The following is a 55306-nucleotide window of genomic DNA, read 5'->3' as shown; positions in this document are numbered from 1 at the left end:
CGTCGGCAACTCCGGCATCGTCGACCCCGGCCACGACGTGCCCGACCACAGCCTGGTCGGCGTGCTCTCCAACGCCCCCGCCGACGGCGAGCCCGGCTCGTCCTGGCTGGGCCGGCCCGCCATGCCGCTGCCCCGGGTGGCGACCCAGGCCGACCCGGCGCGCACCTTCGCACCGCCGCGCAGGCTGGTCCGGGCCCGCGCCGCCGTCGAGCTGTGCCGGGTGCTGCCGCTGATGTGCGGCCTGGCGCTCGCCGAGGGCGTGTTCCTCACCGAGCAGGACGCCTTCGCCCAGGGCGGCCTCGGTCTCGCCGCACTGGTCGGCGCCCCGCTGCTGCTGGCCTCGGGACTCGTGGCGCTGCTCGTCACCACCCTCGCGAAGTGGCTGCTGGTCGGCCGCTTCACGGTGAGCGAGCACCCCCTGTGGTCGTCGTTCGTGTGGCGCAACGAGCTCTACGACACCTTCGTCGAATCGCTCGCCGTGCCGTCGATGGCCGGCGCGTTCACCGGCACCCCGGTCCTGAACTGGTGGCTGCGCACCCTCGGCGCCAAGATCGGGCGCGGGGTCTGGTTGGAGAGCTACTGGCTGCCGGAGACCGACCTGATCACCGTCGCCGACGGCGTCAGCGTCAACCGCGGCTGCGTCCTGCAGACCCACCTCTTCCACGACCGGATCATGCGGCTGGACACCGTCCGCCTCGCCGAGGGCTCCTCGCTCGGCCCGCACGGCATCGTGCTCCCCGGCACCGAGGTCGGGGCGCGCGCCTCGATCGCACCGTCGTCCCTGGTCATGCGCGGCGAGAGTGTCCCGGCCCACACCCGGTGGGCCGGCAACCCGATCGCCGGCGAACGCCCCGCCCGCCCCGTCCCGGCACGCGCGGAGGGAGGTGCGGCCGCGTGACCCGATGCAGTCGGCGCGCCCTGATCCGGGGCGCCGCCCTGCTCCCGTTCGCCGCGACGGTCGCGGACGGCCCCGCCGGGCCGCTCCCGGCCCGCTACTTCCCGCGGCACGGCACCTACGCCCACGACACCGTCTCGTACGACCTGCACCTGGACTACCGCCCGGCCGACGGCGGCCTCGACGGGCGGGCGCGCATCGAGGCGGTGGCCAACGAGCCTCTGGACCGGGTGGAGTTGGACCTCTCCCGGCTCACCGCGCACACCGCCACGATCGACGGGGTCCGGGTCCGGGCCCGCCAGCAGAACGGGAAGCTGTACCTGGCCACCCCGCACCCGCTCGGCACCGGGACGCGGTTCACGGTGGACGTCGGCTACCGCGGTCGGCCCCGGCCGGTGCGCTCCCCGTTCGGCCCGATCGGCTGGGACCGCACCGGTGATCCGCACGACGGGACCATGGTCGCCTCCCAGCCGCTGGGCGCCCCGTCGTGGTTCCCCTGCAACGACCGCCCCGACGACAAGGCGGCCTTCACCTTCCGGATCAGCGTCCCGCACGGCCAGCACGCCCTCGCCAACGGCACGTTGCTCGAACGCCGCCGCAGCGGGCACCGCGAGTGCTGGACCTACCACCACCCCGGCCCGATGGCCCCGTACCTCGCCGCGCTCTACACCGGACGGTTCCGCCACGACAGCGGCACCGCCCAACTCGGCCCGGGCCACCCGACGATCGCGCTGCACAACTCCTACCCGGCCCGGATGGCCGAGGACGCCGCACACGACCTGGCCCGCCAGCCCGAGATGCTCCGGGCGTTCAGCGGCCACTTCGGCCGCTACCCGTTCGAGGCGTACGGGGCGGTGGTCGTCGACGCCGAACTCGCCGCCCCGGTCGAGAACCAGACCCGGTCGGTGTTCGGCAGCAACCACATCGACGGGGCCCGCGGCGCCGAGACCCTGGTGGCCCACGAGATCGCGCACCAGTGGTACGGCAACAGCGTCAGTCTGCGCGACTGGCGCGACATCTGGCTCAACGAGGGCTTCGCCACCTACGCGGAGTGGCTGTGGTCCGAGCACATCGGCGAGGACTCCGCCGAGGAGATCGCCCGCCGGGAGTGGCGTTCGCTGCGCGACCGCCCCCAGGACCTGCGGGTCGCCGACCCCGGCCAGCGCCGGATCTTCGACGACCGGGTCTACGTCCGCGGCGCCTGCACCCTGCACGCGCTGCGTCGGGCCGTCGGTGACGACCGGTTCTTCGCGGTGCTGCGCGGCTGGCACGGCGAGCACCGCGGCGCCAGCGCCGACACCGCGGCGTTCGTCGCCCACGCCGAACGCTGCGCCGGGCCCCCGGTCCGCCCGCTGCTGCACACCTGGCTGTACGACAAGCCGCTGCCCGCGCTCGCGGCCTGAGCGCTCCGCGTGCCCGGTGGCGGACGGATCCCCGTCCGCCACCGGGCACGGCCGGTTCAGTGGCGGCGCCGCACCTTCAGCGCCGTGTCGATCCGTTCGAGCGGCTGCCCGTCGGGGCCGTCCTGCATCCGCGTGAACTCCTCGCTGAGCTGCACCTCCCACGCGTCGGCGGGCAGCTCCAGCGCCGCCAGGACCTCGTCGGTCGTGGGGAACTCGTCCACCGGGTGGCCGTGGTCGTGATCGTGGCCGTGGTCGTGCTGCCACGGCGGCGGCCCGGCGTGCCCGACGATCAGGAGCACCCCGCCCGGCGCCACCGCGGCCACCGCGGTCCGCAGGATGCGCTCCCGCAGGACCTCGCCGGGATTGTGCAGGAACTGCGCGGAGACCAGGTCGTAGCTGCCCTCCGGGAAGGACAGCGACAGGTCCCGCCGCTGCCAGTCGACGCGGTCGGCCACCCCGGCCGCGGCCGCCTGTTCGGCCGCCCGGCCCAGGGCCACCCCCGACACGTCGACGGCGGTGACCCGCCAGCCCTGCGTGGCCAGCCAGATCGCGTCCGCCCCCTCGCCGCAGCCCAGTTCCAGCGCGGTGCCCGGGGCCCGGTCGCCGACCTCGCGGACCAGCGTCGCGTTGGGGTTGCCGCTCCAGATCCGGTCGCGCTCGGCGTACCGGGCGTCCCAGAACTCCTCGTCGGGGACGGTGGTGCTGCCGTTGCCGTGGTTCATGGTGGTGCACTCCTCTTCGTCCGGTCGGCAAAGCCTCGGCCGTACCCCGGCCATCCGGCAAAGTCCGTTGCCGATACCGCAACGAAGCGGAGTGAGCCCCCGTTTAAAGTTCGCCCTCGACCGCCCCGCCCACGTCGTGGGCGATGTGCACCGCGGCCTCCTCGGCGGACGCCGCGCCCCCGTCGATGCCGACGTCGCGGGCGACGACGTCGTTGCTGCCGCCGCCGCGCCAGAACCCCTCGTCGAAGCTGACGATCCGCCCGGCACGCTCCTCGCCGACCTGGTCGTCGTAGGGCTCGCCGGCGCCGTCCGGCAGATCGCCGATGCCGTCGCCGTCCGGCGCGCAGACGTCCGGCAGTTCGAGGGAGAGCCGGTGCGCCAGCGATTCGCGGTCGTGCTGCTCCTGCGCGGTGGTCCCCTCGTGGTTCACCACGAACGGGCGCTCCGGCGGCGAATACCCGGTGTCCAACGCCTCGTCGAGCCCCGGCTCGTCCAGGGCGTCCTCCATGTCGAGGTCGTTGGGATTGTCCTGCGCATCGAATCTGGGCGGCTGGTAGACCTCGTCGCCCATGGCGTCGTCGGACATTGCCGCCCTCCTCTTCTCCTCCGCGTGGACGGTGCGTGTGCCCTCCGTGGCCATTGTCCGCCACCGCGGGCCGCTCGGCCTCAGGAGCGCCGGTCCTCGGTCCCCAGCCCGAGCGACTCGGCGATGCCCTGCACGTTGGCGTACCGGTGGTGGGCCGGCAGGCGCTCCGCCATCGAGACCAGGCGGTCGGGCGCGTGGTTGCGACGCAGGGTGCGCAGGACGTCGTTGCGCTCGGCGGGGTAGACGCTGCGTCCGAGGTACTGCGCGAGTTCGGAGCGCAGTCCCACGTCGCGCTCGGACATGCCGTGCGGCGTGCCGCCGCGGTAGACGCTCTCCGGCGAGGGCGCCGCCGTCGGCTGGTCCTCGCCGGCCGGCTCCAGCTCGCGGTTCTCGTCCGTGCGCAGCGAGCGGTCCAGGGTCAGCTGGCCCCGAAGCTGCTTCTTCATCATGTCGTCCCGGGCGGGACCGGTCTTGTCCATGCCGTGTTCCATGACCATGGCTGCCTCCGTTGCCTCCGGTTCCAGTCTCCCCGTTCCCCCCGCCCTGACAACACGGCGCCCGCCCGCCCCGCCGGCCCCACGTGCCGCCCGTGGCCCGGATACGGAACCGCCCGCCGCCCCCGGGTTTCCGGGGTCGGCGGGCGGTCGGCGGGCGGCCCGTGCCGTCAGTCGGTGGCCTCGGCGGCCGTCGGCTTCGGGATCAGGAACGACGACGCGATGGCGAGCGCCAGGATGACCACCCCGGCGATCATGCCGGCGGTGTAGCCGCCGGCCGCGGTCGGGTCGGCCGGCGTCAGCGCGGTCTTCACGGCGTACAGCGCGGCGAAGCTCAGGCCCGCGCCGAGGTTGAACGCGCCGGCGTTCAGCCCGGGCAGGAAGCCGGGGTTCTCACTCGGCGAGAGGACGATGCCCAGCCCGTTGAGGACGATGTTGGCCACGCCCGCGTAGGTGATGCCCACCAGCAGCGAGGTCACCAGCAGCAACACGTGCGACTGGCTGTGCATGGTCAGCAGCATCAGCACCACCGACCCCACGGCCCCGACGAGGCCCAGCCGCAGGATCCGGCCGTAGCCGAAGGTCGCGGCCAGTCGGCCGGCCAGCGGCCCCATCGCCAACCCGGCGAGCGCGTACGGCGACAGCGTCCACCAGGCGGACTGCTCGGCGGTCATCCCCAGTCCGGCCTGGGCGTCCTGGGCGAAGGCCGGGATCAGGCCGTTCATCACCGCGAACACGCCGGTCATGGTCAGCACCGTGGTCAGCAGCAGCGACCAGGTGGCCCGCTGCCTGAGGTGGTGGGTGGCGACCAGCGGCTGCCCGCTGCGGTTCTCGGTCCGCCAGAACAGCGCGAACGCGGCGGCGGCCACGACGACCAGCACGGCGATCATCGCCCAGTTGGCGGCGGCCAGCTTGCCCGCCTCGTTCAGCGCGATCAGCAGCGCACCGACCGAGACGACCAGCAGCGCCACGCCGGGCCAGTCCATCCTGGACGCGGCGGCGGCCTTGGACTCCGGGGTCAGGGTGGCCACCAGGACGGTCGCCAGGGCCGCGACGCCCGCCATCGCCCAGAAGACCGACTGGAAGCCGTGGTGGTCGGCGAGGTAGCCGCCGGCCAGCGAGTCGACGCCGGCGATGCCGCCGTTGACGGCGGTGATCACGCCCAGCAGGGTGCCGTACTTCTTGGGCTCCTTGACCTCGACCCGGAGCATGATCAGGCACAGCGGCACGACCGGCCCGCTCACGCCCTGGATGATCCGCCCGGCGAACAGCATCGGGATGCTCGTCGACAGCGCGGCGACCACGCAGCCGACGGCCATCAGGACGAGCATGCCGGCCAGCACCCGGCGCCGGCCGAGGACGTCGCCCAGGCGCGGCAGGAACAGCGAGAACAGCGCCGCGGAGGTGAAGAACGCGGTCTGGGTCATGCCCACTTCGGCGGAGCTGGCACCGAGCGAGTCCTCGATGCTCTTCAGCGCCGGGCTGAGCATGCTGGCGTTGAGCTGGAAGGCGAAGCACGCCACCAGCAGGGCGGTGACCAGCACGCCGATCCGTACGCCGGATCCGTGGCCGGAGACCTCGGTGGAACGCGGTGCGGTGGAGACGTTCATGCCCGGCCTTCGCCGATCCGCTCCAGGGCGTCCACCACGAGGTTCCAGAAGCGCTCGTGGTCCAGCTTGACCGCGACCTGGGTGTGGCAGTCCGCCGGCGCCGGCGCCCGGAAGTCGGTCACCGTCATGCCCAGGGTCAGCGCGCCGCGCAGCTCGATGTCGACCGGCGCCTTGCGGACGGTCATCACGTCCGGGTCGATGACGTACGCCACCGCGCAGGGGTCGTGCACCGGCGGGTGGTCGAAGCCCTGGTTCTCCCGGTACGCCTCGCGGAAGAAGTCGAGCAGCTCCAGCACGAACCGGGCCGGCGCGGTGCCCACCGCGGCGATCTTCGCCTCGACCTCGGGGGTGGCCAGGGCCTGGTGCGTGAGGTCCAGACCGACCATGGTGACCGGCCACTTCTCGTTGAAGACGATGTGCGCGGCCTCGGGGTCGATGATGATGTTGAACTCGGCGACCGCGCTCCAGTTGCCCTCGTGGTAGCCGCCGCCCATCAGGACGACCTCGCGCACCCGCTCGGCGATCCGCGGCTCCTTGCGCACGGCCATGGCGATGTTGGTCAGCCCGGCCGTGGGGACGATGGTGATCTCGCCCGGCTCGTGGGACATCACGGTGTCGATGATCAGGTCGACGGCGTGCCGGCGGTCCAGCTCGAAGGCGGGCTCGGGCAGGTCCGGCCCGTCGAGGCCGGTCTCGCCGTGGATGTCGGGGGCGGTCTCGATGGACCGCACCAGCGGCCGCGGGTTGCCCGCGGCGAACGGCACGCCGGTGATCCCGGCGATCGTCGCCACCGACAGCGCGTTGCGGGTCACCTTCTCCAGCGTCTGGTTCCCGACCACGGTCGTCACGGCGACCAGTTCGACGTCGGGATTGCCGTGGGCCAGGAGCATGGCGATCGCGTCGTCGTGCCCCGGGTCGCAGTCGAGGATGATCTTTCTGGCCAACGGAAGAGCCCCTTTGCTCTGCGGAACGGTGAAGCGGGGTGAACTCGATCTCTGGGGCGCGCCGCAACAGGCAACTACCTAGGGAAAACGTTCTCCGGAAATTTCGCTCATGTCGCGCGGAGATGTCAATGAATCGTCAACGAAGTGTGAGGCAGGCGACCCGTCTACCCGCTGGTTTCGAAGGGCACAGAGCTGGTACGCCTGTGTACCGGCGGTGATAACGATTGCCGTCGATGTCCGGGACAGTGCGGTGCGCAGGGCCGCCGTTCCGTAGTGGAAGGGCACACCGTCGTGGCCGAAGTGACCTTGCGGGACGTCGCCCGGGCGGCGGGCTGCTCCGTCGCCACCGTCTCCCGCGTGCTGGCCGGCACCCGCCCGGTCGGCGCCGAGACGGCCCGCGCCGTACGGGCCGCGGCCGACCGGCTCGGCTACCGCCCCAACGAGGTCGCCCGGGCCCTGCGCAGCCGCTCCACCGGCACCGTCGGCCTGGTCCTGCCGCAGATCACCAACCCCTTCTTCCCCTCCCTCGTACGGGAGTTGGAGCACGCCCTGCACGCCGAGGGCCGGGCGGTCCTGCTCGCCGACTGCGACGACGACCCGGCGACCGAAGCCACCCGGATCGCCGCCCTGTTGGACCGCCGGGTGGACGCCCTGCTGCTCATCCCGGTCGACGAGCGGCGCAGCCGGGACGCGGTGGCCACCGCCGCGGCGCGGGTGCCGCTGGTCCTGCTGGACCGCGGCTGCGGCCCCGGCGTGGCCGATTCGGTCGCGGTCGACAACGCGGCCGGGATGGCGCTCGTCCTGGACCACCTCGCCGCCACCGGCCGCCGCCGCCCCTGCTTCATCGGCGCCGCCGGCACCGCCTCCGCCGCGGTCGAACGGCACGCGGCCTACGCGGCGGGGGCGGCCGTCCTCGACCCGGCCGCGCCGCGGCGCACGGTGCTCGGCGACTTCTCCGTGGAGTGGGGCCGGGCCGCCGTCGACCGGATCTGGCCGGCCCGGCCGGACGCGGTGGTGTGCGCCAACGACCTGATCGCGGCCGGTGCCCTGCAACGCCTGCGGCAACTGGGCGCCGACGTCCCCGGCGAGGTCGCGGTCACCGGTTTCGACGACGTCCCGCTGGCCGGGCTGGCCGACCCGGCGCTCACCACCGTCCGCCAGCCGGTGGCCGAACTGGCCGCCGAGGCCGCCCGGTTGCTCGCCCACCGCCCCGCCGCGGCCTCGATCCCCGGCCCGCGGCGACCGGTCCGTACCGTCCGGCTCGCCCCGGAATTGGTGGTACGGGGGTCCAGTGCGCCGGCCGGCGGGGCCGATGACCCGCGCACGACCCCTTGACCGTACGCGGTCAGCGCGTTAAGTCTAGACCAATTGCTCGGCACGCCCTCGCGTCAACCACCCCCCTACGCGAAAGGGTTGACATGAACAAGAAGAGAAGGCTGGCCCTCGCCATAGGCGCCGGCATCGCCCCCCTCCTCGTCGTCAGTCTGCCGGTCAGCCCGGCCAGCGCCCACGGGTACGTCTCCTCGCCGCCCAGCCGGCAGGCCCAGTGCGCCGCGGGCACCATCGACTGCGGTCCGATCAAGTGGGAGCCGCAGAGCGTCGAAGGCCCCAAGGGGCTGACGAGTTGCAGCGGCGGCAACAGCCAGTTCGCCGACCTCGACGACGACTCCAAGCCGTGGAAGGTCACCCCGATCAGCAGCAGCCAGACCTTCACCTGGCGTTTCACGGCCCGGCACGCCACCAGCAACTGGCAGTACTTCGCCAACGGCCAGAAGGTCGCCGAGATCAACGGCAACGGAGCCCAGCCGCCGGCCGAGGTCTCCCACACCGTCAACTTCGGCAACGTCAAGGGCAAGCAGAAGATCCTCGCGGTGTGGAACATCGCCGACACCGCCAACGCCTTCTACGCCTGCATCGACGTCAACATCGGCTAGCAACGTCCCCGCGGATTCCGCTTCCGCTCCGCTCCCCTCCGACCCCCGTCGTTCCCCCTCCGCTCACCGTCCCCGCCGTCGCCCCGCGTCCCGTCCCAGGACGCGGGGCGACGCCGCGGTCAGGGGCACCCGTTACGATCGGCGCATTCAAGGGCCGATGCGGGTGGCCGCAGCCGGGAGGACGAGATGGGTCTGTTCCGCCGAGGACCGAAGCGGGATCCCCGCGAGCTCGCACGCGACGAGGAGTTCAGCTTCTTCTCCGAGCGGGAGGGGCGCGTCTTCAGATCCCAGGTCCGGCAGGCGTTCGCCGAGCGCGGCCTGGAGGTCACGGCGTACGCCGGCGCGGTCACCGACTCGGGCGGCCGCCAGTTCGGCCTGGGCAACCTGGCCGCCGTCTGCCACCGCGACCGGCGCGGCGAGCGCAGCTGGCCGATGCTCATCCGCGACCACGTCGGCAAGGTGCTGCGCACCATGGACGGCCCGCAGCCGCTGGAGATCCTCTCCCACGACGAGATCCGCGCCTGCCTCTACCCGCGGATCGTCGCCCAGGAGACCCTGCCCGCCTCCGACTCCTTCCACTACGGCCACGAACCGGCCCCCGGACTGTGCGAGGTGCTCGCCCTCGACCTGCCCGAGGCCGTCCAGATGCTCAGCGCGGACTCCCTCGCCGACCTCGGGGACGTGGCCGAGCTGCGGATCCGGGCCATGAACAACCTGCGCGCCCTGCCGGTCGAGGGGCACGAGACGGTGCGCCGCGGCGACGGCTCGGCCTTCGAGGTGCTGCTCGGCGACTCCTTCTTCACCGCCAGCCGGGTGCTCGTCCTCGACGACCTGGTCGAGCGCCTCACGGGCACCGCCCTCACCCGCGACGGCGCCCTGGTCGCCCTGCCCTTCCGCCACCAGCTGGCGTTCCACCGCATCCACGACGCCCAGGTCATTCCGGCGCTCCAGGCCATGGCCCAGTTCGCCGCGGCCGGGCACGAGGACGCGGCGGGCGCGATCAGCCCCCGGGTGTTCTGGTGGCGCCGCGGGATGATGACCCCGCTGAGCGAACCGGACGGCGACGGCCTGCGGGTGGTGGTCGACATGGAGTTCCAGGACATGTTGGAGCGCCTGGTCCAGGACGAGCCGTAACGGCTCCGGTCGGCCGGAGCCGGCCCGCTCCCGCCCGCCCGAAATCCGTCCGCCCGAACTCCGCCGGAAAATCCGTCCGAGAAATCCGCGCCGGACGGGAACCCCGCCGGCCCGCGGCCCGTTCTACTCGGTGAGGCCCCGCGTTCTCCCCCGTACGCGGGGCCTCACTACGTCCGCCGCCGCGCGGGCCGCCTCATCCGTCGAGCTGCGCCCGTTCCTCGTCGGTGAAGAGCCGGGAGCGGATCAGGAAGCGCACGCCCTCCGGCGCCTCCAGCGAGAAGCCGCTGCCCCGGCCCGGTACGACGTCCACCGTCAGATGGGTGTGCCGCCAGCGGGCGTACTGGTCCGCGGACATCCAGAAGCCCACCGGCTCCGGCACGCCGTCCACCACCAACTTCTCCAACAGCACGTCCGACGCGCCGGTGCGGAACTCCCCGGCCGGATAGCACATCGGCGCGCTCCCGTCGCAGCAGCCGCCGGACTGGTGGAACATCAGCGGCCCGTGCTGGGAGCGCAGCGACCGCAACAGCGTGGCGGCGCCGTCGGTGAGCGCGATCCGCGCGGCGCCTCCCGGGAGGCCGGTCCCTCGGTCGTCCATCTGTCGCCCCTTCGTCGGCCGGTCACGGTGGGCGCGGTTCCCCTGCCGGGCGGGGGAGTGCCCCGCCCGGCAGCATGGCAGAAGCCCGCCGCGCCACGGAATACGGCGGCGCACGGCGCCCGGCCACCGGCAGGGCGCGCCGCCGCCTCACCGGTGGCCGAGCGTCCCGTGCTACATCCGGTGCGCCAGCAACGCGTCGGCGATGGCGACCTGGGCCGGGTCCAGCGCGGACTCGCCGTCCTCGACGTCCCACAGGGCGTTCTGCAGGATCCGGCCGAGCGTCCAGCCCGCGGCCCGTTCCCGGTCCAGGCCGACGACCTCGGTCAGCAGGTCGAAGCGGCGCAGCACCGCCGCCGGCACGTCGCCGGTGGCCACCACGTCGTCCCACCGGTTGGCGAGGGCGGGCAGCAACTCGAAGCCGGGGTCGCCGGCCAACGGCTCCGGATCGATGGCCAGCCAGGGTTCGCGCTGCCCGGCCAGCACGTTGTCGTAGTGCAGGTCCCAGTGCAACAGCCGGTCCCCGCCGGCGCCGAGCAGGTCGGTGACGACGGCCGCGCAGGTGCGCACGAGTGCCCGTTCGGCCGGGTCGCGGAGCGCGGGGACGGCCTGCGGGGTCCGGTCGACCATGGCGCCGGCGAGGTCGGTGAGCCGGCGCAGCCCGGCCGGCGCGGGCACCGCCACCAACCGTGCCAGCAGTGCGGCCAGGATCCGCAGCGCCTCGGTGTCGTCGGGCAGGGCCGACAGCGGTCGGCCGGCGTCGAGCCGTTCCAGCAACTGGGTGGCGCTCGGCGCGTCGTGGTCGAGCAGCCGCACGATGCCGTCGCCCCGCCAGGCCCGCAGGCCCGCCGCGGCGCCGGCGTTCTCCTCCCGCGGCTGTTGGAGCTTGAGCGCGGCCGGCGTGCCGTCCGCCTGCCGCACCGGCAGGACGAGCGAGGCCATGCCGAACCGGGCGGGGCCGTCCGGTCGCAGTGCCCAGCGGTCCAGGAACTCGGCGCCCAGCGCGGGCAGTGCGGCGAGCCAGGCGCGCTCCGACGCGCCGTGCGCGCCGTAGGACGTCAGGAACGCCTCGGGGACGTCGATCAGGGCCGACGTGGTCATGGGGAATCTCCTTCGTGGATCCGGATCCGGCGTGCGGTGCGGGAACGAAGGAGTCGGCGGGGGTGCCCGGGCTGCGGGCGCGCGTCAGAGCATGCGTCCACCCTAACGCCGCCGGCCGCGGGAGCGCCCCGGCCGGTCGCCCGGCCGGGTTCGCCGCCGCGTTCCCCGTGCGGCGCGGCGGCGCAACGCCCTTGTACCGGGCGGGAGTTACCGCGTGTTGTGCCTTGCGGAGCCGGGCCTCGAACCCTGGGCGGGGATGCGGGCCCCGGCCCAGCCCTGTACGGCCGGCTCGTCCAGCGATTCCACCCACCAGTCGGCCTTCGCGTTCTGTGGCCCGGAGGGGCGGGGGCCGACCCCGATCACCCGCAGGCCCGCCGCCGCGGCGGCCTCGATGCCGCACTGGGAGTCCTCGACGGCCAGCGCCCGGTCCGGCTCGACGCCGCAGAGCCGGGCCGCGGTGAGGTACACGTCCGGATGCGGTTTGGGTCTGGTGGTGGTGTCGGGCACCACGACGTGGTCGAAGAACCGTCGCAGTCCCGCCACGTCGAGGCAGGACTCGACGACTTCCAGCGGGCAGTTGCTGGCCACCGCCAGCGGGGCGAACTGGGCGGCGGAGCGGACCAGTTCGGGGGCTCCGGGCATGGTCGTCGGATGCGCCGCGACGAGCTCGCGGAAGCGTTCCAGGAGCGATGTGGTGAGTTCGTCGGCGAGTTCGGGGCGGCCGACGGAATCGGCCATCAGTCGTCCGCACGCGGTGTAGTGCAGCCCCCGGGCCTGTTCGGAGAAGCCCGGCGCGGGGGCGTAGCCGTAGCCGTGCAGTACCGCGTCACGGGCGTCCACCCAGTGGCGTTCGGTGTCCATCAACGTGCCGTCGCAGTCGAAGACCACGGCGGCTGGGGTCCAGGAAAGGATGCGATGTGCTGTCATCCGAGGTTCCGTTCCGATGGGCCCGGAGGGCGACGGCGTGACCGGTCGAGCGCGTGAGGCGTGACGGTGTCGGTGCGCGGCCGCGGCAGCGGGCTGAAGGGTTCCGACGGCGGGCGGCTCCCGGACAGGGGAGACCTGGGCGCAGCGTCGGAAAATAACGATCGTTACGTTACGGACGGCAACGCGCCAGGGTCAATAGATCGCTAAATGTCCATATTTTAAGCCTTATGGGTAACTGAAGGTGCCGTAGGCCGTTGGTGTGCCGCCCTGGACGACGCGGAACACGCACGTCGCGTGGTACCGGGCGCACAGCACGCGCGCGGCCGGCGCGAGTTCGGTGAACCGCACCGCCCGCAGCCGCCCGGCGTACGGACGGGTGAGGGCGCCCCCGCTGCGGTAGGCGACGGCCTGCCGGGCGGCCTCCAGGAGCACCATCCCGGGCACGTGGTCGCCGGGGTGGTCGAAGAGGAAGGGGTGCAGCGGGTCGGCCGGCGCCACCAGCAACCCGGCCGCGTCCTCGGCCAGCACCGCGTCCTGGGGGTGGTTCACGGCCAGCGCGGCGGGCTCCGGGCGGTGCGCCGCGGTCGGCGGGGCGGCCGTCGCGCCGTCGCGCGCGCCCCGGGTCCGCAGCGCCGTGTAGCCCGCCCCGTCCACGAACCGCACCCCGCCGCCCGCCTCCCCGAAGACCACTCCGTGGGCGGCGAACGTGGCGTCCAGCCGCAGGCCGGAGACCGTCCGGTCGCGGGTCCGCCGGACCGCGCTCACCCGGGCGAGGCAGGTGACCTCGGTCGCGCCCGGCCCGGCCGGCGGCTCGCTCTGGGGGGTCAGCCGGAAGTGCAGGTCGCTGATGATCGCGTGGCGTGCCGCCGGCACCCCGTGGAACCGCAAGGGGATGTACAGCCCCAGCTGGCGCAGGGTCTCCACAAGGACCAGCGGGCTGTTCCGCTGCGATCCGTCGCGGGGGAACGTCGAGTGCGCCCGTGGCCAGGACGCCGCCGCCTCGAAGACGTCCGGGGCGGACGTCGGTCGGACGTCCGTGAGGAGGACCTCGGCCACGGAGGTCCGGTGCACCAACTCCCGTTCGACGGTACGGGACCGGCTGAGCGGTCCTTCCTCTCCGAACGGGACGACGGATGACGTATTCATATGACCAGGGAATATCGAAATTCGAACACTCGCACCCGTGAATTGGAAGTGGCCGGGCGCGGTAGATTTCTTCCAGGTGGCACGAGAACGACATCTGAGGTGTACGTGCAGATCCGGGCGAAGACGACGCGCAGGTTCCTTCTGGAAGCGGCCGCAACATTGTTCGACGAGCGGGGTTATGCCGGCACGAGCATCAGCGATATCAGTGCGCATTCCGGCCGCACCAGCGGCGCGATCTATTTTCACTACGCCAGCAAGGAGAAGCTCGCCCTCGCCATTGTCGAGGAGCACTTCGCCACCTGGCCGCGACTGATCGGCCGGCACCGGCAACCCGGTGTGCCGGCGCTGGAGAAGCTCGTCGCGCTGAGCTTCGAGGTGGCGCGCGCCTTCCGCGACGACATCGTGGTCCGGGCCGGCGCCCGCCTCTGGGCGGAGCGCAAGGCCATCGAGACCCAACTCCCGGCACCGTTCCTGGGATGGATCGAGGCCGTCACTCAACTCCTGGAGGAGGCCGCCCGCGACCGCGAACTCGCCGTCGGGGTGCCCCCGGCCACCACGGCGCACACGGTGGTCTGCGCCTTCTTCGGCCTGCACACCGTCTCCGACGCGCTGGAGGGGCGGCGGAACATCGAGGGGCACCTGGACGACCTGTGGCTGTTGCTGCTGCGGGGGTTGCAGGCCGAGCCGGACCCCGCCGCCCTGTTGGACCGGGTCCACCGGCGGGCCCGTGCCGCCCGCCCGGCGCCCGAACCCGCCTGAGCGACCGGCGGATCCGCCGGTCGCTACCGGCGGCCGCCGCGCAGGAAACGCCGCAACCTGGTCAGCGGCCAGGTGTTGATGACGTCGTCCTTGGTGAGCCAACCGCGCTGCGCGGTGCCCACCCCGTAGCGCAGGTAAGGAAGATGCGTGGTGGCGTGCGCATCGGAATTCACCGCGAACTTCACGCCGTGCCGCTTGGCGCGCAGGATGTCCTCGTCGCGCAGGTCCAACCGCTCGGGATGCGCGTTGATTTCCAGTGCGGTACCGGTCCGTGCGCAGGCGGCGAAGACCGCGTCGAAGTCGGCGTCAATTCCCGGGCGTTTGCCGATCAATCGCGTGGTCGGATGCCCGAGGATCGCGACGTGCGGATTCTCGCAGGCGCGGATCAGTCGGCGGGTGAGCGCCTGCCGGCTCTGGTGGAAGTGCGAATGCACGGAGGCCACGCAGAGGTCGAAATCCGCCAGGAAGGCGTCGGGCCAGTCGACGTCCCCGTCCGGTCCGATGTTGAGTTCGGTGCCGTGCAGCAGGCGCATCCCGCGGTGCTTCCGGTCCAGTGCGCGGACCTCGTCCCGCTGCGCCAGCACCTTCTCCTCGGTCATCCGCTGCATGGCGAGGTCCGGGGCGTGGTCGGTGACCGCGTAGTACGCGTAGCCCCGGGCGGCCGCGGCGGCGACCATGTCGGCCAACGAGGACAGCCCGTCGGTCAGGTCGGTGTGCGTGTGCAGATCGCCCCTGACGTCGCCCTCCACCAGCAGTTCGGGCAGTTCCCCGCGGAGTCCGGCGGCGACCTCGCCCCGGTCCTCCCGCAACGGCGGCGGGATCCAGGGCAGTCCGAGCCGGGCGTAGACCGCCTCCTCGGTCTCCGAGGCCACCAACTCCCCGCTCTCGCTGTCGAACAGCCCGTACTCGGACAGCTTGAGCCCGTTGCGCACCGCGATCGCCCGGGTGCGGATGTTGTGGCCCTTCGACCCGGTGAAGTACTGCAACCCCGCGCCCCAGGAGGCCGGCGGCAACACCCGCAGGTCGACCTGGAGGCCCTTGGTGGTGCGGATCGAGGTCTTCTTGGCTCCGTGGGCGATCACCTCGGCGGTGTACGGGAGCTCCGTCAGCGCGGTCATGAACGGCGCCGACCGCTCCGCCGCCACCAGCACGTCGACGTCCCCGATGGTCTCCCGCATCCGGCGCAAGGACCCCGCGTAGGTGCACCGCTCGCACCCGGCGATCGAGGACAGCTCCCCGGTGATCTGCTCGGCGACGTCCATCGCGGCACTGATCAGGATCCGCCCGTCACCCGCCTGCTGGAGCAGAGCGATGCCGTGCAGGATGTTCTCCTCGGTCCGCTCGCCGAACCCCTTCAGGTCCCGCAGCCGCTCCGCGTGGACGGCGGCCAGCAGCTGGTCCACCGAGGTGATGCCCAGCTCCTCGTGGAGCACCATGGCCTTCTTCGGCCCCAGCGTGGGGATGGCGATCAGCTCCCGCACCCCCGCGGGGACCTCCGCCCTGGACTCCTCGATCACCGACACCCGGCCGGTGCGCAGGTACTCCACCACCTTCTCGGCGATCGACGCCCCCACGTGCGGGATCTTCCGCAGCCCCGGCACGTCGAGCTGCGTGACGTCGACGGGGTGCCCCCCGATCGCCCGGGCGGCCTTCTCGTACGCCCGGGCCTTGAAGGCGTCACCACCACTGATCGCGATGAGGTCGGCGTACTCCTGGAGCAGCGCCTCGACCTCCTCGTTGGCGCGGACCATGTCTCCAGGGTGCGCCCGGGCGGCGGGAGCGGCACGGGAAGCGGAACCGGGACCGCGTCCCGCGGCCCGGTCCGGCGGACCCGCCGCTCCGTGCGCCCGGCGTCCCGCGCCACCTCGGCGTGCCGGGGAACGGCGGGCCGAGGCGCCCGTGCAAGTCCCGCTCCGTGCTCCGCGGTTCGCGCGCCGGGTCGCGGGGGACCGGTCACGATGACAGGAAGTTCTCCGCGGTCTCGCGCAGGGTTGCCCTGATGGTGCGGGGGTCGTCGAGGTAGCCGCCGACCATCGCGCCGTCCCGCAGGACGACCAGGGCCCGGGCCACGCGCTCGGGGTCGGGATGACCGGCGTCGCCGACCACCGTACGCAGCACGCCGTGGAACCAGCGGCGGTGCTCGGCGATGCGGACGCGCACCGGGTGCGCGGGGTCGGGGTACTCCGCGGCGGCGTTGAGGAAGCCGCAGCCGCGGAACCCCGGCCGGCAGAGGTTGTCGCCGATCATGTCCATGATGGCGAGCAGGGCGTCACGGCCCCGGTGGGCGGCGAGGATGGCCGCCACGGCGTCCTCCACCCCGGCCCCGCGGGCCTCCAGATAGGCGACGACCAGCCCTTCCTTGCCGGCGAAGTGGCGGTAGAAGGTCGCTCTGGTCACCCCCGCCTCCGTGACCAGCTGCTCCACGCCCACGGCATGGATGCCCTGGGTGTAGAACAGCCGCCCCGCGGTGTCCAGCAGGCGTTCTCTGGGGTGGGTTCTGTCGGTGGCTCCCGTGGTCATGGGCACCAGCCTAGGGAAGCGGCGCGGGGCCCCGGCGGGTCAGGGGCGGGCTGCCGCGCACCCGTCGCCGTACGTGGTGACCAGAGGCTTCGTCTCGTCGACGACGTAGGTGGACAGCATCATCGTGGTCACCGTGCCGACGTTGCGGGCGTTGTGGATGGCGCCGGACGGGATGAAGAACGGGTCGCCGGTGCGCAGCCGCAGGACCTCGCCGTCGTCGAACACCATCAGCACGTCGCCGCGGACGATGTAGCCGACCTCCACCCCGGGGTGGCTGTGCCGGCCGGACTCCTTGCCCCGGGGGATCTGCACCAGCGTCTGGACGGTCTCCCAGCCCTTGGCGGGGGAGGGGTGGTGCTGGAGCACGGTGCGGGTGACGCCGGCGGTCGGATCCGTGGGGTCCACGGGACCCGTGGGATGGGTGTGGTCTGCGGGGCCGTGTGCGTCCCGGGGGCCGTCGCCGGCGGCCGCTGCGGAGGCGACCGTCGCGGAGAGGGCGGTCACGCCGAGTGCGCCGGCGGCGGCCGCGCTTCCGTTACGGATCAGGGTGCGGCGGTCGATCATCAGCGGTCTCCGTTCCGAGTGAGCAGAAAGAACGATCGTTCTTTCTGCTTCGGTAGCGTGCCGCGTGATCACCGGGAGCGCAAGGGGGTCACGCGTTTTTCTCGGACTTGCCTGTCCGTCAAGCGGCGCCGAGGTGCGCGGAGTTGGCGCGCGTCACCTGTTTGACCAGTGACGCATGCTGTGTCACAGTCATCCGGCACGCCCACGGCGAGCACCGGGACCCCCGGTGCGCGTGGGTTCCCCTGCGAGGCGTGGAGCGTTCGCGGGCCGGCACGTCGAGACGCACGGAGGGCTTCACATGATCAACAGGCGTACGTTCGGCAAGGCGCTGGGCCTGGGCGCCGGCGGCGCGGTCGCCGCGACGCTGGTGGGGCCGTCGGGCGCCGCGCACGCCGCGGCCGTGGCGGACCCGCGGGCCGGTGCGGGCGCCGCGCCCGGCGCCGGCTCCCGGGGGCGCAGCGCGTTCCCGCCGCTCAAGACGGTCCGGGCCGGCCTGTTGGAGGTCGGCTACGCCGAGTTGGGGCCGCGGCACGGGCCGCCGGTGATCTGCCTGCACGGCTGGCCGTACGACATCCACAGCTTCGAGGAGGTCGCGCCCCTCCTGGCGGCGGCGGGCCACCGGGTGATCGTGCCCTACCTGCGCGGCCACGGCGCGACGCGCTTCGTCTCCCCGGCGACGTTCCGCAACGGGCAGCAGTCGGCCCTCGCCCTCGACATCGTCGCCCTGATGGACGCGCTGGGGCTGGAGAAGGCGGTGCTCGCCGGATTCGACTGGGGCGCCCGGACCGCCGACATCATCGCGGCGCTGTGGCCCGAGCGCTGCACGGCCCTGGTGTCGGTGGGCGGTTACCTCGTCGTCAACCTGGAGGCGAACCTCCAGCCGCTGCCGCCGGCGACCGAGCGCTACTGGTGGTACCAGTACTACTTCGCCACCGAGCGGGGCCGGGCCGCCATGGAGGACCCGACCAAGCGGCACGACCTGGCCCGGGTGGTCTGGGACACCGTGTCCCCGACCTGGCACTTCGACGATGCCACCTTCGAGCGCACGGCCGCCGCCTTCGAGAACCCCGACTACGCCGCCGTCGTGGTCCACAACTACCGCTGGCGGCTGAGCCTCGCCGAGGGGGAGCGGCGCTACGCACCCTACGAGCAGCGGCTCGCCGCCCGGCCGACCATCGCCGTGCCGACCATCACGCTCGACGCCGAACTGGACCCGTTCACGGCTCCGGGCGACGGATCCGCGTACCGGGACCGGTTCACCGGCCCGTACCAGCACCGGACGCTGAAGGGCATCGGCCACAACCTGCCCCAGGAAGCGCCCGAGGAGTTCGTCCGCGCCGTCCTCGACGCCCCACGCCTGTGAGACGTCGCCGACGGGGCGAGTGGCACGCCGCCACCGCCATATCACCGAATTCGTAAGGGAGTTGGCCGGAATGCAGGGCAAGCAGGGGAACGGGAGACTGGCGATGCAGGACCACGGCACGCAGGACGAGGGCGCGGCGGCGCGGCGGGCGCGGTTCGGCGCACTGCCCGAGCGGATCGCCCCCGCCGACCTGGTCGAGAGCAAGGCGGCCTCGCCGAGGGACCCGGAGCGGGACGGCGGCGGGCTGGGGAACAGGCACCTCCTCACCTGCCTGGCGTGGGACCTGGTGCTCTGAGGCGTGCCCTCCGCCGCCCCGGCGGCGGAGGAAAAGCCTTTCGAACGGCCGCGCGGAGCCTGCTACGGTTGCCGCGGCAGTGATCCTTCGTAGCGGAGTCCAGACATGGCGGGTGACGACGACATCTCCGGGTGATACCCGGAGCTGATCGACCACCGGCAGGCGCACCTTCCGCGGCGCCGCCGCCGTGGTCATCGAGTCGTCCCCTTTTCCTGTCTCAGGCGCGGTGCCCTTCGCGCGGTGTCTTCCGCATCGCGGTTTCCCCGTGGAGCGCCCTGCCCGCTCTTCCCACGAGGTCCTCCCATGTCCGACGCTTCCGTCAGCTGCTCCCAGCTGACCTTCAACTGGCCCGACGACACCCCGGTCTTCGACGGCCTGTCCTTCACCGTCGGCGCCGGCCGCACCGGTCTGGTCGCGCCCAACGGCTCCGGCAAGAGCACCCTGCTGCGGCTGATGGCGGGGGAACTCGTCCCGGACGGCGGCAGCATCAAGCGCGCCGACGGCCGGATCGCCGCCCTGTCGCAGCGCCTGGGCCTGCTGGACGCCGACCGCACCGTCGCCGAGAACCTCGCGGAGTTCGCCCCGCAGCGGCCGGAGGCGGAGCGGATGAACCTGCTCGCCCGCTTCCTGTTCCGCGGCCCCCGGGCACACCTCCCGGTGCGCGTCCTCTCCGGCGGCGAACGCCTGCGCGCCACGCTCGCCTGCGTCCTGAGTGCCGAACCGGCGCCGCAGCTACTGCTGTTGGACGAGCCGACGAACAACCTCGACGTGGTCGGCGCGGCCCAGTTGGAGAGCGCCCTGGCGTGCTACCGCGGCGCCTTCGTGATGGTCAGCCACGACGTGCGGTTCCTGGACCGGATCGGCGTCGACCGGTGGCTGCGGGTCGCCGACGGCGAGCTGACCGAAACCGGGGCGCCGCACTCGTGAGCCGCCGACGTACCGCCCGCGCCCACGCCCGAGGTGCCGCACCCGGTGGGCCCGCAAACGACCACGTCGGACGGAACGCCATGCCCCAACCCGCCCTGCTCGCCCACGACATCGTCCGCACCCTCGGCACCCGCAGGGTCCTCGACGGCGTCGGCCTCACCGCCTCGCCCGGCCACCGCATCGGCCTCATCGGCGAGAACGGCGTCGGCAAATCGACGCTGCTGCGCATCCTCGCCGGAGCCGACGAGCCTGACGCGGGCCGCGTGGTGCGCCCGCCCGACCTCGGCTTCCTGCACCAGGAGATGCCGTTCGACTCCGGGGCGACCCTCGCCGACGTGCTGGCCGACGCGCTGCGCGAGGCGCACGAGTCCCTCGCGGAGCTCGATCGCCTCGCCCAGGAGGTCGCCGGCACCCCGGAGGACGACCCCGGCCACGCGGAACTGCTCGACGCCTACGCGCGCCACCTCGAACGCGCCCGGCAGCGCGAGGCGTGGGACGCCGACCGGCGCGCCGCGCTCGTGCTGGCCGGGATCGGACTCGGCGCGCTGCCGCACGGGCGGTCCCTCGGCTCCCTCTCCGGCGGCCAGCGCGGTCGCCTCGCGCTGGCCGCGCTGCTGGTGCGCAGGCCGTCCGCGCTGCTGCTGGACGAGCCGACCAACCACCTCGACGACGGCGCCGCCGCGTTCCTGGAGGAGCAACTGCGCGGCCTGCCCGGAGCCGTCGTGGTGGCCAGCCACGACCGGGCCTTCCTCGACGCGGTCTGCACCGACGTCATCGACCTCGACCCGGCGGTGGCCGGGCCGGTCCGCCACGGCGGCAACTACAGCGCCTACCTGGCCGAGAAGCACGCCGAGCGGGAGCGCTGGCTGCGGCGGTACGCCGAGGAACAGCAGGAGTTGACGGAGCTGCGCCGCTCGGCGGAGGTCACGGCCCCGCTGGTCGCACCGGGGCGCCCGCGGCGCGACAACGAGAAGATGGGGTTCGGCCACCGCTCGGGGCGCGTGCAGAACCAGATCTCACGCCGGGTGCGCAGCGCCCACCGCCGGCTGGCGGAACTCGAACGCGACCAGGTCCCGGCGCCGCCGCAGCCGCTGCGCCTGCGGCACGCCCCGCTGGCGCAGCCGTCCGCGGAGGGCACCCTGGTCTCCCTGCGCCGGGTGCGCGTGCCGGACCGGCTCGCCGTCGACCGCCTCGACGTCTCGGCGAGCGAGCGGCTGTTGGTCACCGGCGACAACGGTGCGGGGAAGTCGACGCTGCTGGCCGTGCTCGCCGGGCGGCTCGAAGCCGGCGGCGAGGTGCGGCGCCGGCGGAACCTCACCGTGGGGATGCTCTCCCAGGACACCGCCTTCGACCGCCCGGACCGCACCGCCCGGGAGACGTACGAGGGCGTCCTCGGCGGGGAGCGGGCCGAGGCGGTCCCGCTGGGCACGCTGGGGCTGCTGCACGAGGCGGACCTCGACACACCGGTCGGGCACCTGTCGGTCGGGCAGCGCCGCCGGCTCGCGCTGGCGCTGCTGGTGGCCCGGCCGCCGGCGCTGCTGCTGCTCGACGAGCCGACGAACCACCTCTCCCCGCGGCTGTGCGACGAGTTGGAGTCCGCGCTCGGCACGGGGCCCGGTGCGATCGTCCTGGCCAGTCACGACCGGTGGCTGCGGCGGCGCTGGGCGGGCCGGGAACTCCGGCTGGACGTCGCGGAGGGGGCCTCGGTGCGCTGACCGGGGCTCCTTGCGGGCACCGTAGTCACCCATCAGGATGGTGACGTGAATCTGGAACATGTCTTCGTGTGCGGCAATCCGGCCCTGGACTTCGCGGCCACGCTCCGGGCGCGCCGCACGGCGCGGTTCGAGATGTTCGCGACGCCGGACCGCCTGGACGCGTGGTACCTGGAGTCCGGCATCGTCGACGCCGTCTCGCCGGCCCGGTCGGCCGACGTGGAGCGGGCGACGACCGTACGGGAAGCCGTCTACCAGCTGATCACGGCCCGGTGTCGCGGTGCGGACTTCGACGAGGAGGCGCTGGCCGTGGTCAACGACGCGGCCCGCCGGGCCCCCGCGGCTCCGCAGCTGACCCACGCCGGCCGCTGGACGTCGGCGACGCAGCGCGAAGCGCTGTCCACCGTCGCCCGGCACGCGGTGGAACTGCTGAGCGGCCCGGACGTCCCCCTGCTCAAGGAGTGCGGCAACCCCGAGTGCACCCGCATCTCCATCGACCGCTCGCGCGGCAGCCGGCGCCAGTGGTGCGGCATGGAGTCCTGCGGCAACAAGATCAAGGCCGCGGCGTACCGCGCCCGCCGGAAGACCGCCACTGCCGCCACGGGGTGACCCCGGCGCCGACGCGGACGGTGTACCGGCAGCACGTCGAGGTACCGCCCTGGGGGAGCCGGACTGGGCGGCGAACGAGGCTTAGGTGACGGGCAGTTGAAGGCGGACGGACCCGAAGAGCGGTGTGGCGACCGCTACGGGGCGGGCAGCCGGAGCGGTGCGGGCGGCATCCGCCACCGCGGTGTCCGGCGGAACCGCGCCGGCGCCGGCGCCTGGCGTTTCCACCCCGGCCGGACGTGCCTCCGGGCCGGCCGTCGTCCCCGGTGGAGGCCGGCGCTTCACCCGATGCGGTGATGATCGGTGCGCGGTGTCCACCGGGCGGCAGCGGGCCGCGCCGGCCCCGCAGGGCCGGGCCGCGGCGGAACCGCGGCGCCCCGCCCGGCAGCCGCAGCCGCGCAACGCGACCTTCCCGACGAGGACTTTCCGCATCCGCGGAATTACGCTTCGCGTCCATGCGGGCTGGGTCACTCACGCGAAGCGGCTGCTCCGTGCCGAGGGCCGGCGCGGTGCTCGCCGTGCTGCTGACCGCGCTGCTGCACGTCCTGGGGTGCGCGCACGGTCCGACCGCGGACCCCGCCCTCCGCTCCGACGCCCCGCTGTACGCGTCGTCCGCCCCCCACCGGCAACTCCCGTCGGACGGGCCCCGGGCGACGCCGGCCGGGCGCAGCGCACCCGCCCCCGATCAGGGGCCGCACGGCTGCACCCTGGACCCACCGACCGTCCAACCGCCGAAGGACGGCGGCCCGGTGGCCTGGCCCGTGGTCGCACCCCTGGCCACCGGGCCCGCCGGCCTCCGTCCGGGCGTCCCGCCGTCCGCACTCCACCCGTCCCGCGCGCCGTCCCCGGTGTCGTCCGACGGATCGACGCGGGCGCTCCTCGGCGTGTGGCGGAACTGATCGGTCCCTCGTCGCGCCCGCATCCGGCGGGCCGCGCCGCGACCGACCGTCTCCGTCCCCCTTCCGCGTCCACCGGCCGGCCGCCGCCACGGCGCCGACCGTAGGAGAGCCACGCCATGCACCAGTCCACCCGGACCGATCCGTCCGTGCCCGTGCCGCCGGCACCGTTCCCGGCCGCCGCCAAACACCCCCTGCACACCCCCGCCGGCCTCGTCGGCGACACCCCCGTCCTGTGGATCGGGGAACCCTTCACCGCCGGCGGCCGCGGCTTCTGGGCCAAAATCGAAGGCCACAACCCCGGCGGAATCAAGGACCGCACCGCGCTGCACATGGTCCGCGCCGCCCTGGGCCGCGGTCAGCTCCGACCCGGCGCCCGCATCATCGAGTCGACCTCCGGCACCCTGGGCCTCGGCCTGGCCCTGGCCGGCGCGGCCTACGGCCATCCGGTCACCGTGGTGACCGACCCCGGCATGGAGCCGCTGATGACCGGGCTGCTCACCGCGCACGGCGCCGAGGTCGACGTCGTGGCCGCGCCCCATCCGGAAGGCGGCTGGCAGGAGGCCCGCCGCCGGCGCGTCGCGGAACTCCTCGCCGGCCGTCCGGACGCCTGGTGCCCGGACCAGTACAACAACCCGGACAACGTCGCCGCCTACGCCCCGCTCGCCCGGGAACTCGTCGCGCAACTGGGGCGCATCGACACCCTCGTCGTCTCCGTCGGGACCGGCGGCCACTCCGCGGGCATCGGCGCGGTCCTGCGCGAGCGCTTCCCCCGCCTGCGGATCGTCGGGGTGGACACCACCGGCTCGACGATCTTCGGTCAGCCCGCGGCCGTCCGCCTGATGCGCGGCCTGGGTTCCAGCATCCACCCCCGCAACGTCGCCTACGGCCTCTTCGACGAGGTCCACTGGGTCGCCGCCCCGGAAGCGGTGTGGGCGGCCCGCCGCCTGGCCCGCCACCACTACGCCACCGGCGGTTGGAGCGTCGGGGCGGTCGCCCTGGTCGCCCGCTGGCTGGCCCGCACGCTGCCCGGGGAGGACCGGATCATCGCCGTCTTCCCCGACGGTCCGCAACGCTACGTCGGCACGGTCTTCGACGACGCCTACTGCCGCCGCCACGACCTGCTCGGACGGCCGCCCGCCGACGGCCCCGACGAGATCGACGACCCGAAGGAGCGCACCGTCACCCGCTGGACCCGCTGCACGCACGTCACCGACCCCCTCGCCCGCCCCGAAGGCCACGACCTCGTGGGAGCCGCCCGATGATGCGCCTGTGGCAGCAGACCCGTTCGTTCCCGCCCGCCGCCCGGCTGTTGATGGCCAATCAGTTCGCCATCAACCTCGCCTTCTACATGCTCATGCCCTACCTGGCCACCCACCTGTCCGACGGTCTCGGCCTCGCGGCCTGGGCCGTCGGCCTCGTCCTCGGCGTCCGCAACTTCTCCCAGCAGGGGATGTTCCTCATCGGCGGCACGCTCGCCGACCGCTTCGGCCACAAGATCCCCATCATGGCCGGGTGCCTGCTGCGCACCCTGGGCTTCGGCCTCCTCGGCTGGGTCGACGACCTGCCCGCCCTCGTAGCGGCCTCCGCCGCGACGGGCTTCGCCGGCGCCCTGTTCAACCCGGCGGTCCGCGCCTACCTCGCGGCGGAAGCGGGCGAACGCCGCGTGGACGCCTTCGCCACCTTCAACGTCTACTACCAGGCCGGCATGTTGCTCGGACCGCTCGTCGGACTCGCCCTGCTGGCCGCCGACTTCCGGCTCGTGTGCACGGTCGCGGCCGCCCTCTTCGCCGCCCTCACCCTGCTCCAGTGGCGGGCACTGCCCGCCCGCCACCGCCCCACCGGGAACGCCGCGCCGGACGGCGTGCTGGCGCAGTGGCGCGGCGTCGTCACCAACCGGCCGTTCCTGCTCTTCTCCGCCGCGATGATCGGCTCGTACGTGCTGACCTTCCAGGTCTACCTCGCCCTGCCGTTGGCCGCGAGCGACGCCCTGGGGGCCGACGGCACGACGGTCACCAGCGGGCTGTTCGTCGTCTCGGCCGCGGTGGCCGTGGTGGGCCAACTGCGGCTGACCGGCTGGGCCAAGGACCGTTGGCAGCCCAGCGACGCCCTGGTCCGCGGTCTGGCCGCGATGGGCCTCGCGTTCGTGCCGCTCGCCCTCAGTCCGCGGGGCTCCGCGACCGCCGTGCTCGTCTCCCTCGTCGTCGCCGTGGTCCTCCTCGCGGCCGGGTCCGCGATCGTCTACCCCTTCGAGATGGACACGGTCGTCGCCCTCTCCGGCAACCGCCTGGTCGCCACCCACTACGGCTTCTACAACACCGTCTCCGGACTGGGCATCACCCTGGGCAACCTCGGCACGGGCGCCCTCTGGGACGTCGCGGGGCGCCATCACGCCACCTGGCTGACCTGGGCGGCCCTGACGGCCACCGGGACGGCGTGCGCCGCGGCGGTCGCCGCCCTCGCCCGCACCGGGCGCCTCACCGCCCCGCAGCCCCGGCCCGCCGCGGTGTGAACCACGACCTCCGGGCGGCCCGCCTCACGGGGCAGGCCGTTCGGAGGGATCCCGCTCCGGGAACGCGTGCCGTTCACGGCTGATCCGCAGCACCACCCTGGATCCGCACTGCTCCGCGGGGTGTCGGCGGTCAGGTCCGCAGACCGGCGTCTCGTGCCAGCAGTGCGGCCTGCACCCGGTTCTCGCAGTCCAGTTTGGCCAGGATCCGGCTCACGTACGTCTTGACCGTGGCCTCGCTCATGTGGATCCGCTGACCGGCGTCCGCGTTGGACAGGCCCTCACCCAGCAGTGCCAGGACCTCCAGCTCGCGGTCCGTCAGGGTCTCCAGCCGGCGCCGGGCCTGCTCGGCACGGTGCGCGTTGCGGCCCGACGCCAGCGAGTCCACGACGTGGCGGGTGGCGCCCGGGGACAGGTACGCGTCTCCCGCCGCGGCGGCCCGTACCGCACGCATGAGCTCCGCGGGCGCCGAGTCCTTGAGGAGAAAACCCGCGCTGCCCCCGGTCAGGGCGCGCAACACGTTCTGCTGCTCCCCGAACGTCGTGAGGATCAGCACCCGCGTGTCCGGGACGGTCCGGCGCAGCTCGGACAGGGCCGTCAGCCCGTCCATGACCGGCATCTGGATGTCGAGCAGGACGACGTCCACGCGCCGGGTCCGGGCCAGTTCGACCGCCTCGCGGCCGTTGGCCGCCTCCGCGACGACGTCGATGTCGTCGGCGGAGGAGAGAATCATCCTGATGCCCGCCCGAATGAGCGGCTCGTCATCCGTGACGAGAACCCTGATCACGACTCTCCTGAGCGGTCTTGAGCGGCCATGCCTGCGGACCCCATCATCCCCGACCGAGCGGCCTGCCCGGGCACCACGGTGCCGGTCCTCCTCAGTTCCGGACTTCGAAGGACTTCTTCTCGATCAGCTCGCCGTCCTTGAAGCAGAACCGGAAGACGGGGGTCGTGCTCCAACTGCTGCCGAACTCCGCGGAATTCAGGCTCAGGCACTTCGCTCCCGCCGGCACCGGGGGCGCGCCCTTGTCGAGGTCCCTGGTCAGGAGGGAGTCCCCGTCGGGCAGTTTCCTGCGGACCTCGGCCTCGGACTGGCCCACCTTCACCGCGTCGTACTGCTTCGGCTCGATCATGGCCTTGTCCGTCTCGCCCACGAGGAGGATCCCCCCGACGACTACGGCGATGACCAGCAGCAGCGCGAAGACTGCGGCCACCCCGCAGCCGATGGCTATGCCGCTGCGCCTCGTGTTCGTACCCATGGCCTTGACCAGCTCCCTCGGCAGACCGATCCCGTCGATGACCGGATCACCCTCGCCGAGGAGGCCCACCGGGCTCTGCTCCCGAAAGTCGCCCGTCGGATCGACGAACGTCGTCGCCGCGACGCCGCGCACGGGGCCGGGGCCACCGCCCTCCGGCGAGGTGTACGGGAGCACGCCGGCCAGCCGGAAGCCACCGTCCGCAGTCGGTCCCGCGTACACCATGCCCCCGAGGAGCCGCGTGCGCTCACCGAGCCCGGTCAGCCCCTGACCCCCGCTCACCACGCTCCGGCCGGGGTCCGCCGCCCCGTGCGCGGGGCCGTTGGCGACCTCCACCACCAGCGAGTCGGGCTCGTACCGCAGCTCGACGGTGATCGGGGCGCCCGGGGCGTGCTTGTGGGCGTTGGTCAGGCCCTCCTGCACGATGCGGTACGCCGCGTGATCGCCGGTCGGGGAGAGCGGACGCGCCTCGCCCGAGCCCCGCAGCTCCACGGCCACCCCCGCGCCCCGGGACGCCGCCACCAAGCCGTCGATGCCGGCCACCCCCCGCGACGACACCGTGGCGTCCGCCACCCCCGCGCCCGCTGGGTCCGGGGCGGCCTCCCCGCGGCCGGGGACCTGGGTGCCGTCCCGCAGCACCCCCACCACCTCGCGCAGTTCGTGCATCGCGGCCACCGACGCCTCGCGCAACACCCCCACGGCCTCCCGCTGCCGCCCGGTCAACTCGCGGTCCACCTCCAGCGCGCCCGTGTGCACCGCGATGAGCGCCAGCTGATGGCCGAGGCTGTCGTGCATGTCCTGTGCGATGCGCTGACGTTCCCGCATCCGGGCCTGTCCGGCGATCATCGCGCGCTCGCGCAGCAACTGGGCGTTGTATTCCCGGAGCGTGTCGGTCAGCGCGCGGCGCTGCGACCAGTAGCGACCGGCCAGGCCGGGTACGACGATCGTGACCAGCAGTCCCAGGATGCCGAAGGCCAGGTACGACAGTGAGAAGTGCGGCAGTTCGTGCAGGATGCCCAGGCCGAGGATCATGACGTACACCAGGCCGAAGACGCCCATCGCTTTGCCGACCCCGTCGATCCGCCGCCCCGCCGACCAGGCGACGACGAGGACCAGCGGAGCGAGACCGTCGAACGTGACGGAACCGGCGGCGGTCACCAGCAGCACCGTCGCGGGCAGCACCCGGCGCAGCGGCGACAGCACCCCGGCCGCCAGTCCGATGGCGACCAGCCGTACGGCGCCGCCGTGTCCCAGGGCCTCGATGCCCGCTCCCAGCAGCCCGAACACCACGGCCAGCAGCGATTCGCCCACGATGCGCCGCACCGGCCACATGCCGGGGGCGACGAGCGCCCTGCCCGGGGCAGTCAGCCGACGGGGCGCCGAACGCAGCCGCGCCGCCAGTGCCTGGCGGGCCGATGCTCCAGGGGTCGTAGATTCCACACGCGTCACGCGGCAACGGTAAGCCGCCCGGTCGGACACCGCACCGGCCATTGGTCGCGACGGCCAACGACGAAAGTCGCGCCCCGCGCAGCGGCCCGGGACGCCCTCAGTAAGGTGCGACTGACCAACTCGCGCCTCAGGTAAGGGTGTTGCATGTCGATCCCACGAAGATCCCTCCTCGCCGGTTCGACGGCGGCCGTGACTGCCGGAGCCCTGGGTGCCTCGGGGAGCGCCGAGGCCGCCGGCCCGGCGCGATCCGCGCCGCCTCCCCGGCTCCCGCGCACCCCGGGCCGCCTCGACGTACCCGGCGTCACCGGCCTGCACCTCCAGTTCGGCGCCGACCCCGCCGGCGAGATGACGGTCTCGTGGATCAGCCCGCGCCCCGTACGCCGGCCGCGGGTGCACCTGGGAACCCACGAAGCGGGCACCGGTGGTGCGGTCGACGCCGAGACCCGCACCTACCGCGACGGACTGAGCCGCGAGGAGGTGTACGTCCACCACGCCCGCCTCACCGGACTGCGGCCGGACACCACGTACCTCTACTCGGCGGGACACGACGGCGCCGCGCCGGAGACCGGTGCGTTCACCACGGCGCCGCGCGGGCGCACCGCGTTCACGTTCACCAGCTTCGGCGACCAGGGCGCACCCAATCTGCGCCGGGTCGTCAACTGGCCGGCGGGCGGCGCCCCCTCGCCCTCGGGCCGCTTCCCGCTCTACACCAGCAGCCAGGCCGGCAGCCCGGCCGCCGCCGACATCGTGGCCGCGGTGGAACGGGTCGGACCGCTGTTCAACCTGGTCAACGGCGACCTGTGCTACGCCTCGGCAGCCGGTGTCTTCGGCCAGGACCGGGTCGCCACCTGGGCCGACTGGTTCATCGGCAACAGCCGGTCGACGCGGCTGCGCCCGTGGATGCCGTGCGTCGGCAACGGCGAGAACGAGAGGGGCAACGGCCCCCTGGGACTGGCCGGCTACCAGACGTACTTCACGCTGCCCGGACCAACCGGCGCCGACCCCGAGACCCGGGGCCTGTGGTACGCGTTCACGGTCGGCGCGGTCCGCTTCATCAGCCTGGCCAACGACGACGTGGCGATCCAGGACACCGGCGACACCTATGTCCGCGGCTATTCCGGTGGCGCACAACGGCGTTGGCTGGAGCGGGAGTTGAAGGCCGCGCGCGCGAACCCCGGCATCGACTGGATCGTCGTCTTCATGCACCACCCGATGATCTCCAGCAGTCGCAGCGGCAGCGGCAGCGACCTCGGCATCCGCGCTGCCTGGGGCCCGCTCTTCGACGCCTACGGGGTCGATCTGGTCCTGTGCGGCCACGAGCACTACTACGAGCGTTCGCTACCGGTCCGCGGCGCGCTGCCGAACGAGGCCCGCACGCCGGTTCCGGTGTCCACCAGGACCGACGTCGCCGACACCGCCAAGGGCACGGTCCACATGATCATCGGAGGCGGCGGCAACTTCGCCACCACCCAGGACGACCTGTTCCCGGAGCCCAAGGGGCGCGTCGTGGTCGACCTGGCCAAGGAGACCGAGGGGCGCCACCGCAAGGCGGTCTTCGTCACCGAGGACGCCCCCTGGCGCGCCGTCCAGGACCGCGTCCACACCCACGGCTTCGCCGCCTTCGACGTGGACCCGGGCGACCCCCGCACCGGCCGCACCCGCATCCACGTCACCTACTACACCTTCGACGGCCCCTACGGCGACCTGACCCCCGTGGACACCTTCACCCTGGAACGCCCCCGCGGGGACACCCGCCACTGAGCGACGGCACCTCGGCGGCGGCGTGCTGCGGGCCGCCGTCCGAGGCGGCTCACGGCGTCGCGCAGGCGTATCTTCGGCGCATGGTTGAGCACCGCATGATCGACGTGAACGGGATCCGACTGCACATCGCCGAGGAGGGGGAGGGGCCGCTGGTCGTGCTGCTGCACGGCTTCCCCGAGTCCTGGCACTCCTGGCGCCACCAGTTCGGCCCGCTGGCCGCCGCCGGCTTCCGGGTCGTCGCCCCCGACCAACGCGGATACGGCCGCAGCGACCACCCCGAGGACGTGGCGGCCTACAGCATCCTCCACCTCGTCGGGGACGTGATCGGGCTGATCCACGCGCTGGGCGAGCGGGAGGCGTTCGTCGTGGGACATGACTGGGGCGCGCCGGTGGCCTGGCACACCGCGTTGCTGCGGCCCGACGTGGTGCGCGGGGTGGCGGGGCTGAGCGTGCCGCCGCCGTTCCGCGGGGAGCGCCCGCCGCTCGCGGCCATGCAGGAGCGGTTCGACGGACGCTTCTACTGGAACTACTTCGCCCGGCCCGGGCTCGCCGACGCCGAGTTCGCCCGGGACCCCCGGACCGCCCTGCGCACGCTGCTCCACTCCGCCTCCGGTGACGCCCCCGGCGCCGGCCGCCCCGACCAGGCCCTGGTGTCCGATCCGGCCCGGGGCTGGCTCGCGGACATGACCGACCCCGGGGAGCTGCCGGAGTGGCTCACCGAGGAGGACCTGGACGAACTCACCGCCGGCTACGCCCGGGGTTTCACCGGCGCGCTGAACTGGTACCGCAACCTGGACCGCAACTGGGAGTTGACCGCTCCCTGGCACGGCGCCGTCGTCACCACCCCCGCGCTGTACGTCTACGGCGACCGGGATCTGGTCGCGACGTTCCCGGGCACGCCGGAACTGATCGCGCAGTTGCCCACGTTGCTGCCGGGCCTGCGCCGTCCGCCGGTCATGCTGCCGGGCTGCGGTCACTGGACCCAGCAGGAGCGGCCGCGGGAGGTCAACGCCGCGCTGGTCGAGTTCCTGACGGAGCTGCGGGGCTGAGGCCGGCGGCGACCGCTTCCACCGCGCCGACGTCCTGCGGCGTGAGGACGAGGTCGGCGGCCTCGTCGTCGCCGGGGCCCGCCGCCTCGCTTCGGGCCCTGCGCCGGTCGTTGAGGAGCGAGAAGCCGACGGCGGAGAAGTAGAGCACCCAGATCGGCGCGGCCAGCGCCAGCATGGTCAGCGGGTCCGTGCTCGGCGTCGCCACGGCCGAGAAGATCGTGATCCCCATGACCATGCCGCGCCACCGGCCGAGCATCCGCCGGCCCGACAGCACGCCGGTGAGGTTCAGCATCACCAGCAGCAGGGGCATCTCGAAGGCGAGGCCGAAGACCACCACCATGCGGGTGACGAGGTCGAGCAGATCGTCCAGCGGCAGCAGGTTGTCCACGCCGTGCGGGGTGAACCCGATCAACACCCTCGCGGTCGTGGGCAGTACCCGGTAGGCGAAGAAGGCGCCGCCGAAGAACAGCGGGACGCCCGTACCGACGAACGCGTAGGCGTACTTCCGCTCGTGCCTGTGCAGACCGGGGGCGACGAACGCCCACAGCTGGTACAGCCATACCGGCGAGGCCAGTACGACGCCGGCCATCAGGGACACCTTCAGCGCCAGGGTGAAGGGCGTGAGCAGGCCGTTGATCGTGATCCGCGCACAGGTGGTGTCGGCGGTCTTCCGGGCCAGCACGGCGAAGGACGCCGGGCAGCCGACCGAGTCCAACACCGGCTTGGTGCTGAAGTTCACGATGCCCTTGTAGTGGAAGGCCGCGGCGATCGTGACGACCAGGATGGCGAGGAGGGCCTTGGCGAGCCGGTTGCGGAGTTCACGAAGGTGCTCCGCGAGCGGCATCCGTCCCTCGGGACGCTTCTCCTTGTTGCGGATTGACTGAGGCACGCCATGTCCTCGTCTCGTGCGGCGGACCGGGGCTACCGGCCCGGAATGGGTACGTGAACGTCGACGAGCGCTGCGCCGGCGATGCCGCCTCCCGCCTCAGTGACCGGTCGTGCCGTCCGTGGGCGCGGTGCGGGCGGTGGGGGCGTCTTCGGCGGCGCCGGAGACCGTCCTCGGTTGCGGTTGCGGTTGCGGTCCCGCTTCCGGTCCCGGTGCGGGCTCGGGCGTGGGGCGTGGCGCGTCGGAGACGCCGTCGTCCTTCATGGCCTTGGTCTCGCTCTTGAGGATCCGCAGGGACTTGCCCAGTGCCCGGGCCGTGTCGGGCAGCTTCTTCGAGCCGAAGAGCAGCACCACCACCGCGACCAGGATCAGCAGGTGCCAGGGTTCCAGCGCATTGCGGAACATCGTCACACCACCTCTTCGCACGCGGCCGTCGTAACGGCTGCGCTGATCCGCGCGGCGCGTTCCCGCCCGGCAGGGGCCGGAGCGCCCGCGCTCGCGTGCGCCCGGGAGGAGGCTGCCCGGTGCGCGCGGCACGGTGGTGTCGTTGGTGCCCGCCGCCCGCGCCCTCGGTGGCTTCCCACGGCGTCGTCCGGCCAGGCATCACGGGTGAGTTGGTCGCCCGTCGCCGCCCGCACCGTCGTCGGGCAGCTGGGGCGGGGTGAGTGGGGTGGGCCGGCCGCTGTGCAGACGGGCCGGGCGTGGATGTCCTTGTGGACCATGGTCCTGCTCCTCGTCGGATCGGGGTCGATTCGTGGTCGATTCGGGTCGATTCACGTCGCGGGGCGCCCGGCCGTCGTCCAGGCGGCGTACTCCTGACGGACGTAACGGCGGTGGTCGGGGGCGAGGGCGCGCGCGTCGGGGTGGTGCGGGCCGGCCACCAGGTCGGGATGGCGACGGTCGTGCCGGACGAGTTGCCCGGCGGTTTCCGCGGCGGCTGCGACCGGGCCGGGGCCGGGGTCGTCGAGGGCCATCCGGTCCATGAGGGCGGCCCGTCGGAGCAGCCAGACGCGTTCGGAGGTCGTCGCGGCGACCAGGGGGCCGGTGGCGGTCCTGGCCTGGCGGCCGTCGCGTGCGGCTCCGAGCGCGAGCACCTGGTGCATCTCGCGGTGCAGGTCCGGCGCATGCGCGTACGCCTCGTGCGGGGGCGGGGCGCTGATCGCCGCGTCGCTGTTCGGGGTGGCGTACATGCTCACACCTCCGTCGGTGTGCAGGGGGCGTCGGGCGATGCGGCGTCGTAGCCCGTCGCGGTGGCGGTTCGCCGCGCCGCGGTGCCGACCTGGGCCGGGGACCGCGATGGGTGCCAAGCGACCGGCCCGGTCACGACGAGCACCTGAGGCAGGCGCGGACTTCGCGGCCGCTGTGTGTCTGGTGGACCTCGGTCGACTGGGCCAGGCACTGGACGATGCCGGTGCCGCGGCCGTGTTCGTCGGGGGCGAGGTCGGGGCGGTGCCGTTCCACCGCCGTGCCGGAGTCGGTGACGACGATGTGCAGCGTGCCGTCGTCGAGGACGAGCAGCACGGTCATGCGCTCGTGGCCGTACTGGGCGGCGTTGGCGGCGAGTTCGTCGACGATGAGGACGGCGGAGTCCCGCTCGCGTGCGGGTACGTGCCACGTCTCCAGCAGATCGGCCGTGAAGTGACGAGCGGCGGAGACGTGCGCCTCCTGCGCGGGCAGGGCGAGCAGCGCCTCGTGGCGGCAGGGCCGGCCGAGCGGTGAACTCGGGCTGGGGGAGTCGGTCACAAACATGGTCTTCTGGCTCTTCTGTGGAGGTGCGGGGAGCGGTACGGGGGAGGGGGAGACCGCCAACGGCTTCGGGGCTGTCGGTGGGCCGGATCCTGAAAGGCCCGCTCATTCAGTTCCACGGATGACGCACGCCGAACGGTTCGGGCTGTTCGCCCTTTTTGTTCGACTGCTTGCGCGGGACGATTCCCTCGGTGGCCCGGCCGGGTTCACCCGCCAGGAGGAGGCGAGTTGAGGCTGCCGGCCGTTGGGCGAACCGCCCCCATGCCGGTGCTCGCGTGCGGGACGGCAGCACTTCGGCCGGGCCCTCGTCGAGGCTCGGGGCGGCGCCACCGACCACCCGCCGCGGGAGCGCACGCCTCATCCGAATCCGTGCGCTCCCGCATCAAGTCGGTTGAGGAACCGGCCGGTTCATCGGATTCGGCGCGACGTCCCCTCGCCCTCCCCTGCCGCCGTGCCCGCACCCCGCGCCCGTAGTCACGCCGCCGGGCGGCCGGGCCGCGGGGCGACATGACCACCCGGACGCCGACGCCGACCCCGCCTCACGGCTCGCGCCTCATGCCTGGATCGTGACCATCTTCTGACCGTTGCCCGTAAGGATCTCGAAGTGGTCGATGGCTCCCGGTGACATGGCAACCGCGCCGGGGATCGTGGTGCCGGGAGGGTACTCGCCCGCCCGCCAGGTAGCGCCGTCCGCCCGGGCTCCGCCGGCTCCGACCGCCTGGAGTCGGCAGGTGATTCCGGCGGGTGCCCCCTTGGCGGAGACCTGGAGGACACTGCCCCAGGCGGAGGGCGAGACCTTCACCGAGGCGGAGACGCCGGTGGTGGGATCGCTTCCGGCGAAGGTGCGCCAGGCAGCCGGTGCGGTCGGCCCGGGCGGCGTCGCCTGACTGCTCACGGATCCGATGGCCGCCAGCCACGTGCCCCCGGCCGCTGCCGCGATGAGCGTCAGCGAGGCGGCGGCGCCGGCCAGTTGCAGACGCCAGGTCCTGCGGCGCCGGGCCGCGGCCTGCTGGAGGAGCCTTTCCAGCACGCCCCCCGCGGGCGCCGTCGACACCTCGGGCGCGGCGGGTTGTTCGGACGGGGCGTCCCGCACGCTCTCCGTTGCCCGTGCCACCAGCCGGTCGGCCAGCTCGCCGTCGGCCGTCGGCACCGTCCGGCCTGAGGCTTCGGCTTCGGTCACCGTCGCCAGCAGTGCGGGCAGTCCCGCCAGTCGGGCGTGTTCGGCTCGGCATGCGGCGCATTCCGCGAGGTGGACCCGTACCCGTTCGCTCTCTGCCGCGGGCAGCGTGCCCAGGACGTATCCTCCCAGCGCCAGCCGCAGGGCGTCGTGTTCCGCACTCATGGTCGCCACCTTTTGCCCGCCACGGTCATGGCTCGATGCCGCGTTCCTGCAGCGCCAGCCGCAGGGCGTGCAGGGCGTAGTGCGTCCTCGACTTCACGGTGCCCAGCGGGATGCCCAACACCTGTGCGGCCTCCGTCATGGTCCGGCCCCGGTAGTAGGTCTCCAGCAGGACGGCGCGGTGGTCGGGGGACAGTGACCGGACGGCCTCGGCGACCGCCCAGCTCTGCAGCGCCTGCTCGATCTGGTCCTCGCCCGGCGTCTGCTCGGCGGCTCGCTGAAGGGCTTCGCCGCCGACCTCGGCCGGTCTGGCCTGCCGGGCCCGGTGGGCGTCGATGACCAGGTGCCGAGCGACCGTGCACAGCCATGCCCGAGCCGGGCCGAGTGCCGGGTCGAACGCGGCGGGGTGCTGCCACGCCCGCAGCAGCGTCTCCTGCACCACATCCTCTGCCCATTGCCAATCTCCTGAGGTCAGACGCAGCACGTAGTGGAAGAGGGCTCCTGCGTGCTCCGCGTACAGAGTGCGCAGCAGCTCCTCGTCTGCGGTCGAAAGCGCCCCTTTACCAGAGACACGGTGCGCGGAGCGATTCGGATCGGTCCTAGGGCCACGTTTTCGGGAACTCCATGGCATAGGCCGATCATCGCGCAGATGTACCACTTTGTCCCGTAACGCACAGTGCGGTGCACGTGACGTTCCGCCTGCCCCGCGGGTGAGGCGTTCGTGCCGTGTTCCTGCCGGCCCCCACGGCGTCAACCGGTTCCCGCGGCGTCCAGCGGCGCCAAGTGGGCCGAGCGTGCGCGGCACCCGAGAGGGCGACCAGCCCGGGGTGATGCCAAGAGTTCCGACAAAAAGTGCACATCCGTCGAACCGTGGGACTTCCGCCGTCCGTGGAGCTGGACAAGAGCCGACTCACGCGCAACGCCTCATCGATCCCCGATGCGGCGAAGGACGGATCGGAGGCGGCCGAGATGCACCACACGACGGACGCGCTCCTGGCGCCCGCCGAACTCATCCCGCCGGAACTGCCGCCTGCCGCCCGCACCTTCGCGGCACGCAGGAACGGCTGTGCGGTGCGGGGCATGTCGAGACGGGCCACCGGTCCGGGGCGGCACCCGCGCTCGTCCGCCGGGGCCGTGCGGGGAGCGCGCCCGTGAACACGGCATCCACCACACCTTCCCGCGGTGGCGTGCGCCGATCCGGCGCAGTCCCCGTCGCCGCCTGATCAGTAGGGAACGGACACCATGTACCTGAACTTTCGCGCACCAGGCAGGCGGGCACGCGCCGCGGCCGGGCTGGCTGTCGCCGCCGTCGCCACTGCCGGCGCGGCGGGGCTCCTCGCCTCCTGCGGCCAGTCGTCGCCTTCCTCGGCCGGCGGATCCGGCGCCATCACCGCCGGTCCGGGGCAGCACCGGACGGCGGGGATGCCCGGCGCCACGGGGACGGGGAAAGGCGCTGCTCCAGGCGCCTCACCGATGCCCGGTATGAACATGCCCGCGAGTCCCTCCGGCACGGGCGCGCCGGCCGCGCCGGTGACCGGGAACGCGGTGGCGATCCAGAACTTCGCCTTCTCCCCGGCCACGCTGAAGGTCAAGGCGGGCACGACGGTGACGTGGACCAACCAGGACACCGACGCCCACACCGTCACCAGCGCCGGGTCGGGCGGCCCGTTGCACTCGGCCGCCCTCGTCACCCACGCCACCTACAGCTACACGTTCACCAAGCCAGGCACGTACGCCTACCTCTGCACCATCCATCCGTTCATGACCGCCACCGTGGAGGTGACCCCATGACCGACTACGACGCCCGGCACGACGGAGCATTCGCCGACGACACCGGTCGACCCACTGCCGAACACGGTATGACCCGACGTCAACTCCTGCGACACGCCGGATGGTTCGGCGGAGCGGTGGTGCTGACCGTGGCGAGCGGGGAGGTGATAAGCCACATCGCCGGCTCCCCGGACGCCGACGCCAGCGCCGGTGCCGCCGCAGCGGGCAGCGGCGCCCTGCGGTTCGTGCAGGTCTCCGACAGTCACATCGGGTTCCAGGGCCCGGCCAACACCGACGTGGTCGGCTCCTTCGCCGAAGCGATCCGGCAGGTCAACTCGCTGGGATTCAGACCCGACTTCGTCATGCACAGCGGCGACCTGACCCACCTGTCGACGGCCGGGCAGTTCGACCAGGTCAAGCAGATGATGGCCGGAATGAGGACGGACCGCGTCTTCACCGTGCCGGGCGAGCACGACTCCATCGGCGACGCGGGCCGCGCCTACCGGCGGACCTTCGGCGCCGGCACGCTCGGCGACGGCTGGTACAGCTTCGACACCCACGGCGTGCACTTCATCGCCCTGGTCAACACCCTGAGCCTGGAGAAGCTCGGCCACCTCGGCACCGAACAGATCGACTTCGTCCGCAAGGACGTCGCCGGACTGTCGTCGGACACCCCCCTCGTGGTCTTCAGCCACATCCCGCTGTTCGCGATGTACCCGAAGTGGGGCTGGAGCACCGATGACGCCCTCCAGGTCATCGCCCTGCTGCGCCGCTTCTCCTCCGTCACCTGCCTCAACGGGCACGTCCACCAGCTGTTCACCAAGACGGACGGCAACATCACCTTCCACTCCGCCACCACCACCGCCTACCCCCTGCCCCAACCGGGCCGCGCCCCCGCCCCCACCCCGCAGGTCGTCCCCGCCCGGCAGCTCAAAGAGGTGCTCGGCATCCGCAGCGTCGGCTACCACCGAGGCGACCGCGAACTGGCCATCAAGGAACAGAGGCTGGCATGAACACCCACCGGTTCCTCGCCCCCGCCCTGCGGTCGATGACCGCCGCGACCCTCGCCACGAGCGGATACGTGCACGCCCAGCTGTACATCGACGGGTACCGCTTCATCCCCGTCGTCGGCCCCCTGTTCCTGCTCCAGGCCAGCGCCTCCTTCGCCTGCGCCGCCCTGCTGCTGATCGGGACGCCACCCCTGCTGCTGAGGACCGCCGCGGCAGGCGTCGCGCTCGGCGCCCTCGGCGGCTTCGCCGCCTCGCGCACCGTGGGAGTGTTCGGATTCACCGAGCACGGTCTGCAACCCGCGCCGCAAGCCGCCCTCAGCCTCCTCACCGAAGTCGGCTCGCTGCTGCTCCTGGCCGTCTGGCAGGTGACCCTGACCAGACGCCCCCACGCCCTCCGGCCGCCCGTCACGGCCCCCACCCGGACCCCCACCCACACCCCACCCGACTGAACCGTTGTCGCCTGTGGTGGGCATCCGGCCACCACAGGCAGGGACGTCACGTTGCCGATCGCGATGGGGGCAGCCCAAGGACCGTCCAACGGGATGCCGTCAGTTGTACTTGTGCCACGTGAACTGCATGGTGTCGCCGTCCACGGCGGTAACGGTCGACAAGGTGATGCCGTCCGCGTCGACCATCATGATCTGGTCGTTGTTCGCATCGAGATAGCCCACCCAGTTCACCGGATTCGCCGTTTCGGCCAGGGGGTACTTCATGGTGGCGGTGCCGTAGGTCGCCAGATCGGAGTGACCGCCTTGTCTGGTCGGCCGCTCCATGATCCATTCCGTTTGGGAGCCGCTCACGGCAGTCGAACCGCGTGCGGTCATGACGCGGGTGTACTGCCCCGTCGTCTGGTTGGCGAGGGAGAAGAGCCCGAATCCACCGTTCATCACGGGGCCTGAATTCTCGTCGGCGGCAACCATGACCGAGCACTGGATCGCATCGCCGATCCGGACGGGGAAGTTCGCTATCTGCTGCGCGGCCCACTGCTGCGGCAGGAAGCACGTCCATGCGAAATAGACGCTCGTACAGATCGGGACCTCCTGAGTCGGGTCCACGATGCCGTCCGACTCCGTCCCGGCCTGGATGAGGTCGACGGTCCCGGTCCCGTCCAGGCCGATCCAGAAGGCACTGTACGTATACGGGTTGTAGGGGCCCGCGCCGCCGCCGGGGACGTTCCAGTTCCCGTACACGTAGTCGTACGTGCCGGGGTCGCCTACCAGCTGGAAGCCGCTCCAGTTCGCCGACTCCTGCAAGGAGCGTGGCTCGACGCTCCGGTCCCGCCCGCCCATGCTCCGATACGTGCGGGTGAGGTCCGGGCGGGCGACCAGCTGCGGCTCCACGAAGGTGAAAGGAGCCGAGACGAATCGGCACCAGGCGACGAAGGCGGCGGGCGCCAGGTCGGGACTCGGCCGCGGCGGGTATCCGCGCGTGAAGAGCGCTTCGTCGCTGAGACCCAGACAGTCGTCCAGTTCCAGGGGAGGAACGGTGCGGCCCTCTCGCACGTGGGAGGCTCGCCCCCTGGCGGGTGGCGGCGGCATCTTCTCGGTCGGTTGGGTGGTGGGCCGGAGATCCACCACGTGCTGCATGCCGTCGCCGTCGGTTGCCGCGTCGATGAACAAACGGGCTGTCTCACTGCTCTCGCCCAGCGGCCGAACCGAGAATTCGAGGATCCCGTCGGGGCCGGAATACGCCACGAGATAGGGACCGTCGTCCTGTTCCGTCCGCACCCTGCAACGGGCATCCGGCAACGTGGCAATGCTGATGGGGGTCTCCAGTCCGGGCGGCACCGTGTACCGGTAGAGCCGTTCGACCTGGAGCTGATGAGTAATTGACACGGCAACCAACCCCTTCGCCGAGCAGTCCGCTACTGCGGCAGCTCCTGCAGCTGGGGGCCGGGTGTGATCAGGACGGTCTCGAACTCCGCGCAGACCTGCTGTCGCAGCGTCCCTCTCTTTCATACAAGCACGCGTCCGGACGACTGTCGAACGGGCCGGGATCCGGTGGTTCGTGAGCACGGCACCCCACCTACCGGGAGCCGCGCACGGCGACCAAGAGGCGTCCCGCCCTCACCTGTTCACTGCCTGGCACGCTCGGCGGGTGACCAGGGGGGCCACGCGCCCGTGCCGCCTGAAGCGCGTCCGGCTCACTGAGTTCGTCGTCGTGGCGTCGTCCGGGCGGGCCCCGTTCCGGACCCCGCGGATGCCTCGTACATCCGGCATATCGCGACGCTCACCAACCGTCCGCCCCTACGACAACACACCTTCAGGGTCAGTAGGCGGGCTGCGGGGCGGGTGTTGCCGGAGCGGTCGCGACCTTGCGGGTCTCGCGCATGATCAGCAGGCCGTTGACCACCATCAGCGTCGCGGTCAGGCCGTGGACCCCGAGCGCGGTGGCCACGGGACCGTGGTGGGCCAGCACGGTGGCCATGTCGCCGTACGCGGCGAGGGCCTCCACCAGCAGCGCCCAACCCAGCGCCCGGCGGTGGCCCGTCACCAGCAGGATGCCCAGGACCAGGGCCAGGACGACGTCGCGGATTCCCTTGACGATCAGGAAGCCGCCGCCGTCGCCGGACGGCCAACTCGGCAGCCCGAAGCCCGGCGCCGTCGCCTCCGGGCTCAGGATGAACTCCACCCCGAACCAGAGGATGAAGAGGATGAAGGCGGCGGCCAGGAAGGTGTTGATCTTCTTCAGCGACATGGTTCTTCTCCTTGCGAGTCTGCGTCAGCCTGGTGAGCTACGTGGAGCTTGCGGCGAGCTTGTTGCGTCGTATGGGGCCTGATCGGGCCGCGCGGACGCGACTGATGGAGGGGCGCGGTGCGGCGGGATCGCGGTTGTGGGATCGCCGTAGTGGGTGTTGCGCCGTGCTGGACGCGGGCGCGGGCGGCATCGAACTCCGGCTCGCCGACCTTGAAAGCGGCCTGCCTCCGGAATTCGGTACGTCCTCTCGCTATCGGTCAGTGGGGGTCGCTGTCGCCCGAGTCCGGGGGAGACGAGCGGAGTTGGCAGGTGTGGGTGTCCGGGTCCCGGACGGAGCGGGAGGTGGCGGTTCCGCACTTCGGTTGCACGGCCGGGTGGTTGCGGCCGGCCGGCCCGGTGGGTGGGTCCGCGGGCTCAGGTGAGGGCGGTGACCAGCAGGGTGAAGGCGGCGATGATGACGGCGACGCGGACGTAGTGGTAGCGGTCCCAGCGGTTCATCTGCTCCTTCCAGTCGGCGGGCCGGTTCTCGGGGGTCCAGGTCTTGCCCTGGTTGTTGATCGGGACGAGCAGCAGGAGCGACATGATCACGCTGACGATCAGCAGTCCGGCGGCGGTGACGACGAGGCCGGTGCCTTCGTGGTGCCATCCGGCGATGGCCCACACCGCGGTGAGGACGAGCGAGCTGATGTACCAGACCGGCATCACGGCGCCGAGCATCCGGCCCCCGTGGGAGCGGGCGAGCTGGTCGCTGTCCTCGGGGAGGGCGTTGAAGATCCGGTTCATGACGAAGGCGACGGAGAACTCCACCCCCACCATCAGGCCGACGCTGACGGTGGTGATGACCTGAAGTGCGGTGAGCATGATGCCCCTCCTGGAATCTAGCGTTGCTAGCTGGTGAGGCAACGCTAGCGCTGCTGCCGCTCGATTGTCTAGCGGTGCTAGGATCGAATCATGTCGGTACAGGAACGCAAGCAGCGCGAACGGGCGGAGCGCGAGCGCCTCATCGTGGCGACGGCCCGCGAACTCGCCGAGCAGCAGGGCTGGGACGCGGTCACCACCCGCCGGCTCGCCGAGCGCATCGAATACAGTCAGCCCGTCCTCTACAGCCACTTCCGCGGCAAGCGCGAGATCATCGGCGCCGTCGCCCTGGAGGGTGCCGCCGAGATGGCCGCGGCGGTGCGGGCCGCGGCCTCCACCGCGAACGGCCCGCGCGAGCGGGTCGCCGCCCTGGCCCGTGCCTATCTCGACTTCGCCGCACGCAATCCGGCGGTCTACGACGCCTTGTTCCAGCTCGACGGCGGCCTGGCGTTCGCGCAGGAGGACACCCCGGAGCCGCTGAAGGACGCCTTCGCCGCGCTGCTGGAGAGCCTGGGCGAGGTCGCCGGGGACGGCGTCGACCCGGGGCTGTTCACCGAGGTGTTCTGGGCGGCCCTGCACGGCCTGGCCACCCTGACCCGGGCGGGACGGCTGCCACCGGAGTACATCGAGCCGAGGGTGGAACTGCTGGTGGACCGGCTCGCCGTCACGGCCTGACGCACCGTCCCGGCGGGCGCACCCTGCTCATCGAGGGCGCCGCCGGCGGTGTGGGCGGTGCCGCGGTCGAGAGCGCGGTGGCTCGGGGCGCCACCGCCATCGGGGCGGCCGGCGAGCGCAACCACGAGCTTCCCGCTGTGTCTGGCTCACCCCCGGCACGCGTTCCGAGCCAAGCCGGCGATGCGCGTTGGCGCCGACGGCCCCGGCCGCCGCGTACGCCATGCTGCTGCCCCGGATCTCCGCGTGAGCGCAGGCCGTCGAGGGCGGCAGCTGGTCCTGTCCTCGCCACCAAGGCGCACAGGAACAACTTTTTGGCCACGGATACGGGGGCTCACTCGGGGGGACTCAGGAGAACTCCCGGGACGTCATACGGCGTAGTCGGAGCAGTGGGTGGCCGGGGTGGTGTGGCCCGTGCCGGTCAGTTCCACCAGTGCTGTGGCGGACGCCGTGCATGTGAGCTGTCCGAGGGCGAGAGGGGTGAGTGCGGTCGGGTCGTAGGGGAGGGTGACGCGCAGCCGCCCGGGGGCGTTCGGAGTGGCGGTCACCTTGGCCAAGGCGGTTTCCAAGGTGCCGGTCAGGGGCGGTAGTGCGCTGGTCAGGCCCTGCCTGTGGTCTTCGGGTGAGGGGCCGATGAGGAGGGCGCGGACGGCTTCGGTGGGTGAGGTGATGCCGGCGGCGGAGCGCTCGGCGGGGTGCAGTGTGCTGTCTTTGAGGAAATAGACGGCGGGGCCTGCCACGATCCCGGTGGCGGGCTCGCCGGCTCCCATGGGCTTGGACGCGTCGATCGCCGGGCCGGTGCCGCAGCCTGTGAGGCCGAGGAGGAGCACGGGGAGGAGCGGCCGAAGGAGGCGGCCGCCCTGTGTCATGTGCCCTCTCCTGTCGTGGGGGTGCGGGGGAATTCCGCGGTGAAGACGGCTCCGCCGTGCGGGCCGTTGGCTGCGGTCAGGGTGCCGCCGTGCAGGCGGGTGTTCTCCCAGGCGATGGCGAGGCCGAGGCCGCTGCCCTCGGAGCGTGACCGGGCCTGGTCGGCTTTGAAGAAGCGGTCGAAGAGATGTGCGGTGGTCTCGGGGGGCAGTCCGCCGCCGTGGTCGGTGACGCTGATCCGTACGCGATCCTCGTTGCCCTCGGATGCGGTCACCCGGACGGTCACGGGGGGCGCTCCGTGGCGCAGGGCGTTGCCGACGAGGTTGGCCATGACGACGTCGAGGCGGCGGGGGTCCAGGCGCGCGGTGACGGGGGGTTCGGGGAGGTCGGTGGAGACCTCGTCCTGCCAGCCGCGGGCGCGCAGGCAGGCGCGTACGGCTTCGGCCACGTCGATGTCGCGGGCGATCAGGGTGTTGGCGCCGGCGTCGAAGCGGGAGATCTCCATCAGGTCGTCGACGAGCCGGGCGAGGCGGTCGGCTTCGGTGGTGACCAGGCGGGCCGCCCGGCTCATGTCCGGCCGGAGGGTGTCTGCGCTGTCGTCGAGGACGTCGCTGACGGCGACCATCGTGGCGACGGGGGTCCGTAGTTCGTGGGAGACGTCGGACGCGAAGCGGCGGGCGGCGGCTTCCATTCTGCGGAGTTCGCCGACCGTGGTCTCCAGTGTGGCGGTCGATTCGTTGAACGCCTTGGTGAGGTCGGCCAGTTCGTCGTTTCCGGTGACCTTGATACGGCTGGTGAGATCGCCGTCGGCCATGCGGCGGGCGCCGTGCTGGAGCCGGCGTACGGGGCGCAGTACGCCGCGGGCCGCGAGCAGTGCGGGCGGCACGGCGAGGACGAGCGCGGGGATCGCGCCGTACTGGGCGGCGACCCACACCGCGGCCTTTGCGTCGTCGAGGAAGCGCAGTGGGGTGGCTCCGTAGACCACGATGCCCGAGGGTTGTCCGCTGCCGGCGAAGGTGATCGGGGTGCCGGCCGTGAGCCAGGGGGCGCCGTCCTGGGTGACGCGCTGGAAGGTCAGTTCCCGGTTGGCGGTGACATCACGGCGGAGGGTTTCGGGGATGGCGGGGCCGCCCTGGGCCGAGGTCACGGATTGGGTGCCGTAGGAGACGGTGATGATCCGGAAGCCGCTGCCGGAGGCGACTTTCCCGGCGAAGGAGGTGAGCTGGGCGCGGGTGGGCGGGTAGGGCAGGTCGTCGGCGAACGTGGTGGTCGCGCCCCGCAGGCTGTTGAGGAGGGTGTCCTGTCCGGTCCGGAGGATCGAGATGTGCGCCTGGTAGTAGGTGAATCCCGCCGTCGCCACCACGCTGACGGCCGCGACCAGCAGGTATCCGGCGATCAGTCGGCCCCGCAGCCCGAACGACAGGCGCTTGATCAGAGCGGGGCGCTTCACAGCGGTCCGAAGCGGTAGCCGAAGCCGCGCGCCGTCTGTATGTAGCGGGCGGATGTCGGATCGTCCTCGATCTTCGTACGGAGCCGGGCGATGCCGGAGTCCACCAGGCGTACGTCGGCCGACGGGTCGTGGCCCCATACCGTTTCGAGCAGTTCCTGCCGGGCGAACACGTGGCCGGGGTCCGCCGACAGGTGCAGCAGCAGGCGTAGTTCCAGCGGGGTGAGGGCGACGGGGCGTCCGTTCTTGGTGATGCTGAGACCGGAGCGGTTCAGGGTGAGATCCCCGTGGATCTCGGTGGCTGTGGTTGCGGGGGAGGGGTCCTGCCCGCGCAGGACTGCGCGGATACGGGCATCGAGGACCCGGCCGCGTACGGGCTTGACCACGTAGTCGTCCGCGCCCGCGTCGAGGCCGCGCACGATGTCGGAGTCGTCACCACGGGCCGTGAGCATGATGACGGGCACTGGCCAGGAGGCGCGGATGCGGCGGCAGACGTCGAAACCGTCGGTGTCCGGCAGCATCAGGTCGAGGACGACCAGGTCGGTGCGCGTTGTCCGCAGCGCCGTGAGACCCGCGTGGCCGGACGCAGCGGCGTGGACCCGGTGCCCCTGGTGCTCCAGGGCCAGCTGAAGGCCGTCGCGCAGGGACTGGTCGTCCTCGATGAGCAGGATCCGTGGCATGAGGAAATTATGGCCACCTCTGCCGGCGGATCCGGGCAGTAGGCCCCCTCCGGCAGCTTTGTTACGGTCCGTCCACATTCTGCCCATAGGTGGCGGACACCACGCGGAAACTCTGGCGGGGTGAGCGATCACCGCCGTCACCGGGGTGCCGCCCGCCGGAACCCCTCCGGCCAGGAGCGCCCCGCCGTACCCTCCGCACCCACAGGAACCTCCATGAACCGTACCCCTCTCCCCTCCCCGGACGGCCCCGCACCGGCTGCTCATCGCACCTCCGTACGCGGCTGCACACCCGCGCAGACAACAGCCGTGGTGCTACTGGTCTTCGGGGGGTTCCTGCTGCCCGTCGTCGGCTGGCTCATCGGCCTGGCCGTGTGGTTGCCGGCCCGCGGATGGAGCGGTCGCGCCAAAGCGGCGGGGGCCCTGGTGTGGCCGCTGGCCGCTCTGGTGGTGATCCTCACCAGTGCCGTGGCGTACTGGCTGGTCCTGCCACTGGGCGATCCCGTCTCCTCCGTCGCCACCTCGCTGTTCCTCCTGGTGCCCGGTAGCTGGCTCGTCCTGCTGCTGCTGGTCACCTGGGCCCTGCTCGGTGCCCGCCGCGCGGAGCAGGGCCGATGATCCGCCGCAGGACCGTCACCGCATGGCTGGGCAGCGGGCTGCTCCTCGCAGGCTGCGCCCCCCTGGGCACGATGGGAGACCACGGCCACGCAGCGGGCCCCCGCAGCACCTCCGATGTGCCCTCGATCACCCGTACATCGGTCACCGGTCATGACCTGCCCCGGGTGTCGCCGACCCCACAGCAGATACGCCGTACCGGGCCCGACCTCCCCGTGCCGCTCCGCGTGGACCTGCTCACCGCACAGGGCACCGACGCCCGCTCCGTCACTCTGGTGAAAACGGCCCTGCGCCGCGCGGGTGCCACCGACGTCCGTGTCTCTCCCCTCAGCGGTGCCGCGTCTCCCGCGGGACGGCTGACCGTCGTCATCGGAACCGTCTCGGCTCCGCACATGGCCGACACACTGGGACGCAGCAAGGCATTCACCTCCGGGACACTGCCGCCCGAGGGCTACCAGATCACCACCGGTACCCTCGACGGCCACACCGGAGTGCTGCTCGCGGGCGCCGACGGCGACGGTGTCTTCTACGCAGCCCAGACCTTCACCCAGCTGGCCACCGACGGCCGGATCGCGGGCGCCACCGTCGTCGACCACCCCGCCATGCCGCTGCGCGGGGTCGTCGAGGGTTTCTACGGCAAGCCCTGGACCCACGAGGAACGCCTGGACCAGATCGCCTTCCACGGCTCCGTCAAACTGAACACCTACCTGTACGCGCCCAAGGACGACCCGTACGAACGTGACCGCTGGCGGGAGCGCTACCCGAGGAAACTGGAACGCGAGCTGGCCGAGCTGGCCCAGCACGCCGCCGACCACCACGTGCGCTTCACCTATGTCCTGTCCCCGGGCAAGTCCCTCACCTACAACGATGCGGGCGACCGCCAGGCCCTGACCGACAAGCTCCAGTCCCTGTACAACCTGGGGATCAGGGACTTCGCCCTGGCCTTCGACGACATCCACCCGCTGCCCGTGTGGAACGGCGCCGCGGACTTCGCCCGTTACGGGCCCGCCTCGGAGCAGTCCGCCGCCGCCGCTCAGGCCGACCTTGCCAACCGCATCCAGCGCGAGTTCGTCGACCAGCACCGCGGCGTGCGCCCGCTACAGTTCGTGCCCACGCAGTACAGCGACCTCGCCGACACCCCGTACAAGAAGACCCTGCGCCGCGCCCTCGACGACCGCGTGCAGGTGTGGTGGACGGGCGCCGACGTGGTGCCCACCTCCATCACCACCGCACAGACCCGCCGAGCCGCCGACGTGTGGGGCCACGACGTGCTGCTCTGGGACAACTACCCCACCAACGACTACGACCACGCCGCCGGACGCCTGCTGCTCGCCCCGTACGCCAAGCGCACCCCCAGGCTCGGCGAGCACCTCAGCGGCGTCGCGCTCAATCCGATGAACCAGGCATCGGCCAGCAAGATCGCCGAGTTCACCGGCGCCGACTACGCCTGGAACCCGCACGCCTACCGGCCCACCGACTCCTGGCACAGCGCCGCGGCACACCTGACCGCCCACGACCCGCAAGGCACCCGCGCCCTGCTGACCTTCCTCGACACCCAGCACCTGGCGCCCAGTTGGACCGGCACGCCATGGCAGCCCGCAGCCCCCGCCCTCAAGGCCCGGCTGGATGCCGTCGAACGATCCTGGCGCACGGGCAGGAAACACCAGGCGGTCACGGCACTGCGCGCGCAGACACGCTCACTCGCCGAAGCCCCCACCGAGATCCGCAGAGCCGTCACCGACCCGGGTTTCGCCGCCGAGACCAAGCCCTGGCTGGACGCACTCACCCTGTGGGCCAAGGCCCTTGAACACACCTGTGACGGGCTCGAACACCGCGCCAACGGAGAGAAGGGCAAGGCCACCCGCTCGTTCACCGCAGCGGCCGAGCTCGCGCGCGAGGCGGCCGCGGTCCGCACCATCCCCGGCGCCACCCGCCCGCACGGCAACGTCAAGATCGCCGACGGCGTACTCGACACCTTCATCCACCGAGCCGCGAAAACCCTGTAGGACACCGGGCAAAGGCAGGCGCGCGGCATGCCGACCCGACCGAGCCCCCCAACGCCGCCGAAAGCGAAGGCCGGACCGAACGCACGACGACGTGCGCGGCGCTCGCCCTCACGCCGATCCGGCGGGGGGGGGGGCAACTGCAGGCTTCCTCAGGTAAGGAACGGACGGACGACGGCGCGGCGCACGAGGTGCACTTGGAAGAAGCTGGCAGTTACGACGTAGACCGGTCCCTGGTCTGAGCAGACCGAGCGAAGGCGCCTGACGGACAAAGGCCCAGGTCAGGCGCCTTGTCGTTGGTGGAGCTTTGGTCCGGGCCGGGTCCGGATCTTGGGCGCCAGCTACCTGATCGTCGAGCGGGCTGACAGCGGACGCGCGGGACCGAGAAGCGCAGTGGGGCGGGGCGGCGGCAGGCCCTGGTTGGTCTGGGGGCAGCTGAATGTGCCTGAGCATGGCGGACCGGTCGGATGCTGGATGCGATGCTTCTTCGGCTTCCATTCCCTACAGCTCATCCAGGTGTTCGCCGACAGCCGCATGGTTTGCCCGGGGTCCTGCTCGATCTTCCGGCGGGGGGGGACTGGTGGCCGTCGGTGGGATCCCCGAGCGCACCATCGTCGAGGACATGGACTACATCTGCATGCCTCAAGGTGAGTGCCCCTACGTTCTCTGCTGGTGGGGCTGCAAATGACCAGGCCAGAGGCCATTTTTGTGGTGGTTCAGTGTTGTGCGTGTTCGGCCAGGTGGAACCGGGTCTGGCAGGGTCGGTGCTGACTGGATGCCGAGGCTTCTGATGGTGAGTCAGGTTCGGTGCCGCAGCTCAGTTCCTGCTTGAGGTGTCCGTGTCCGCTGTCGGGGCGCTTGCCTACGTCCGGCCAGTCCTCCAACTCCACCGGATCTGGCATCACGGCGACCGCACCGGCATCCGACTCAGCAACTGCGGCCTTGGCCCCGCCATCATCACCAACAGCAGAGCGTGGGTCGGCGGGGGCGAAACGGGGCCATGGACATCAACGACCGTGATCAAGTCTGGCGACGAACGCCTGTCCCCGCTCAAGCACCGCGACCTGAACCTGCTCGGCCACTACAGCTTCACCGCCCCGGCCGCCGTCGCCCTGCGCCCACTGCGCGACCCGGACGCGGTGGAACTGGACGAGGACGACGACGGCAGCGGTGACGGACAGTGAGCCGGACCGTTCAGATGTCCGGCCAAGTGCCGCGGGTCACAGATGCGGAGTGATCAGGGCGACCACCCGCGCCTTGTTCGCGGGCCCGATCCAGGTGCCGACGATCTTGCCCCCCTTGAACACATGGAGCGTGGGGATCTGGCTGATGCCGTACTTCTGCGTCGTCGTCGGGCTCTCGTCGATGTCGAGCCGGGCGACGGTCAGACGGCCGGAGTACTCCTTCGCCACGTCCACCAGCACGGGGTCGAGCGCCCGGCACACGTCGGACCACTCCGCGCGGAAGACGGCCAGCACCGGCCCGGCCCCCTTGACCACCTTCGCCTCGAAGTCCGCGTCGGTCACGTCGATGACAGTGCCTGCCATGGATCAGTCCTTTCACAGGGGCAAAGGAAGAGGGGCACGGCCCGGCGGGACACCACGCACAGGCGTCGCGGGCGACCGCCCACCTGGGCGGACTTGACCGCCGTAACCGTGAATCTCCCCCCTTGCGGAAACCGGCCGCGGCAACGAACCACGGTGACCGGAGACTGCCCACAACAGCCAAAACTGTGTGAATCCGATGCCAACGGGACCTGATCCCGCTGACATCTGGCCGACCGCTCCCCCTTGTGCCCCTGGAAACTTTCCGATTCCGACCCGCAACGCACAGACGCGCGAATCGGAGCGAATTGGTTGGAGGAAACCCTGGCGACGCCGGACTTGGTGTCTAGCGACCGTGCTGGAAGAGGCGGGCTGATCGGCGCCGAACCGCTGGACACTCCTGTTAGGTCTAGCAGGTCCGACCACTTCTGATCAGCAGCGTTCGCGTCACAGGAAGGCGCCATGTGGTGACGGCTGTTGAACGCGAACGCCGGCGCCAAGCGGAATGCCCCTTTGCAAGGGCTGTTAGGTGGCACTTTCCCTGGGTCGAACGGCCCATGACCGTTGGTCAGTTTCAGGACTTAGTACCCGAGTGTTCGAAAAAGAGTTGAGATAACGTCAGTTCCGGTCGCGTGGCCATTACCGCGCCGCGAACTTCGAAAGATGACTGGAGGGAATCTCCTTGGGTGCCGTTGGTTGCCACACCTTGCGACATCCCGGGATGCCATCCCCCGCTCTGCTTGCAAGAGGAGCTTTTTCGAAGAATTTTGAATATCCGTCGATAAGGCTGTAGCAGTTGCACGCAGAGAGCGCTGAACCCTTGGCGTGGTTTAGCGGCGATGACGGTTGGATTTTTGGTCCGGCCAGGCGCCGGCCCTCATCCTGCGGCCGCTTCACTTCCGTCGGTGGAACCATACGTCGGAAGAGCACCCGCAACACGTCAAGTACCAACGGTTCAACAGGTCCGCGATGGCTGCCAGCGACCGTCAGGTTCCAAAAGAAACGACTTTTAAGGGGTCTATACGTGCAGTTCAACCCTCTGCGGATAGGTATTGCTGCGGCATTGGTCGGTGCCACCTTCGGCGTCGCGATACCGAAGGCGAATGCGGTGCCGACTTCCGCGGCGGCGCGCGCGGCGGCGCCTGTCAATCTCAACGACCTCACCGCCGAACCGGGAAAGACAACTACCTTCGCTCGAGACGCCGCATGGACGTTCTCCAAGCTTAAAGGTGACCATCACCTCGCAGCCAACAACGACGGAAGTGTGTCCATCAAGGACGGCAAGGGCGACAATCTGCTCACGATGATGCCGGAGCCCATCCAGGACACTGGTGGCAACCTGCACAACGTGACGTGGTCCGTCAAGGGCAACACCCTTTTCCAGTACATCGATACACCGAATGCCACTCTCAAGGGTGCCGTCATCACCACTGCGGAAGCGCGTGGGTTCGGCGACTGGATCAAATGCGTCGGCGGGCACAGCCTCGACTCGGCTGAGGTTGGCGCCATCGGCGGATGTGTCGCAGGCATTGAGACCGGCTGCGTCGCCGGCGCCTCCGTGGGGGGCTTCGGAGGAGCCCTAGCCGGCGCGGTCCAAGGCGCCCAGAAGTGTTGACCGTCATCCAGAGTTGGGTGTGGCCATGTCCCGAGGTGGTGTTGCAATGAAGCAGAAGGAACCACAACCGCCGAAAGCCGGAGTGATCTTCTCGGCCACGGTCGGCGTGGCCATTGGGGTAGGAGCATCCATCAACCAGTCCATGTCTGGTTGGCAGTCGACCGTGGCAATGATCGTCAGCGCAATCGCCATCGGCTTGATGGGACGGCTGTGGTACCGGCAGGCTGACCTGAGGTATCGGACGGTATGCATGCTCTCGGCAGAGCGGAACGACGCCGGCGACGGCGCATCCTAACCCTGCGCGAGCATTCTCTCGACTGACCCCTTTAGTAGTGACCGCCAGCGTGCAGCAGGACTGCTGCCCCAAGCGCTAACGTCACCAACCTGGCCAAATAGGCACGTGCCTTGAGTGGCGTGGACCAGCGATTCTGTCGGCCGATCCGTCTCGCACGGATCGGCCGGCATACTCTGCGGCACATACTTGTGTCTCCCGGCTGGCGGCCTGTTCGGCAGTCTCGCCTACCTCTGCCTTCCCCTGTCGCGCGCCACATCATCTCTTCTGCGGGCTGGGTCTCTCGGTGTACCCACCACGAGTTGTTGGCTTAGGGCGTGCAGATCTTTAACTCGTAGCTTTCTGCTTGGTGGTTCGTCGGTCTGGCATGAGTGGGTTGGATAGGCAACGGACCACACGGCGGCCAAGTTCGAGGCGATTCTGCCGCACCTCGACGAGCGACAGCGTCGTCTGCTGATAGGGGCAGAGGCCCAGTCCCTCGGCCACGGCGGGATCCGAGCGGTCGCTCGTGCCGCCGGTGTCCGCGAGGCCACTGTGTCTGCCGGAGTGCGGGAACTCGACTCCGGAGGGCCGCCGTTGGGCTGTGTGCGTCGGCCCGGCGCTGGCCGCAAACGCGTCGTCGACCGGAACCCAGCCGTTCGGGAGGCGCTCCTCACACTGGTCGAGCCCGACGTCCGCGGAGATCCCATGTCGCCGCTGCGCTGGACCACCAAATCCACCCGCAAGCTGGCCGAGCAGCTGACCCGGCAGGGCCACAGGATCTCCGCGGACACGGTGGGCGACCTGCTGCGCGAGGAGGGCGTCAGCCTGCAGGGCAATGCCAAGACGTTGGAAGGCAAGCAGTACCCCGACGGGACGCACAGTTCCACTACCTCGACGAGCAGGCCCGCGACCACCAGGACGGCGGTGCTCCGGTGATCAGTGTGGATACGAAGAAGAAGGAGCTGGTCGGCCCGTTCAAGAACAACGGCCGTGAAGGGGAGCCGAAAGGCGAGCCGGTGCGGGTCGACACCCACGACTTCCCCGACCGCGTGCTGGGCAGGGCGGTGCCTTACGGCATCTACGACGTCGCCGCGAACACCGGCTGGGTCAACGTCGGCACCGACCATGACACCGCCGCGTTCGCCGTCGAGTCGATCCGCCCTTGGTGGAACGGAGCCGGGCGGGCCTCCTGTCCGACGGCCAGCCGGCTGCTGATCACCGCCGATGCCGGCGGCTCCAACGGGTATCGCCCCCGCACGTGGAAGACCGAACTCGCCCATTTCGCCGCTGAGTCCGGCCTCACGATCACCGTCTGCCACCTGCCTCCCGGGACTTCGAAGTGGAACAGGATCGAGCACCGACTGTTCTCCCACATCACCATGAACTGGCGTGGCAGGCCCCTGACCAGCCACGAAGCCATCGTCGAGAGCATCGCGGCGACCACCACCAAGACCGGTCTGACCGTGCACGCTGCACTCGACACCAACCCGTACCCCACCGGCATCCAGGTCAGCGACGACGAGATCGCCTCTCTGCCGATCTCCCGCCACCGCTTCCACGGCGACTGGAACTACACCCTTCACCCCAGCATCCGATGGCTGCGGCCACGACCGACAGCACCTCGGACCAGGCCCCGGCGGGCAGACCGCCTCGCCTCACGCGGCGTTCGCTGCAGGACCCGGAACTGACCGGGATGCCCCGTCAGCAGCTCAGCAAGCTCATCGACGCGCTGACTCCAGCGCTGGAGGTTCAACGCGAACAAGTGCTCCGCACACGTCGCGGTCACGAGTGCCTGGTAGCCCCTGGCACAGGCGCCAAAGCCAAACTCACCCCAGCCGACCGGATCCTGGTCACCGTGCTCCACCTGCGCAAACTCGCGACCATGGACCTCCTCGGCCAACTCTTCGGCGTCACCGCCATGACCATCAGCCGCGCGAAACAGAAGGTCCGCCCACTCCTGGAAGCACACGGCCACCACATCAGCGCTTCTACCGCCCGCCTCCGCACACCAGCCGACGTCGCGACGTTGGCGGCCGCACCGGTGCGCGCCGCCGTCTACTCCACCGGCAAGGGCCTGGTGGACGAGGGCGCGCCGGGCTTCGCGGGCGTCTACACCGGCAAACTCAGCGCCCTCTCAGCACGAGTGGCGGTGGAGAGTGCCGAGTGCCTGGTCCTGGCCGGAGCACCCATCGCTGACCTTGTGACCGGCGGTTTCAGCCACCACTTCCCCGCCGGCCGCACGATCGAGCTGCGCCCCGGCCGGGCCACCGTCGGCGGCGCGGAGTTCGCCGGCGTGACGATGACTCCTGCAGCCGGGTCTGCAGGTCGTCGATCTGCGCGCGAAGGTCGTCAGCCAGGGCCCGGGCGGCTTCCTCTTGCAGGTCCAGTGCCTCAAGGAGGGGGCCAGCGCCGCGGCACAGGCGGCATATGCCGCCAGCCGGGCAGGCGGCGCCGCGGCCAAGGCCAGGTCGGCTGCCGCCGCCACAGCCAGTGATGCTTCCCGAGCAAAGGAGGCACGCGAAGCCGTGGTGAAGGCAAGAGACACCGCAGCAGGTGCCAAAAGGCGGCCGAGGCGGCCGAGCAGGCCGGAATCGCCTCCGACAACGCGGCCAAGGCGGCTGGAGCGGCAGCCAGAGCGGGTGCTAACGCGGCGGCCGCGGCTGCGTCGGCAGCCGAAGTCGGGCAATGGGCCGGCCAGGCCGGTGGCAAAGCTGCTGAAGCCCAAGCGGCGACGGCAAGAACCAAGCGGCTCGCAGGCCAAGCCACCCGCGCGGCCAACGCCGCCCAGTCGAACGCCAATCGGGCGGCCGAAGCAGCACCGCAATCACGCGACGCCGCCAACGACGCGGCGAAACACGCCGAGGCCGCAGCCGCTGCCGCGGACAAAGCAGCCGACGAGTCAGGCAAGGCCGTAGACGCCGCCAAGGCAGCTACCGAAGCAGCGAACGCGGCAACCACGGCCGCCGACAACGCCCAGAACGTCGCCAAACTGGCCCGCGACACCGACACCGACACCGACGCCGAGCGCCTCGCCGAGCAGGAGAACGAGAACATCCTGGCGGCAGAGGAAGCCAAGAAGGCCGAGGACTCCCGCAAGTCCGCCGCCCCTTCGCGTCGGAGCAACTGCCCTGTCCCGCACAGTTGGTGAGTGCGGACCAGGCCCCAGAGTGCGACCGCGACATCGAACACGTTCCCGCCGCCGAGCTCCCCGCGTCGAGGACGTCGACGCCGTCGATCCTGGCACGCCTGGCTCGGAGGTGGCGTGAGCCACTTCCGCGTCCAGTACGCCCCGCCCGCCGACCAGGCTCGCCAGGCAATGCCCCGCGCGTTACGGACAGCCTACGATTCCGGGGTGCGGCTCCTGGCCGCCGACCCCTACGGACACGGATCTACGCCGGTCAAGGTCGACGCCGACCGACGCGAGGCCACCGTCAACGGGGTCGTTGTCCGCTGCTACCTCAGTAACGCCGTGCTGGGCGGTGGATCAGTGCTCTGGCTGGGCAGTTGCGTCGTAAACGGCATCCGGTACATCCGGCATATCCGGTACTTCCAGCGACGGTTGGCGGATTTTGCGCGTTGAGCCCGATGCTCCGTAGCTGGGGCCAGGAAAGTGAGTGGGTTCAGTACTGCCCGCTCTCGGCGAAGCCCGTGTCGTCCTCTGCGCCAAAGACGTCGACCGCAATGGTCGGGTCGAATGCGGGCCGGCTCTCCCAGAGGGACAGGCCCAGGCCAGCCAACTTCTCCTTGACCTCATCGATCGACTTCGCACCGAAGTAGCGGATGTCGAGCAGGCTGGCCTCGTCGCGCACCACGAGTTCACCCACGGAGTGGATGCCCTCGCGCTTGAGGCAGTTGTAGGAGCGGACCGTGAGCTCCAGCTCCTCGACCGGCAAAGCCAAGTTGGCGGCGAGGGCAGCGTCCGCCGGGGTCAGGCCCATCTCGATGCCCTCGGCGTCGATGTTCAGCTCGCGGGCGAGGCCGAACAGCTCCACCAGGGTCTTGCCGGCCGAGGCCATGGCGTCGCGCGGACGCATCGCCTGCTTGGTCTCGATGTCGACGATCAGCTTGTCGAAGTCGGTGCGCTGCTCGACACGGGTCGCCTCGACCTTGTAGGTGACCTTGAGGACCG

The 55306-nt window shown here is 71.7% G+C and carries 53 protein-coding genes and 2 pseudogenes (1 of these 55 cut by a window edge); 27 read left to right on the top strand and 28 right to left on the bottom strand.

Annotated elements, in window-relative coordinates; all coding sequences use genetic code 11:
• On the top strand, window positions 1–898 hold the end of the coding sequence (gene pls, locus ACJ6WD_RS00275; protein WP_376435978.1) for an epsilon-poly-L-lysine synthase Pls. The gene continues 3062 nt to the left of window position 1, outside the view; 898 of the gene's 3960 nt are visible here — the last part of the coding sequence; its start codon lies off the left edge, out of view; it ends in the stop codon at window positions 896–898.
• Entirely contained in the window at window positions 895–2298 is a 1404-nt protein-coding gene (locus ACJ6WD_RS00270; RefSeq protein WP_376435975.1) for a M1 family metallopeptidase, read from the top strand. The genes pls and ACJ6WD_RS00270 overlap by 4 nt, the downstream gene beginning before the upstream one ends.
• A 56-nt stretch (window positions 2299–2354) precedes the next feature.
• Here ACJ6WD_RS00270 and ACJ6WD_RS00265 read toward each other — a convergent pair whose 3' ends face one another.
• The 5 genes from ACJ6WD_RS00265 to ACJ6WD_RS00245 all read right to left on the bottom strand — a co-directional run bounded on the left by ACJ6WD_RS00265 (window position 2355) and on the right by ACJ6WD_RS00245 (window position 6654).
• On the bottom strand, window positions 2355–3020 hold the full coding sequence (locus ACJ6WD_RS00265) for a class I SAM-dependent methyltransferase (protein WP_376435971.1): 666 nt from the start codon (window positions 3018–3020) through the stop codon (window positions 2355–2357).
• A 103-nt stretch (window positions 3021–3123) separates the two neighbouring features.
• On the bottom strand, window positions 3124–3606 hold the full coding sequence (locus tag ACJ6WD_RS00260) for a DUF5709 domain-containing protein (protein WP_233656701.1): 483 nt from the start codon (window positions 3604–3606) through the stop codon (window positions 3124–3126).
• 80 nt (window positions 3607–3686) lie between these two features.
• Window positions 3687–4103 (bottom strand): DUF2795 domain-containing protein, encoded by a 417-nt coding sequence (locus ACJ6WD_RS00255; RefSeq protein ID WP_016575928.1) that lies wholly within the window; start codon window positions 4101–4103, stop codon window positions 3687–3689.
• Window positions 4104–4270: 167 nt separating this feature from the next.
• A complete protein-coding gene (locus ACJ6WD_RS00250) occupies window positions 4271–5710 on the bottom strand; it encodes an MFS transporter (protein WP_376447834.1) in 1440 nt (479 codons plus the stop codon).
• Complete coding sequence (locus tag ACJ6WD_RS00245) at window positions 5707–6654, bottom strand: nucleoside hydrolase (protein WP_038523668.1); 948 nt, start codon at window positions 6652–6654, stop codon at window positions 5707–5709. The genes ACJ6WD_RS00250 and ACJ6WD_RS00245 overlap by 4 nt, the downstream gene beginning before the upstream one ends.
• 291 nt (window positions 6655–6945) lie before the next feature.
• On the opposite strand from ACJ6WD_RS00245, the gene ACJ6WD_RS00240 reads away from it, so the two are divergent.
• The 3 genes from ACJ6WD_RS00240 to ACJ6WD_RS00230 all read left to right on the top strand — a co-directional run bounded on the left by ACJ6WD_RS00240 (window position 6946) and on the right by ACJ6WD_RS00230 (window position 9722).
• The gene (locus ACJ6WD_RS00240) at window positions 6946–7989 is read left to right on the top strand and encodes a LacI family DNA-binding transcriptional regulator (RefSeq protein ID WP_233656703.1); all 1044 of its coding nucleotides are present in this window, start codon (window positions 6946–6948) and stop codon (window positions 7987–7989) included.
• A gap of 83 nt (window positions 7990–8072) precedes the next feature.
• Window positions 8073–8588: a lytic polysaccharide monooxygenase auxiliary activity family 9 protein gene (locus ACJ6WD_RS00235; protein ID WP_233656704.1), complete on the top strand. Its 516-nt coding sequence runs from the start codon at window positions 8073–8075 to the stop codon at window positions 8586–8588.
• 186 nt (window positions 8589–8774) lie between these two features.
• Window positions 8775–9722: a hypothetical protein gene (locus tag ACJ6WD_RS00230; protein ID WP_020931057.1), complete on the top strand. Its 948-nt coding sequence runs from the start codon at window positions 8775–8777 to the stop codon at window positions 9720–9722.
• Between the two features lie 193 nt (window positions 9723–9915).
• On the opposite strand, the gene ACJ6WD_RS00225 is transcribed toward ACJ6WD_RS00230, so the two are convergent.
• The 4 genes from ACJ6WD_RS00225 to ACJ6WD_RS00210 form a co-directional block, all read right to left on the bottom strand.
• Window positions 9916–10320, bottom strand: a complete 405-nt coding sequence (locus ACJ6WD_RS00225; protein ID WP_407614896.1) for a DUF779 domain-containing protein — start codon at window positions 10318–10320, stop codon at window positions 9916–9918.
• A 171-nt stretch (window positions 10321–10491) separates the two neighbouring features.
• Window positions 10492–11418 carry an aminoglycoside phosphotransferase family protein gene (locus ACJ6WD_RS00220; RefSeq protein ID WP_233656707.1) on the bottom strand — a complete coding sequence of 309 codons (927 nt, stop codon included), beginning with the start codon at window positions 11416–11418 and terminating at the stop codon, window positions 10492–10494.
• Between the two features lie 207 nt (window positions 11419–11625).
• A complete protein-coding gene (locus ACJ6WD_RS00215; protein ID WP_376443494.1) occupies window positions 11626–12345 on the bottom strand; it encodes an HAD family hydrolase in 720 nt (239 codons plus the stop codon).
• Between the two features lie 225 nt (window positions 12346–12570).
• Window positions 12571–13491, bottom strand: coding sequence for a ScbA/BarX family gamma-butyrolactone biosynthesis protein (locus ACJ6WD_RS00210; protein ID WP_407614895.1), 921 nt, complete (start codon window positions 13489–13491; stop codon window positions 12571–12573).
• Window positions 13492–13590: 99 nt separating this feature from the next.
• Here ACJ6WD_RS00210 and ACJ6WD_RS00205 point away from each other — a divergent pair, with 99 nt between their 5' ends.
• On the top strand, window positions 13591–14250 hold the full coding sequence (locus ACJ6WD_RS00205) for a ScbR family autoregulator-binding transcription factor (protein ID WP_275461645.1): 660 nt from the start codon (window positions 13591–13593) through the stop codon (window positions 14248–14250).
• A 23-nt stretch (window positions 14251–14273) separates the two neighbouring features.
• Here the strand turns inward: ACJ6WD_RS00205 and polX are convergent, their stop codons facing one another.
• The 3 genes from polX to ACJ6WD_RS00190 all read right to left on the bottom strand — a co-directional run bounded on the left by polX (window position 14274) and on the right by ACJ6WD_RS00190 (window position 17334).
• A complete protein-coding gene (gene polX, locus ACJ6WD_RS00200) occupies window positions 14274–16001 on the bottom strand; it encodes a DNA polymerase/3'-5' exonuclease PolX (protein ID WP_407614894.1) in 1728 nt (575 codons plus the stop codon).
• A gap of 202 nt (window positions 16002–16203) precedes the next feature.
• A complete protein-coding gene (locus ACJ6WD_RS00195; RefSeq protein WP_331249102.1) occupies window positions 16204–16770 on the bottom strand; it encodes a TetR/AcrR family transcriptional regulator in 567 nt (188 codons plus the stop codon).
• A 39-nt stretch (window positions 16771–16809) separates the two neighbouring features.
• Window positions 16810–17334, bottom strand: a complete 525-nt coding sequence (locus ACJ6WD_RS00190; RefSeq protein WP_233656712.1) for a cupin domain-containing protein — start codon at window positions 17332–17334, stop codon at window positions 16810–16812.
• A 298-nt stretch (window positions 17335–17632) separates the two neighbouring features.
• Between ACJ6WD_RS00190 and ACJ6WD_RS00185 the strand changes: the two genes are divergently transcribed.
• The 8 genes and pseudogenes from ACJ6WD_RS00185 to ACJ6WD_RS00150 all read left to right on the top strand — a co-directional run bounded on the left by ACJ6WD_RS00185 (window position 17633) and on the right by ACJ6WD_RS00150 (window position 25645).
• Window positions 17633–18697, top strand: a complete 1065-nt coding sequence (locus ACJ6WD_RS00185; protein ID WP_331249100.1) for an alpha/beta hydrolase — start codon at window positions 17633–17635, stop codon at window positions 18695–18697.
• Between the two features lie 70 nt (window positions 18698–18767).
• On the top strand, window positions 18768–18992 hold the full coding sequence (locus tag ACJ6WD_RS00180) for a hypothetical protein (RefSeq protein WP_331249099.1): 225 nt from the start codon (window positions 18768–18770) through the stop codon (window positions 18990–18992).
• A gap of 378 nt (window positions 18993–19370) precedes the next feature.
• Window positions 19371–19919: pseudogene (locus tag ACJ6WD_RS00175) on the top strand (ATP-binding cassette domain-containing protein); the annotation flags it as partial.
• Between the two features lie 80 nt (window positions 19920–19999).
• A complete protein-coding gene (locus tag ACJ6WD_RS00170) occupies window positions 20000–21634 on the top strand; it encodes an ABC-F family ATP-binding cassette domain-containing protein (protein ID WP_407614893.1) in 1635 nt (544 codons plus the stop codon).
• Between the two features lie 45 nt (window positions 21635–21679).
• Window positions 21680–22240 (top strand): ABATE domain-containing protein, encoded by a 561-nt coding sequence (locus ACJ6WD_RS00165; protein ID WP_233656716.1) that lies wholly within the window; start codon window positions 21680–21682, stop codon window positions 22238–22240.
• A 452-nt stretch (window positions 22241–22692) separates the two neighbouring features.
• Window positions 22693–23136 (top strand): hypothetical protein, encoded by a 444-nt coding sequence (locus tag ACJ6WD_RS00160; RefSeq protein ID WP_407614892.1) that lies wholly within the window; start codon window positions 22693–22695, stop codon window positions 23134–23136.
• A gap of 116 nt (window positions 23137–23252) precedes the next feature.
• Window positions 23253–24398: a PLP-dependent cysteine synthase family protein gene (locus tag ACJ6WD_RS00155; protein ID WP_407614891.1), complete on the top strand. Its 1146-nt coding sequence runs from the start codon at window positions 23253–23255 to the stop codon at window positions 24396–24398.
• On the top strand, window positions 24395–25645 hold the full coding sequence (locus ACJ6WD_RS00150) for an MFS transporter (protein ID WP_376435924.1): 1251 nt from the start codon (window positions 24395–24397) through the stop codon (window positions 25643–25645). The genes ACJ6WD_RS00155 and ACJ6WD_RS00150 overlap by 4 nt, the downstream gene beginning before the upstream one ends.
• A 130-nt stretch (window positions 25646–25775) precedes the next feature.
• Here the strand turns inward: ACJ6WD_RS00150 and ACJ6WD_RS00145 are convergent, their stop codons facing one another.
• Window positions 25776–26429 carry a response regulator transcription factor gene (locus ACJ6WD_RS00145; protein ID WP_233656720.1) on the bottom strand — a complete coding sequence of 218 codons (654 nt, stop codon included), beginning with the start codon at window positions 26427–26429 and terminating at the stop codon, window positions 25776–25778.
• Between the two features lie 91 nt (window positions 26430–26520).
• Window positions 26521–28230 carry a sensor histidine kinase gene (locus tag ACJ6WD_RS00140; RefSeq protein ID WP_407615099.1) on the bottom strand — a complete coding sequence of 570 codons (1710 nt, stop codon included), beginning with the start codon at window positions 28228–28230 and terminating at the stop codon, window positions 26521–26523.
• Window positions 28231–28491: 261 nt separating this feature from the next.
• On the opposite strand from ACJ6WD_RS00140, the gene ACJ6WD_RS00135 reads away from it, so the two are divergent.
• Together ACJ6WD_RS00135 and ACJ6WD_RS00130 are read left to right on the top strand one after the other, a co-directional pair.
• Window positions 28492–30108, top strand: coding sequence for a fibronectin type III domain-containing protein (locus ACJ6WD_RS00135; RefSeq protein ID WP_331249094.1), 1617 nt, complete (start codon window positions 28492–28494; stop codon window positions 30106–30108).
• 80 nt (window positions 30109–30188) lie between these two features.
• Window positions 30189–31157, top strand: a complete 969-nt coding sequence (locus tag ACJ6WD_RS00130) for an alpha/beta fold hydrolase (protein WP_233656722.1) — start codon at window positions 30189–30191, stop codon at window positions 31155–31157.
• On the opposite strand, the gene tatC is transcribed toward ACJ6WD_RS00130, so the two are convergent.
• The 6 genes from tatC to ACJ6WD_RS00100 form a co-directional block, all read right to left on the bottom strand.
• Entirely contained in the window at window positions 31114–32001 is an 888-nt protein-coding gene (gene tatC / locus ACJ6WD_RS00125; RefSeq protein ID WP_376443500.1) for a twin-arginine translocase subunit TatC, read from the bottom strand. The two genes, ACJ6WD_RS00130 and tatC, sit on opposite strands and share 44 nt — an antisense overlap.
• Before the next feature lie 141 nt (window positions 32002–32142).
• Entirely contained in the window at window positions 32143–32448 is a 306-nt protein-coding gene (gene tatA, locus ACJ6WD_RS00120) for a Sec-independent protein translocase subunit TatA (RefSeq protein WP_407614890.1), read from the bottom strand.
• A 368-nt stretch (window positions 32449–32816) separates the two neighbouring features.
• A complete protein-coding gene (locus ACJ6WD_RS00115; protein ID WP_233656725.1) occupies window positions 32817–33233 on the bottom strand; it encodes a hypothetical protein in 417 nt (138 codons plus the stop codon).
• A 130-nt stretch (window positions 33234–33363) separates the two neighbouring features.
• Window positions 33364–33792: an ATP-binding protein gene (locus ACJ6WD_RS00110; RefSeq protein ID WP_233656726.1), complete on the bottom strand. Its 429-nt coding sequence runs from the start codon at window positions 33790–33792 to the stop codon at window positions 33364–33366.
• A gap of 550 nt (window positions 33793–34342) precedes the next feature.
• A complete protein-coding gene (locus ACJ6WD_RS00105) occupies window positions 34343–35131 on the bottom strand; it encodes a zf-HC2 domain-containing protein (RefSeq protein ID WP_233656727.1) in 789 nt (262 codons plus the stop codon).
• A 25-nt stretch (window positions 35132–35156) separates the two neighbouring features.
• Window positions 35157–35759 (bottom strand): sigma-70 family RNA polymerase sigma factor, encoded by a 603-nt coding sequence (locus ACJ6WD_RS00100; protein WP_233656728.1) that lies wholly within the window; start codon window positions 35757–35759, stop codon window positions 35157–35159.
• Window positions 35760–36616: 857 nt separating this feature from the next.
• Here ACJ6WD_RS00100 and ACJ6WD_RS00095 point away from each other — a divergent pair.
• The 3 genes from ACJ6WD_RS00095 to ACJ6WD_RS00085 are packed head-to-tail and all read left to right on the top strand — an operon-like array spanning window position 36617 to window position 38357.
• A complete protein-coding gene (locus ACJ6WD_RS00095; protein WP_037637247.1) occupies window positions 36617–36919 on the top strand; it encodes a plastocyanin/azurin family copper-binding protein in 303 nt (100 codons plus the stop codon).
• Window positions 36916–37911, top strand: a complete 996-nt coding sequence (locus ACJ6WD_RS00090) for a metallophosphoesterase family protein (RefSeq protein ID WP_407614889.1) — start codon at window positions 36916–36918, stop codon at window positions 37909–37911. The genes ACJ6WD_RS00095 and ACJ6WD_RS00090 overlap by 4 nt, the downstream gene beginning before the upstream one ends.
• Window positions 37908–38357, top strand: coding sequence for a hypothetical protein (locus tag ACJ6WD_RS00085; RefSeq protein WP_407614888.1), 450 nt, complete (start codon window positions 37908–37910; stop codon window positions 38355–38357). Before ACJ6WD_RS00090 ends, ACJ6WD_RS00085 begins: the two co-directional genes overlap by 4 nt.
• Before the next feature lie 99 nt (window positions 38358–38456).
• Here ACJ6WD_RS00085 and ACJ6WD_RS00080 read toward each other — a convergent pair whose 3' ends face one another.
• The 3 genes from ACJ6WD_RS00080 to ACJ6WD_RS00070 form a co-directional block, all read right to left on the bottom strand.
• Window positions 38457–39695 (bottom strand): G1 family glutamic endopeptidase, encoded by a 1239-nt coding sequence (locus ACJ6WD_RS00080; protein ID WP_407614887.1) that lies wholly within the window; start codon window positions 39693–39695, stop codon window positions 38457–38459.
• 481 nt (window positions 39696–40176) lie between these two features.
• Window positions 40177–40605: a DUF4267 domain-containing protein gene (locus tag ACJ6WD_RS00075; RefSeq protein ID WP_376435903.1), complete on the bottom strand. Its 429-nt coding sequence runs from the start codon at window positions 40603–40605 to the stop codon at window positions 40177–40179.
• A gap of 414 nt (window positions 40606–41019) precedes the next feature.
• Window positions 41020–41466 (bottom strand): DUF1772 domain-containing protein, encoded by a 447-nt coding sequence (locus tag ACJ6WD_RS00070; RefSeq protein ID WP_233656734.1) that lies wholly within the window; start codon window positions 41464–41466, stop codon window positions 41020–41022.
• Window positions 41467–41556: 90 nt separating this feature from the next.
• Between ACJ6WD_RS00070 and ACJ6WD_RS00065 the strand changes: the two genes are divergently transcribed.
• The gene (locus tag ACJ6WD_RS00065; RefSeq protein WP_376435896.1) at window positions 41557–42138 is read left to right on the top strand and encodes a TetR/AcrR family transcriptional regulator; all 582 of its coding nucleotides are present in this window, start codon (window positions 41557–41559) and stop codon (window positions 42136–42138) included.
• A gap of 365 nt (window positions 42139–42503) precedes the next feature.
• On the opposite strand, the gene ACJ6WD_RS00060 is transcribed toward ACJ6WD_RS00065, so the two are convergent.
• Genes ACJ6WD_RS00060 through ACJ6WD_RS00050 form a run of 3 tightly spaced genes read right to left on the bottom strand, consistent with a single transcriptional unit; the run spans window position 42504 to window position 45129 of the window.
• Window positions 42504–43004, bottom strand: a complete 501-nt coding sequence (locus tag ACJ6WD_RS00060) for a hypothetical protein (protein ID WP_233656736.1) — start codon at window positions 43002–43004, stop codon at window positions 42504–42506.
• The gene (locus ACJ6WD_RS00055) at window positions 43001–44452 is read right to left on the bottom strand and encodes an ATP-binding protein (protein WP_407614886.1); all 1452 of its coding nucleotides are present in this window, start codon (window positions 44450–44452) and stop codon (window positions 43001–43003) included. Before ACJ6WD_RS00055 ends, ACJ6WD_RS00060 begins: the two co-directional genes overlap by 4 nt.
• On the bottom strand, window positions 44449–45129 hold the full coding sequence (locus tag ACJ6WD_RS00050) for a response regulator transcription factor (RefSeq protein WP_233656738.1): 681 nt from the start codon (window positions 45127–45129) through the stop codon (window positions 44449–44451). The genes ACJ6WD_RS00055 and ACJ6WD_RS00050 overlap by 4 nt, the downstream gene beginning before the upstream one ends.
• Before the next feature lie 213 nt (window positions 45130–45342).
• On the opposite strand from ACJ6WD_RS00050, the gene ACJ6WD_RS00045 reads away from it, so the two are divergent.
• The 3 genes from ACJ6WD_RS00045 to ACJ6WD_RS00035 all read left to right on the top strand — a co-directional run bounded on the left by ACJ6WD_RS00045 (window position 45343) and on the right by ACJ6WD_RS00035 (window position 48928).
• Window positions 45343–45744, top strand: coding sequence for a hypothetical protein (locus tag ACJ6WD_RS00045; protein WP_407614885.1), 402 nt, complete (start codon window positions 45343–45345; stop codon window positions 45742–45744).
• Window positions 45741–47747 (top strand): beta-N-acetylhexosaminidase family protein, encoded by a 2007-nt coding sequence (locus tag ACJ6WD_RS00040; RefSeq protein WP_407614884.1) that lies wholly within the window; start codon window positions 45741–45743, stop codon window positions 47745–47747. The genes ACJ6WD_RS00045 and ACJ6WD_RS00040 overlap by 4 nt, the downstream gene beginning before the upstream one ends.
• Window positions 47748–48760: 1013 nt before the next feature.
• Window positions 48761–48928 carry a hypothetical protein gene (locus tag ACJ6WD_RS00035; RefSeq protein WP_331248868.1) on the top strand — a complete coding sequence of 56 codons (168 nt, stop codon included), beginning with the start codon at window positions 48761–48763 and terminating at the stop codon, window positions 48926–48928.
• 36 nt (window positions 48929–48964) lie between these two features.
• Here the strand turns inward: ACJ6WD_RS00035 and ACJ6WD_RS00030 are convergent, their stop codons facing one another.
• The gene (locus ACJ6WD_RS00030) at window positions 48965–49291 is read right to left on the bottom strand and encodes a thioredoxin domain-containing protein (RefSeq protein ID WP_331248867.1); all 327 of its coding nucleotides are present in this window, start codon (window positions 49289–49291) and stop codon (window positions 48965–48967) included.
• A gap of 1021 nt (window positions 49292–50312) precedes the next feature.
• Here ACJ6WD_RS00030 and ACJ6WD_RS00025 point away from each other — a divergent pair.
• From ACJ6WD_RS00025 to ACJ6WD_RS00010, 4 genes and pseudogenes are all read left to right on the top strand, one after another.
• A complete protein-coding gene (locus ACJ6WD_RS00025; RefSeq protein WP_407614883.1) occupies window positions 50313–50903 on the top strand; it encodes a hypothetical protein in 591 nt (196 codons plus the stop codon).
• 46 nt (window positions 50904–50949) lie between these two features.
• Window positions 50950–51198, top strand: a complete 249-nt coding sequence (locus ACJ6WD_RS00020) for a hypothetical protein (RefSeq protein WP_407614882.1) — start codon at window positions 50950–50952, stop codon at window positions 51196–51198.
• A 414-nt stretch (window positions 51199–51612) separates the two neighbouring features.
• Window positions 51613–53197: pseudogene (locus ACJ6WD_RS00015) on the top strand (ISAzo13 family transposase); the annotation flags it as partial.
• A gap of 1242 nt (window positions 53198–54439) precedes the next feature.
• The gene (locus tag ACJ6WD_RS00010) at window positions 54440–54757 is read left to right on the top strand and encodes a hypothetical protein (RefSeq protein WP_407614881.1); all 318 of its coding nucleotides are present in this window, start codon (window positions 54440–54442) and stop codon (window positions 54755–54757) included.
• A 40-nt stretch (window positions 54758–54797) separates the two neighbouring features.
• Here ACJ6WD_RS00010 and ACJ6WD_RS00005 read toward each other — a convergent pair.
• A partial coding sequence (locus tag ACJ6WD_RS00005) for a DNA-directed RNA polymerase subunit alpha C-terminal domain-containing protein (protein WP_407614880.1) occupies window positions 54798–55306 on the bottom strand: 509 nt, incomplete at its 5' end.

This window comes from Streptomyces sp. VTCC 41912, assembly GCF_045799175.1.
Lineage (GTDB): Bacteria > Actinomycetota > Actinomycetes > Streptomycetales > Streptomycetaceae > Streptomyces > Streptomyces albulus_C.
This window is presented reverse-complemented; position numbering and strand designations above follow the sequence as displayed.

Bases quoted from the DNA above. Each gene is read 5' to 3' on its own strand.
- ACJ6WD_RS00265 (WP_376435971.1), bottom strand. From the start codon at position 3,020: ATGAACCACGGCAACGGCAGCACCACCGTCCCCGACGAGGAGTTCTGG.
- ACJ6WD_RS00260 (WP_233656701.1), bottom strand. From the start codon at position 3,606: ATGTCCGACGACGCCATGGGCGACGAGGTCTACCAGCCGCCCAGATTC.
- ACJ6WD_RS00255 (WP_016575928.1), bottom strand. From the start codon at position 4,103: ATGGTCATGGAACACGGCATGGACAAGACCGGTCCCGCCCGGGACGAC.
- ACJ6WD_RS00250 (WP_376447834.1), bottom strand. From the start codon at position 5,710: ATGAACGTCTCCACCGCACCGCGTTCCACCGAGGTCTCCGGCCACGGA.
- ACJ6WD_RS00235 (WP_233656704.1), top strand. From the start codon at position 8,073: ATGAACAAGAAGAGAAGGCTGGCCCTCGCCATAGGCGCCGGCATCGCC.
- ACJ6WD_RS00230 (WP_020931057.1), top strand. From the start codon at position 8,775: ATGGGTCTGTTCCGCCGAGGACCGAAGCGGGATCCCCGCGAGCTCGCA.
- ACJ6WD_RS00225 (WP_407614896.1), bottom strand. From the start codon at position 10,320: ATGGACGACCGAGGGACCGGCCTCCCGGGAGGCGCCGCGCGGATCGCG.
- ACJ6WD_RS00220 (WP_233656707.1), bottom strand. From the start codon at position 11,418: ATGACCACGTCGGCCCTGATCGACGTCCCCGAGGCGTTCCTGACGTCC.
- ACJ6WD_RS00215 (WP_376443494.1), bottom strand. From the start codon at position 12,345: ATGACAGCACATCGCATCCTTTCCTGGACCCCAGCCGCCGTGGTCTTC.
- ACJ6WD_RS00210 (WP_407614895.1), bottom strand. From the start codon at position 13,491: ATGAATACGTCATCCGTCGTCCCGTTCGGAGAGGAAGGACCGCTCAGC.
- polX (WP_407614894.1), bottom strand. From the start codon at position 16,001: ATGGTCCGCGCCAACGAGGAGGTCGAGGCGCTGCTCCAGGAGTACGCC.
- ACJ6WD_RS00195 (WP_331249102.1), bottom strand. From the start codon at position 16,770: ATGACCACGGGAGCCACCGACAGAACCCACCCCAGAGAACGCCTGCTG.
- ACJ6WD_RS00190 (WP_233656712.1), bottom strand. From the start codon at position 17,334: ATGATCGACCGCCGCACCCTGATCCGTAACGGAAGCGCGGCCGCCGCC.
- ACJ6WD_RS00185 (WP_331249100.1), top strand. From the start codon at position 17,633: ATGATCAACAGGCGTACGTTCGGCAAGGCGCTGGGCCTGGGCGCCGGC.
- ACJ6WD_RS00180 (WP_331249099.1), top strand. From the start codon at position 18,768: ATGCAGGGCAAGCAGGGGAACGGGAGACTGGCGATGCAGGACCACGGC.
- ACJ6WD_RS00170 (WP_407614893.1), top strand. From the start codon at position 20,000: ATGCCCCAACCCGCCCTGCTCGCCCACGACATCGTCCGCACCCTCGGC.
- ACJ6WD_RS00160 (WP_407614892.1), top strand. From the start codon at position 22,693: ATGCGGGCTGGGTCACTCACGCGAAGCGGCTGCTCCGTGCCGAGGGCC.
- ACJ6WD_RS00155 (WP_407614891.1), top strand. From the start codon at position 23,253: ATGCACCAGTCCACCCGGACCGATCCGTCCGTGCCCGTGCCGCCGGCA.
- ACJ6WD_RS00150 (WP_376435924.1), top strand. From the start codon at position 24,395: ATGATGCGCCTGTGGCAGCAGACCCGTTCGTTCCCGCCCGCCGCCCGG.
- ACJ6WD_RS00140 (WP_407615099.1), bottom strand. From the start codon at position 28,230: ATGTGGCCGGTGCGGCGCATCGTGGGCGAATCGCTGCTGGCCGTGGTG.
- ACJ6WD_RS00135 (WP_331249094.1), top strand. From the start codon at position 28,492: ATGTCGATCCCACGAAGATCCCTCCTCGCCGGTTCGACGGCGGCCGTG.
- ACJ6WD_RS00130 (WP_233656722.1), top strand. From the start codon at position 30,189: ATGGTTGAGCACCGCATGATCGACGTGAACGGGATCCGACTGCACATC.
- tatC (WP_376443500.1), bottom strand. From the start codon at position 32,001: ATGCCGCTCGCGGAGCACCTTCGTGAACTCCGCAACCGGCTCGCCAAG.
- tatA (WP_407614890.1), bottom strand. From the start codon at position 32,448: ATGTTCCGCAATGCGCTGGAACCCTGGCACCTGCTGATCCTGGTCGCG.
- ACJ6WD_RS00115 (WP_233656725.1), bottom strand. From the start codon at position 33,233: ATGTACGCCACCCCGAACAGCGACGCGGCGATCAGCGCCCCGCCCCCG.
- ACJ6WD_RS00110 (WP_233656726.1), bottom strand. From the start codon at position 33,792: ATGTTTGTGACCGACTCCCCCAGCCCGAGTTCACCGCTCGGCCGGCCC.
- ACJ6WD_RS00105 (WP_233656727.1), bottom strand. From the start codon at position 35,131: ATGAGTGCGGAACACGACGCCCTGCGGCTGGCGCTGGGAGGATACGTC.
- ACJ6WD_RS00100 (WP_233656728.1), bottom strand. From the start codon at position 35,759: ATGCCATGGAGTTCCCGAAAACGTGGCCCTAGGACCGATCCGAATCGC.
- ACJ6WD_RS00095 (WP_037637247.1), top strand. From the start codon at position 36,617: ATGCCCGCGAGTCCCTCCGGCACGGGCGCGCCGGCCGCGCCGGTGACC.
- ACJ6WD_RS00090 (WP_407614889.1), top strand. From the start codon at position 36,916: ATGACCGACTACGACGCCCGGCACGACGGAGCATTCGCCGACGACACC.
- ACJ6WD_RS00085 (WP_407614888.1), top strand. From the start codon at position 37,908: ATGAACACCCACCGGTTCCTCGCCCCCGCCCTGCGGTCGATGACCGCC.
- ACJ6WD_RS00075 (WP_376435903.1), bottom strand. From the start codon at position 40,605: ATGTCGCTGAAGAAGATCAACACCTTCCTGGCCGCCGCCTTCATCCTC.
- ACJ6WD_RS00070 (WP_233656734.1), bottom strand. From the start codon at position 41,466: ATGCTCACCGCACTTCAGGTCATCACCACCGTCAGCGTCGGCCTGATG.
- ACJ6WD_RS00065 (WP_376435896.1), top strand. From the start codon at position 41,557: ATGTCGGTACAGGAACGCAAGCAGCGCGAACGGGCGGAGCGCGAGCGC.
- ACJ6WD_RS00060 (WP_233656736.1), bottom strand. From the start codon at position 43,004: ATGACACAGGGCGGCCGCCTCCTTCGGCCGCTCCTCCCCGTGCTCCTC.
- ACJ6WD_RS00050 (WP_233656738.1), bottom strand. From the start codon at position 45,129: ATGCCACGGATCCTGCTCATCGAGGACGACCAGTCCCTGCGCGACGGC.
- ACJ6WD_RS00045 (WP_407614885.1), top strand. From the start codon at position 45,343: ATGAACCGTACCCCTCTCCCCTCCCCGGACGGCCCCGCACCGGCTGCT.
- ACJ6WD_RS00040 (WP_407614884.1), top strand. From the start codon at position 45,741: ATGATCCGCCGCAGGACCGTCACCGCATGGCTGGGCAGCGGGCTGCTC.
- ACJ6WD_RS00030 (WP_331248867.1), bottom strand. From the start codon at position 49,291: ATGGCAGGCACTGTCATCGACGTGACCGACGCGGACTTCGAGGCGAAG.
- ACJ6WD_RS00020 (WP_407614882.1), top strand. From the start codon at position 50,950: ATGAAGCAGAAGGAACCACAACCGCCGAAAGCCGGAGTGATCTTCTCG.